This is a genomic window from Colwellia sp. BRX8-9, from assembly GCF_014077245.1.
In the GTDB taxonomy this organism is placed as follows: Bacteria; Pseudomonadota; Gammaproteobacteria; order Enterobacterales; family Alteromonadaceae; genus Colwellia_A.
Map to the genome: position 1 here is coordinate 1 of NZ_JACGVN010000032.1, position 45,027 is coordinate 45,027.

42 protein-coding genes are annotated in these 45,027 nt (G+C 38.3%); 34 read left to right on the forward strand and 8 right to left on the reverse strand.

Features of this window, described 5'->3' with window-relative positions; all coding sequences use genetic code 11:
* A partial coding sequence (gene rne / locus H4J70_RS18670) for a ribonuclease E (RefSeq protein ID WP_182251676.1) occupies nucleotides 1-2,411 on the reverse strand: 2,411 nt, incomplete at its 3' end.
* Between the two features lie 614 nt (nucleotides 2,412-3,025).
* Here rne and rluC point away from each other — a divergent pair.
* The gene (gene rluC, locus H4J70_RS18675; RefSeq protein WP_070376494.1) at nucleotides 3,026-3,973 is read left to right on the forward strand and encodes a 23S rRNA pseudouridine(955/2504/2580) synthase RluC; all 948 of its coding nucleotides are present in this window, start codon (nucleotides 3,026-3,028) and stop codon (nucleotides 3,971-3,973) included.
* A 112-nt stretch (nucleotides 3,974-4,085) separates the two neighbouring features.
* Entirely contained in the window at nucleotides 4,086-4,751 is a 666-nt protein-coding gene (locus tag H4J70_RS18680) for an HAD-IA family hydrolase (protein WP_070376495.1), read from the forward strand.
* A gap of 121 nt (nucleotides 4,752-4,872) precedes the next feature.
* Here the strand turns inward: H4J70_RS18680 and H4J70_RS18685 are convergent, their stop codons facing one another.
* Nucleotides 4,873-5,472: a nucleoside triphosphate pyrophosphatase gene (locus tag H4J70_RS18685; protein WP_182251677.1), complete on the reverse strand. Its 600-nt coding sequence runs from the start codon at nucleotides 5,470-5,472 to the stop codon at nucleotides 4,873-4,875.
* Between the two features lie 119 nt (nucleotides 5,473-5,591).
* On the opposite strand from H4J70_RS18685, the gene yceD reads away from it, so the two are divergent.
* From yceD to prpF, 19 genes are all read left to right on the forward strand, one after another.
* Complete coding sequence (gene yceD / locus H4J70_RS18690) at nucleotides 5,592-6,104, forward strand: 23S rRNA accumulation protein YceD (protein WP_070376497.1); 513 nt, start codon at nucleotides 5,592-5,594, stop codon at nucleotides 6,102-6,104.
* A gap of 47 nt (nucleotides 6,105-6,151) precedes the next feature.
* Nucleotides 6,152-6,322 carry a 50S ribosomal protein L32 gene (rpmF, locus tag H4J70_RS18695; RefSeq protein ID WP_070376498.1) on the forward strand — a complete coding sequence of 57 codons (171 nt, stop codon included), beginning with the start codon at nucleotides 6,152-6,154 and terminating at the stop codon, nucleotides 6,320-6,322.
* A 40-nt stretch (nucleotides 6,323-6,362) separates the two neighbouring features.
* Nucleotides 6,363-7,364, forward strand: coding sequence for a phosphate acyltransferase PlsX (gene plsX / locus H4J70_RS18700; protein ID WP_070377233.1), 1,002 nt, complete (start codon nucleotides 6,363-6,365; stop codon nucleotides 7,362-7,364).
* 121 nt (nucleotides 7,365-7,485) lie between these two features.
* Complete coding sequence (fabD, locus tag H4J70_RS18705; protein ID WP_182251678.1) at nucleotides 7,486-8,421, forward strand: ACP S-malonyltransferase; 936 nt, start codon at nucleotides 7,486-7,488, stop codon at nucleotides 8,419-8,421.
* A gap of 8 nt (nucleotides 8,422-8,429) precedes the next feature.
* Nucleotides 8,430-9,164 (forward strand): 3-oxoacyl-ACP reductase FabG, encoded by a 735-nt coding sequence (gene fabG / locus H4J70_RS18710; RefSeq protein ID WP_070376500.1) that lies wholly within the window; start codon nucleotides 8,430-8,432, stop codon nucleotides 9,162-9,164.
* Nucleotides 9,165-9,324: 160 nt separating this feature from the next.
* Nucleotides 9,325-9,558, forward strand: a complete 234-nt coding sequence (gene acpP / locus H4J70_RS18715; RefSeq protein WP_070376501.1) for an acyl carrier protein — start codon at nucleotides 9,325-9,327, stop codon at nucleotides 9,556-9,558.
* Between the two features lie 460 nt (nucleotides 9,559-10,018).
* Nucleotides 10,019-11,257: a beta-ketoacyl-ACP synthase II gene (gene fabF, locus H4J70_RS18720; RefSeq protein WP_182251694.1), complete on the forward strand. Its 1,239-nt coding sequence runs from the start codon at nucleotides 10,019-10,021 to the stop codon at nucleotides 11,255-11,257.
* A gap of 93 nt (nucleotides 11,258-11,350) precedes the next feature.
* A complete protein-coding gene (gene pabC, locus H4J70_RS18725) occupies nucleotides 11,351-12,172 on the forward strand; it encodes an aminodeoxychorismate lyase (RefSeq protein ID WP_182251679.1) in 822 nt (273 codons plus the stop codon).
* A 2-nt stretch (nucleotides 12,173-12,174) separates the two neighbouring features.
* Nucleotides 12,175-13,173 carry an endolytic transglycosylase MltG gene (mltG, locus tag H4J70_RS18730; RefSeq protein ID WP_182251680.1) on the forward strand — a complete coding sequence of 333 codons (999 nt, stop codon included), beginning with the start codon at nucleotides 12,175-12,177 and terminating at the stop codon, nucleotides 13,171-13,173.
* Between the two features lie 21 nt (nucleotides 13,174-13,194).
* Nucleotides 13,195-13,824 carry a dTMP kinase gene (gene tmk, locus H4J70_RS18735; RefSeq protein WP_070376504.1) on the forward strand — a complete coding sequence of 210 codons (630 nt, stop codon included), beginning with the start codon at nucleotides 13,195-13,197 and terminating at the stop codon, nucleotides 13,822-13,824.
* 28 nt (nucleotides 13,825-13,852) lie between these two features.
* Entirely contained in the window at nucleotides 13,853-14,764 is a 912-nt protein-coding gene (locus H4J70_RS18740) for a DNA polymerase III subunit delta' (RefSeq protein ID WP_182221652.1), read from the forward strand.
* 137 nt (nucleotides 14,765-14,901) lie between these two features.
* Nucleotides 14,902-15,228, forward strand: a complete 327-nt coding sequence (locus tag H4J70_RS18745; protein WP_182251681.1) for a PilZ domain-containing protein — start codon at nucleotides 14,902-14,904, stop codon at nucleotides 15,226-15,228.
* Between the two features lie 38 nt (nucleotides 15,229-15,266).
* A complete protein-coding gene (locus tag H4J70_RS18750) occupies nucleotides 15,267-16,037 on the forward strand; it encodes a TatD family hydrolase (RefSeq protein ID WP_070376507.1) in 771 nt (256 codons plus the stop codon).
* A gap of 376 nt (nucleotides 16,038-16,413) precedes the next feature.
* Nucleotides 16,414-17,643: a nucleoside recognition domain-containing protein gene (locus H4J70_RS18755; RefSeq protein WP_182251682.1), complete on the forward strand. Its 1,230-nt coding sequence runs from the start codon at nucleotides 16,414-16,416 to the stop codon at nucleotides 17,641-17,643.
* 153 nt (nucleotides 17,644-17,796) lie between these two features.
* Complete coding sequence (locus H4J70_RS18760; protein ID WP_182169907.1) at nucleotides 17,797-18,489, forward strand: GntR family transcriptional regulator; 693 nt, start codon at nucleotides 17,797-17,799, stop codon at nucleotides 18,487-18,489.
* A 73-nt stretch (nucleotides 18,490-18,562) separates the two neighbouring features.
* A complete protein-coding gene (gene prpB / locus H4J70_RS18765; protein ID WP_070376509.1) occupies nucleotides 18,563-19,453 on the forward strand; it encodes a methylisocitrate lyase in 891 nt (296 codons plus the stop codon).
* 78 nt (nucleotides 19,454-19,531) lie between these two features.
* Nucleotides 19,532-20,671 (forward strand): 2-methylcitrate synthase, encoded by a 1,140-nt coding sequence (gene prpC, locus H4J70_RS18770; protein WP_070376510.1) that lies wholly within the window; start codon nucleotides 19,532-19,534, stop codon nucleotides 20,669-20,671.
* A 5-nt stretch (nucleotides 20,672-20,676) separates the two neighbouring features.
* Nucleotides 20,677-23,301 (forward strand): Fe/S-dependent 2-methylisocitrate dehydratase AcnD, encoded by a 2,625-nt coding sequence (acnD, locus tag H4J70_RS18775; protein ID WP_070376511.1) that lies wholly within the window; start codon nucleotides 20,677-20,679, stop codon nucleotides 23,299-23,301.
* Nucleotides 23,302-23,576: 275 nt separating this feature from the next.
* Nucleotides 23,577-24,779: a 2-methylaconitate cis-trans isomerase PrpF gene (prpF, locus tag H4J70_RS18780; RefSeq protein WP_182251683.1), complete on the forward strand. Its 1,203-nt coding sequence runs from the start codon at nucleotides 23,577-23,579 to the stop codon at nucleotides 24,777-24,779.
* Between the two features lie 93 nt (nucleotides 24,780-24,872).
* Here the strand turns inward: prpF and dgcA are convergent, their stop codons facing one another.
* From dgcA to gltS, 4 genes are all read right to left on the reverse strand, one after another.
* Nucleotides 24,873-25,940, reverse strand: a complete 1,068-nt coding sequence (gene dgcA, locus H4J70_RS18785) for an N-acetyl-D-Glu racemase DgcA (protein ID WP_182216857.1) — start codon at nucleotides 25,938-25,940, stop codon at nucleotides 24,873-24,875.
* Entirely contained in the window at nucleotides 25,940-26,935 is a 996-nt protein-coding gene (dgcN, locus tag H4J70_RS18790) for an N-acetyltransferase DgcN (protein ID WP_182221656.1), read from the reverse strand. Before dgcN ends, dgcA begins: the two co-directional genes overlap by 1 nt.
* Nucleotides 26,936-27,063: 128 nt before the next feature.
* Nucleotides 27,064-27,939, reverse strand: a complete 876-nt coding sequence (locus tag H4J70_RS18795; protein WP_182221657.1) for a LysR family transcriptional regulator — start codon at nucleotides 27,937-27,939, stop codon at nucleotides 27,064-27,066.
* A 50-nt stretch (nucleotides 27,940-27,989) separates the two neighbouring features.
* Nucleotides 27,990-29,204 (reverse strand): sodium/glutamate symporter, encoded by a 1,215-nt coding sequence (gene gltS / locus H4J70_RS18800; RefSeq protein ID WP_182216851.1) that lies wholly within the window; start codon nucleotides 29,202-29,204, stop codon nucleotides 27,990-27,992.
* Between the two features lie 335 nt (nucleotides 29,205-29,539).
* On the opposite strand from gltS, the gene H4J70_RS18805 reads away from it, so the two are divergent.
* The 3 genes from H4J70_RS18805 to H4J70_RS18815 all read left to right on the forward strand — a co-directional run bounded on the left by H4J70_RS18805 (nucleotide 29,540) and on the right by H4J70_RS18815 (nucleotide 35,251).
* The gene (locus H4J70_RS18805) at nucleotides 29,540-32,410 is read left to right on the forward strand and encodes a TonB-dependent receptor domain-containing protein (protein ID WP_182221658.1); all 2,871 of its coding nucleotides are present in this window, start codon (nucleotides 29,540-29,542) and stop codon (nucleotides 32,408-32,410) included.
* Nucleotides 32,411-32,508: 98 nt separating this feature from the next.
* Complete coding sequence (locus H4J70_RS18810; protein WP_182251684.1) at nucleotides 32,509-33,681, forward strand: M14 family metallopeptidase; 1,173 nt, start codon at nucleotides 32,509-32,511, stop codon at nucleotides 33,679-33,681.
* Nucleotides 33,682-33,691: 10 nt separating this feature from the next.
* Entirely contained in the window at nucleotides 33,692-35,251 is a 1,560-nt protein-coding gene (locus H4J70_RS18815; RefSeq protein ID WP_182251685.1) for an amidohydrolase family protein, read from the forward strand.
* Between the two features lie 232 nt (nucleotides 35,252-35,483).
* Here the strand turns inward: H4J70_RS18815 and H4J70_RS18820 are convergent, their stop codons facing one another.
* Entirely contained in the window at nucleotides 35,484-35,648 is a 165-nt protein-coding gene (locus tag H4J70_RS18820) for a hypothetical protein (protein ID WP_182251686.1), read from the reverse strand.
* A 234-nt stretch (nucleotides 35,649-35,882) separates the two neighbouring features.
* Here H4J70_RS18820 and H4J70_RS18825 point away from each other — a divergent pair, with 234 nt between their 5' ends.
* Both H4J70_RS18825 and H4J70_RS18830 read left to right on the forward strand, forming a co-directional pair.
* Entirely contained in the window at nucleotides 35,883-37,946 is a 2,064-nt protein-coding gene (locus tag H4J70_RS18825) for a CapA family protein (protein WP_182251687.1), read from the forward strand.
* Between the two features lie 49 nt (nucleotides 37,947-37,995).
* Entirely contained in the window at nucleotides 37,996-38,469 is a 474-nt protein-coding gene (locus tag H4J70_RS18830) for an ArgR family transcriptional regulator (RefSeq protein WP_182216839.1), read from the forward strand.
* A 56-nt stretch (nucleotides 38,470-38,525) separates the two neighbouring features.
* Here H4J70_RS18830 and sbcB read toward each other — a convergent pair whose 3' ends face one another.
* Nucleotides 38,526-40,004: an exodeoxyribonuclease I gene (sbcB, locus tag H4J70_RS18835; RefSeq protein ID WP_182251688.1), complete on the reverse strand. Its 1,479-nt coding sequence runs from the start codon at nucleotides 40,002-40,004 to the stop codon at nucleotides 38,526-38,528.
* 146 nt (nucleotides 40,005-40,150) lie between these two features.
* Between sbcB and H4J70_RS21065 the strand changes: the two genes are divergently transcribed.
* The 8 genes from H4J70_RS21065 to H4J70_RS18875 all read left to right on the forward strand — a co-directional run bounded on the left by H4J70_RS21065 (nucleotide 40,151) and on the right by H4J70_RS18875 (nucleotide 44,776).
* Nucleotides 40,151-40,447 (forward strand): Arm DNA-binding domain-containing protein, encoded by a 297-nt coding sequence (locus H4J70_RS21065; RefSeq protein ID WP_182251695.1) that lies wholly within the window; start codon nucleotides 40,151-40,153, stop codon nucleotides 40,445-40,447.
* Between the two features lie 260 nt (nucleotides 40,448-40,707).
* Entirely contained in the window at nucleotides 40,708-41,163 is a 456-nt protein-coding gene (locus H4J70_RS18845; protein WP_182216355.1) for a hypothetical protein, read from the forward strand.
* A 54-nt stretch (nucleotides 41,164-41,217) separates the two neighbouring features.
* The gene (locus H4J70_RS18850) at nucleotides 41,218-41,700 is read left to right on the forward strand and encodes a hypothetical protein (protein WP_182251689.1); all 483 of its coding nucleotides are present in this window, start codon (nucleotides 41,218-41,220) and stop codon (nucleotides 41,698-41,700) included.
* A gap of 154 nt (nucleotides 41,701-41,854) precedes the next feature.
* A complete protein-coding gene (locus tag H4J70_RS18855) occupies nucleotides 41,855-42,607 on the forward strand; it encodes a nucleotide pyrophosphohydrolase (RefSeq protein WP_220465926.1) in 753 nt (250 codons plus the stop codon).
* 12 nt (nucleotides 42,608-42,619) lie between these two features.
* Nucleotides 42,620-42,940: a hypothetical protein gene (locus tag H4J70_RS18860; RefSeq protein WP_182251690.1), complete on the forward strand. Its 321-nt coding sequence runs from the start codon at nucleotides 42,620-42,622 to the stop codon at nucleotides 42,938-42,940.
* An 85-nt stretch (nucleotides 42,941-43,025) separates the two neighbouring features.
* A complete protein-coding gene (locus H4J70_RS18865) occupies nucleotides 43,026-43,304 on the forward strand; it encodes a hypothetical protein (protein ID WP_182251691.1) in 279 nt (92 codons plus the stop codon).
* A 33-nt stretch (nucleotides 43,305-43,337) separates the two neighbouring features.
* Entirely contained in the window at nucleotides 43,338-44,420 is a 1,083-nt protein-coding gene (locus H4J70_RS18870) for a WYL domain-containing protein (protein WP_182251692.1), read from the forward strand.
* Nucleotides 44,421-44,440: 20 nt separating this feature from the next.
* On the forward strand, nucleotides 44,441-44,776 hold the full coding sequence (locus H4J70_RS18875; RefSeq protein WP_182251693.1) for a hypothetical protein: 336 nt from the start codon (nucleotides 44,441-44,443) through the stop codon (nucleotides 44,774-44,776).
* Nucleotides 44,777-45,027: the final 251 nt, after the last annotated feature.

The window sequence follows — 45,027 nt, forward strand, 5'->3', positions numbered from 1 at the left end:
ACTGGCGTTTCAACTACAGGTGTTTCAGGATATCTTGCTTCAACAGGGTCTTCACTAACTTCAGTTGTTACTACTGCTGCGTTAACATCAACTGCCTGATTTTCAGCAGGTTGACGACGACGTTGTCCATTAGAGCGTAAGTGCCTAGGTGAACGACGGTTTCTAGGACGCTGTTCATCACTAGTTTTAGTCTCACTAAGCTCTGGCTGGGTAGCATCGGCTTGTGTAGCTACTGTTTCAACGGTTACCGCTTCGTCGATAGTCGCGACTACTTGAGCCTTTTCTTCTGCGGCTATTTTGCTTAACGCAGCGTTATTAACAACCGTTGAGTTTTCATCAACAATACGTACTTTTTTACTGTTGTTACGACGTTGACGACGTACTGTAGTTTTTTCTTCTTTAGGCTTAGTATTACGCTCTACTGGCGCTTTACGAGGCTGTTTATTCGGCTTGTTATCTTTATTTTCATTAATGTTGTCTTTATTGTCATTAATGACTGGCTTGATATCAGCACGATCTTCATTTTGAGTATCATTACGTTTGTCGTTACGATTAACATTTCTGTTATCGTTGCGGTTTTCGTTACGATTATTATTGTTACGACGTTGACCTTGACGACCACGTTGCGGACGACGTTCACTGTTGTTGCTTTCAGGTTTCTTTGCAGGTTCAACAACTTTAGGTGCAACTTCCTCTTCAGCAGCGAAGAGTGATTTACCCCACTTAATTAAACCATCAAATAAGCCCGCAGATGCTTTTACTGGAGCTACAGGCGCTACAGGTTTTACGGCGGTTAACGGTGCTGATTGCTTAGGTGAAGACATGCCTTGTAAGGCTGGTTCGTCACGTTTAGCGGCTTGCTTATCGAATTTAGGCATTACAGCTTCTTCAACTGAAGCTTCAGTAATGGTTCTTTCGTAGCTTGCTTCTTCAACACTCTCGTCGGTTCTTACTCTAATGACTTCATATTGTGGTGTGTCCATATGAGGATTAGGAATAATAAGAATATTAACGCCGTGATGTTTTTCGATATGAAATACTGAACGACGCTTTTCATTCAAAAGATAAGTCGCTACAGGTACAGGTACTTGAGCTTGTACATGTTGCGTATTTTCTTTAATGGCTTCTTCTTCCATTAAACGCAAAATAGACAAGGCTAATGATTCAACACTACGTACGTGTCCAGTACCATTACAACGAGGACAAACGCCTTGGCTAGTTTCACCGATAGAAGGGCGTAAACGTTGACGCGACATTTCTAATAAACCAAAACGAGAAATTCGACCTAATTGAATACGAGCTCTATCTTGTTTTACAGCATCACGCATGCGATTTTCAACTTCACGTTGATGACGCACAGGTGTCATGTCAATAAAATCAATAACCACTAAACCACCCAAATCACGTAAACGTAATTGACGAGCAACTTCTTCAGCAGCTTCTAAGTTAGTGTTAAATGCGGTCTCTTCTATATCACTACCTTTAGTTGCGCGGGCAGAGTTAACATCGATTGATGTCATTGCTTCAGTTGGGTCAATAACAATTGAGCCACCAGAAGGAAGTCTTACTTCACGCTGAAACGCAGATTCGATTTGTGTTTCAATTTGGTAATGGGTAAATAGGGGAACATCGTTCGTGTAGAGTTTTATTTTACTTAAGAAATCAGGACGAACCACTTCTATATGTTTTTTAACACTTTCGAATGTTTTCGGGCGATCAATTAATACTTCACCGATATCGCGGCGTAAATAGTCACGAATAGCACGAAGGATAACGTTAGTTTCTTGGTGAATTAGGAAGGGAGCAGGTTTAGTTTCTGCTGCTTCTGAAATGGCTTTCCAATGGTGTAAAAGAACGTTTAAATCCCAGTCTAATTCTTCATAGTCTTTACCAACACCAGCAGTGCGAACAATTAAGCCCATGCCTTTAGGTAATTCTAATTTGTTTAAAGAGGTTTTTAAATCTGTGCGTTCATCGCCTTCAATGCGACGAGAAATACCACCAGCACGAGGATTATTTGGCATTAATACCAAGTAACTACCGGCTAAACTGATGAAAGTCGTTAACGCTGCGCCTTTCTGGCCGCGTTCTTCTTTATCAATTTGAACTATAACTTCTTGGCCTTCGCGCAAGACTTCTTTGATATTTGGACGACCCTGAAAGGTATAACCTTTAGGGAAATATTCGCGTGCGATTTCTTTCATCGGTAGGAAACCATGACGTTCGGCGCCATAGTCAACAAATGCAGCTTCTAGAGACGGCTCTATACGCGTGATTTTTGCTTTATAAATATTTGATTTCTTTTGTTGATGACCAGGACTTTCGATATCTAAATCATAAAGTTGTTGACCATCGACAAGTGCTACACGTAACTCTTCCGATTGTGTAGCGTTAATTAACATACGTTTCATAGTTTTAGTGACTCATGTTAGTCACAACACTATAAGCTTCGAACACAAAGCAATTTATCGCTATGGTAACAGCAATTTGTCAGCCTCTCGGGTGTCATATTACAGCGCCATAGTGCGCTGTAAGCTGTTATTTAATCTGATTGTACTCTCAGGTGATATTCACCCAAGAAAAATTGTTTCTTCATGCGCGCAGCAAATTGTGCTGTGCTCGATATTATCAAATTGATATTTGTTGAGCAGTTTGAAATTCGGCGTTTTGGCTTACTATTCGGTTTGTTGCTCGATGGAAATTTATCTAATTTGGTTTATATCATTACAAAATAGCTTTCGTTGCGCGGGACTAAAATGTTTATGCCGTTTTTTGACTTGTTATTCAGGTCAATTCTTGCAATAGGCCGTTCGGTTAATGTGTCGTCGATAATAATTTATCGTGATAACGCACATTAATGTGGCCGCATTTTGCCTCTTACGTTTCGCTAAAAGCTTCTATTTTTTACCTTATTGTCTTAAATAAACAATAACACCAAGATTATCCCACTTAATTGAGGCAAAAGGCAATTAAATCGCTGAGTTAATTACGCTAAAATGAAAATATATATGTTAAACTCGCTTTTATGAATGAAAATACAAAACCCCAAGTTCGATTTTATACAATCGATAGCGAAGACGCTGGTCAAAGAATAGATAACTTTTTATTAAAAACCTTAAAAGGTGTGCCGAAAAGCATGATTTATCGCCTATTAAGAAAAGGCGAGATAAGGGCTAATAAAAAACGGACTAAACCAGAATACAAAATACAAGATGAGGATCTGATTCGTGTTGCGCCCATTCGTATTTCTGAAAATACTAATGAAGTGTCTACTAAGTTAAATATTGTCGCTAATTTAGAAAAACAAATATTGTTCGAAGATGACCGTTTAATTGTTATTAACAAACCTTCCGGCATGGCAGTTCATGGTGGTAGTGGTTTAAGTTTTGGTTTAATTGAAGCCATGCGAGCTTTACGCCCCGACGCAAGAATGCTTGAACTTGTTCATCGACTCGATAGAGATACTTCAGGCTGTTTAGTTATTGCTAAAAAACGTTCAGCTTTACGTCACTTACATGAACAGTTGCGTAATAAAACGGTGCAGAAATTTTATCATGCCTTAGTTAAGGGACAATGGTCGACTAAATTAACCCGTGTAACGGAAGGCTTGAAAAAGAATGATTTAAAATCGGGTGAACGTGTCGTTGTTGTCGATAACATTAATGGTAAAGAATCAGAAACGCGTTTTAAAGTGTTAAAAAACTTTGAAAATGCCACACTCATTCGCGCCTTTCCGGTTACGGGTCGTACTCATCAAATTCGTGTGCATTGTCAAATTAAAGGTCACCCTATCGCTTGTGATTCAAAATATGGCTATGAAAACTTTGACGAAGATATGAGAAAACTAGGACTTAAGCGCTTATTTTTACATGCGGCTAGTATCGAATTTACTCATCCAAGTACCGATGAAAGAATTAAAATAGAAGCACCGTTAGAGCATTCCTTACAAAATTTACTAACAAAACTAAAGTAATTCCTCTGGCGTGATACTAAAGTAAATTTAGCTTCACGCCATTATCTTCCTTATAAACCTAAACACTTCTTAGCAAATAGACCTTAATTATTAAATGACTAAAAGAGAAAATATGCACAACTATAAATTAGTGATTTTTGACTGGGACGGCACATTAATGGACTCTGTCGATCGTATTGTTTTCTCAATGCAAGCCACAGCTGTTGCATTATCACTTGTACCACCTGGTTATCATCAAGCGAAACAAATTATCGGCTTAAGTTTACCTAAAGCAATTGCAACGTTATTTCCTGAGGCTAATGAAGAGCAGGTACAATTATTAACGGCACAATATAAGCACCAATATGTTGAAGTAAATACTACGCCAACCCCATTATTTGATCATGCGCTTGAATTATTAGTTAATTTAAAAAATGAAGATAAGTTTTTAGCGGTTGCGACAGGAAAAGCGCGAGCAGGTTTACAACGTGTTTGGTTAACGAGTGATACCGAACACTTTTTCCATGCCTCTCGATGTGCCGATGAAAGTATTTCTAAACCTGATCCAGATATGATCAATAGTTTGTTAAAAGAATTAAAGATTGAAAAGCATCAAGCGGTGATGATAGGTGATACTTCTTTTGACCTTGAAATGGCGCAAAGAGCAGGGGTTGATAGTATTGGGGTAACTTATGGTGTCCACGATGAAGACGTGCTGTCAAAGTATCAACCAAAAGCGATTGTTGGCTCATTGGCTGAACTACATCAATTATTGTTAAATAGGGCGGTTAAGGGGTAACACCTGTCGCTATTGTCATTAACTGTTTGCTATTTGATTGCTTAGTCAAATAGCAAACGTTGCTGCCAGCAACTAAGCTCAGTTAACTCGGCTATTATACACACCGATTAAACGACGGGTACTATTGCTGTTTTCGTTGCTCTTGTAACACATCTAACCCCTGCGCTTTAAGTAAACTAATCAGTCTAATTAACGGTAAACCTATTAGGGTATTAGGATCATCCCCCTCAAGCTTTTCAAATAAGCAAATACCTAGTCCTTCACTTTTAAAACTCCCTGCGCAGTTATAAGGCTCTTCGGCATGCAAATAGGCAGTAATTTCTTGTGCAGAAAGTTCTTTAAAGTGTACGGTGAATAAATCAACCAACGAGAGACTTTTTCCTGTTGAACTGTCGAACACACATAAACCCGTATGAAACTCTACCGCTTTGCCGCTAAAGCTGCTCAGTTGTTTAAAGCCATTTTCAAAATTATGCGGTTTACCTAATATCTTTTCTGCAGACAAAGCCACTTGATCTGAACCAATAATCAGCGCATTCGGAAATTGACTGGCAACAGCCTTTGCTTTTTCTACGGCTAAACGTTCGACAAGTTCAATGGCTGTTTCGTTAATTAATGGTGTTTCATCGACATTAGGTTTTGCACAATCAAAAGCTAAATTTAACTTTTCTAAAATAATTTTTCGAAAAGGCGATGTAGAAGCTAAAACTAAAGTTTTCACAGGAATTACTCAAAATATAAACAGTTATACAATAATATGTGGGCTTTCTTTAATTTTTAAACAAAAATTGTTATTTTTCTTTTGACAGCAGGGGGCAAGCACATTAATATGCGCGCCTTATGCAAAATCTTAAACTCCCGATAATGATAAACCCCCGAAAGAGCGCCCAACGCAGGTTGGTGTGTGACGGCTTCTTTGAAGTGTCGGGGATGAATAGATTGCTTGAAGTGTGTACTCCATGCAATGAGCAGATGCAGGTTAATGTTAATTTTGATGTGGACGATCTCGGCTTGAATGTCATATCAGGAACAGGATCCGTATCAGTAGCATTAACTTGTCAGCGTTGTACTGAACCATTGATAATAGATTTGGATGTAGAGTTTACTCTAAGTCCTGCTAAAGATGATGAAGCCGCTGAAGCATTGCCGTCATATTATGACGCAATAGAATTAGATGAAAATGGTGAAGTTAACCTGCTAGAATTAGTGGAAGAAGAGTTATTACTCGCAATTCCGTTAATTGCAATGCATGAGCCCAGTCAATGTCAGGCATCAGTTGACAGTGTATGGGGCGAATTGCCTGAAGAGCTTGAAAAACCAAACCCATTTGATATATTACAGAAATTTAAATAAACAACTTATTTAATTAATAACGATTAACCGATTTTTAGGAGTAGCTAATGGCAGTTCAAAAGAGCAAAAAGTCTCGTTCAAGACGTGGCATGCGCCGTTCACATGACGCAGTAACAACAGAAAACTTATCAGTAGATCCAGTATCTGGTGAAACACACCGTCGTCATCATGTAACAGCTGATGGCTTTTACAAAGGTGTTCAAGTAATCAACAAGTAAGCTGATTGCTTTGAAAAGTCTAACCATAGCGTTAGATGTTATGGGGGGCGATAAAGGCCCCCTTATAACAATTCCTGCTGCCATCTTAGCAGTGAAAAACATTCCAGAACTTCATCTCATTCTTTGCGGTGATGTCGATATTATTAACGCTGAATTATCCAAACGTCAGTGTGCTAACCACCCCCAACTAACCATCTTTCCAACCACTCAAATAGTGGCTATGGACGATAAACCTATTGTTGCCTTGCGTAACAAAAAAAATTCTTCAATGCGAAAGTCACTTGACCTTGTTCATGAAAACAAAGCACAAGCCTGTGTAAGTGCTGGCAATACCGGTGCACTTTTTTCAATGGCCCATTTCGTTTTGAAAACACTTGTTGGTGTTGAACGTCCAGCATTAATTTCTTCTCTTCCTACTCATGATGAAAACAAACATGTTTTTATGCTCGATTTAGGTGCAAATGTTTTTTGTGACTCTAATGTTTTGTATCAGTTTGCTGTTATGGGCTCTGTTATGGCTGAGCAGGTCGATGGCATTAAATCGCCACGTATAGCTTTGTTGAATATGGGTGAAGAAGAAATGAAGGGCAGTGACCATATAAAACAAACCGCAGCAAAATTAGCGCAAAACAGTGACATTAATTATATCGGCTTTGTCGAAGGTAATGATATTTTCACCAACAAAGCAGATGTGATTGTTTGTGATGGCTTTGTCGGTAATGTTGCACTGAAAACCTGTGAAGGTGTTGCTCGTTTAGTCTACCAAAAAATGAATACTGTGCTGTCTCGCAACCTTTTTACCCGAATTGTTGGACGTTTATTGTCCTCAACGTTAAAAAAACTCTTTAAACCCCTGAACCCCGACCAGTATAACGGCGCAAGTCTGATAGGATTACGCGGTATTGTGGTCAAGAGTCACGGTGATGCCAGTTCAAAAGCTTTTTATATGGCGATATTAGAGGCGATAAAAGAAATTGAACGTCAAGTGCCAGAAAAAATAAAAGACAAACTTGAAAATGGTTTTGCTTGTGGTCGCAAATAAATTATTAGTATTGAGTTAACGTAAAGCGTATTTAAAGCATTATCTTTTTATCAAGAAAATAATCCATTAAGTATCATCAATACACCTTTAATTAAAACACAAATAAACATTAGGTAATAAAATGCAAAATAATTTAGCGTTTGTTTTTCCCGGCCAAGGTTCACAAACTGTTGGTATGTTAGCTGATTTTGCTGACAATGAAGTCGTACAAAATACTTTTTCAGAAGCGTCTGCTGCTTTAGGTTATAACCTTTGGCAATTAGTTGCGCAGGGTCCTGTTGAAAAGCTCAATCAAACAAACTTTACTCAACCGGCACTATTAACGGCCAGTGTTGCATTATGGCGTTTATGGTCATCACAGTCTGATTGTAAACCGGCAATGTTAGCGGGTCACAGTTTAGGGGAATATTCGGCATTAGTTTGTGCGGGTGTTATCTCTTTAACAGAAGGTGTTAAGTTAGTAGAGAAACGTGGCGAATTTATGCAAGCCTCTGTACCTGAGGGTGTCGGCGCTATGGCTGCTATTATTGGTCTTGATGACCAAGCGATTATTGATGCCTGTGAAAAAGCACAAGGTAACGAAGTAGTTGCGGCTGTTAATTTTAACTCGCCAGGACAAGTCGTTATTGCCGGTCATAAAGCTGCGGTAGAACGTGCCGGTGTCTTATGTAAAGAAGCGGGCGCAAAACGCGTGCTACCTTTACCGGTAAGCGTGCCATCGCATTGCGCATTGATGAAAGATGCCGCAGACAAGCTCGCTGAAGCATTTAATAATATCACTTTTAATACACCAGAAATTCCCGTGGTAAATAATGTTGATGTTGTTGCAGAAACAGATGTTGAAGCAATAAAATTAGCCTTGATAAAGCAATTGTACAGTCCAGTACGTTGGACAGAAACGATAGAGCTACTCGCAAAAAACGGTGTTTCACTCGTCGTAGAAGCTGGCCCAGGTAAAGTGTTACTAGGGTTAATTAAACGTATCGACAAAACAATCACCAGTGTTTCAGTTAATGATCAAGCATCATTAACTAAAGCATTAGAAACAATTAAATAGGGTAAATTATGTTTTCTTTTGAAGGAAAAGTCGTCTTAGTTACTGGCGCAAGTCGCGGTATCGGCAAAGCCATTGCAAGCCAATTTAAAGCTTTAGGTGCAACGGTATTAGGTACAGCAACATCTGCACATGGCGCTGATAACATTAGTGAATATCTAGGCGAAGGTCATGGTTTAGTGCTTAACGTTACTGACAATGATTCTATTGCGGCTATGTTTGTAGCGATCAAAGAGAATCATGGTGGCATTGATATCTTAGTCAATAATGCGGGTATTACGCGTGACAATTTATTTATGCGAATGAAAGATGATGAATGGCAAGATATTATTGATACTAATCTTTCATCTGTGTTTAAAATCAGTAAAGCGGTTATTCGCGCTATGATGAAAAAACGCAATGGTCGCATTATTAATATTGGCTCAGTAGTTGGCACTATGGGCAATGCAGGGCAAGTAAACTATGCAACCGCAAAAGCTGGATTGATTGGTTTTACAAAATCATTAGCGCGTGAGGTTGCATCTCGTGGCATAACTGTTAATACTGTGTCGCCGGGATTTATCGATACCGATATGACACAAACCTTAACAGATGAGCAAAAAGAAGGTATTTTTTCTCAAGTACCGGCAAATCGCTTAGGTAAGCCAGAAGAAATTGCTAACGCAGTTGTTTTTCTAGCTTCCGATGGTGCAGCATATATTACTGGCGAAACATTGCATGTAAACGGCGGTATGTATATGGTTTAATTAGTTGGCTTAATATTATTGAACCAACAAATTGAACAAATTTAGAGCAGTCAACAGGTTAGACCAGACGAAAATTAAAATTAGAAGCTTGCAAGCTAGGCTGTTGACGAATAAACTACACACAATTACGAAAAATTATATTTTCTAGAAAGGAAAAAAAATGAGTACTATTGAAGAACGCGTAAGAAAAATTACAGTTGAACAATTAGGTGTAAGTGAAGAAGAAGTTAAAATTAGCTCTTCTTTTGTTGACGACCTAGGTGCTGACTCTTTAGACACTGTTGAATTAGTCATGGCGTTAGAAGAAGAATTTGATACTGAAATTCCAGATGAAGAAGCTGAAAAAATCACAACTGTACAAGCAGCTGTTGATTACGTTACTGCTAACCAATAATTACAACGTTAATTATTAGTTTTTAGTTACTGGTTTTCAAGCCAGGCTTTTAAATGAGAATTTAAAGTACACATTCAGGCGGTTTTTACCGCCTGTTTTTTTATCTACGATTCATACTCGTACCACTTCAAGATGCAGGTTTCAGCAGTCGATAAAGAGTAAGCGACACAGGTTATCGTTCCACACATAACTTAAGTACTTATATCCGTATGGCCAAAACATTGATTGAAGAGAATAGTTATTCTATTGTTGAAATCAATAACGTTGCAGATAAGCTATAAAGCGAGCTCAGCGTTACAATACTTGGTAAGGGAATAACTACTGTCCTCGTATCGCGCCTTGTCTGACTTCCTAGCTTAATTCTGAAACTGCATCTTGAAGTGGATCGGGTATATATTGTTACTTTCTCAACATGAGAATATAACGATTTCTTTTCCTTATAAACTCTTAGCGGAGGCACATAGTCATGAGACGCGTTGTTGTTACCGGTCTTGGTATGTTAAGCCCTTTGGGCAACTGTCCTGAATCTACTTGGCAAAATTTACTGCTGGGTAAAAGTGGCATTAGTAATATTGAACATTTTGATACCTCTGTATACACCACTAAGTTTGCAGGTTTAATTAAAAACTTTAATGCAGAAGATTATATTGCACGAAAAGAAGCCAAGAAAATGGATCTTTTTATTCAATATGGTGTTGCCGCAGGTATACAGGCTTTTAAAGACTCAGGTCTTGAAATTGATGATGTAAACACCCACAGAGTTGGTGTTGCTGTTGGTGCTGGTATTGGCGGCCTAGGATTAATTGAAGAAAACGTTGAGAAAATGCTTAATGCAGGTCCTCGCAAGTTATCACCATTTTTTGTGCCATCCACCATTATAAATATGATTTCTGGTCACTTGTCGATGATGCACGGCTTAAGAGGTCCTAATATTTCTATTGCAACGGCTTGTACAAGTGGTGTGCATAATATTGGTCATGCGGCTCGTATGATATCTTATGGCGATGCTGACGCTATGCTAGCCGGTGGAGCTGAGAAAGCTTCAACACGGACGGGTATTGGCGGTTTTGGTGCTGCACGAGCGTTATCAACGCGTAATGATGCACCAGAGCAAGCTTCACGTCCTTGGGACAAAGACCGTGACGGTTTTGTACTGGGCGATGGCGCAGGTGTTCTAGTGCTTGAAGAATTTGAACATGCAAAAGCGCGTGGTGCAAAAATTTATGCTGAGCTGGTTGGCTTTGGTATGAGTGCAGATGCTTACCATATGACCTCGCCACCTGCCAATGGTGAAGGTGGCGCGCGCGCGATGATTAATGCAATTAATGATGCAAAAGTTGACCAAAGTAAGATTGGTTATATTAATGCTCATGGTACATCAACACCCACAGGTGATATTGCCGAAACCAACGCAGTAAAATCGGTATTTGGCGACAATGCTTATAAACTTATGATGGGTTCTACAAAGTCAATGACGGGTCATTTGTTGGGCGCAGCAGGTGCGGTTGAAACTATTTTTACGGTGCAAGCCTTAATGAATAATGTGGTACCACCGACAATAAATTTAGATAATCCCAGCGAAGGTTGTGATTTAGATTATATTGCTCATACGGCACGTGACGCCAATTTAGAATATGCTTTATGTAATTCTTTTGGCTTTGGTGGCACGAACGGTTCATTAATCTTTAAAAAAGTTTAAGCGCAATAACCGAGATATATCATCAACTAAACCTTGCAGTTAATTGTTTAAGCCTGAATACTAGTCATCAGTATTCAGGCTTTTCTATTTCTAATGAAACCCAATATGTATTATCAAAGTGTTAATGGTCAAGTAGAGCAACACCCTTCAATCAATAACCGTGGCTTAGCTTATGGTGACGGCGTTTTTACTACTGCGAAAGTGCTTGATGGTAAAGTTGAACGATTAGCGGCTCACATTGAACGATTAACCATGAGCTGTAAAACGCTCAATATTCCCTTGCCAGATATGAACAAAGTCATTATTGAATTAATGGCTGTAGCAGAGCGTTATACTTTATCTGTAGCAAAAGTGATTATAACGGCAGGTGATGGCGGGCGAGGATATTCTCGACAAGGTTGCCAAACAAGTAACGTTATTATTACTTTTCACCCTTTTCCTGAACATTATGCAAACATGCAACAACAAGGTCTTCATTTGGGCGTATCTTCATTGAAGTTAGGTATTAGCTCTTTACTCTCAGGGATAAAACACCTTAATCGTCTTGAGCAGGTGCTTGTTCGCCAGGAAGTCGATAACCGAGCAGAAGATGATTTATTAGTACTAAATTATTTTGATAATATTGTTGAAGCAAGTGCGGCGAATGTCTTTTGGCTGAAAAATAATGTTTGGTACACACCAGAACTAAAAGAGTCAGGTGTCGAAGGGTTAATGCGTAATCATATCTTACAGACTACGGGTAATTATTGTAAAATTGAGATCGTTAACGTAAAACTTGCTGCGCTTGTTAATATCCAAGCGATGTTTATTTGCAACAGTGTTATGGGTATTATGCCGGTTAGACAATTTCAACATCAAAAATTAGCATTAATGCCTTGTCGTGATATGGCTAAGTTTATTGAGGATATTTGCTAAAAATGAAAAAAATTAAGATAATATTTGCTGTGTCGTTTTTCACCGTGGTGATGTTAAGCGCCTCTTTAGTTGCCTATACCTTTTATCAAATGAAACAGCCGCTCAATATTTCATCCACCCAACTATTAACCATTAAAGACGGTACCTCGTTTAGTCGATTTTCAGAACAACTGATCAAAAATGGCTGGCTCAATACGCGCTTTTGGATGCGTAATTATGTTCGACTTAAGCCCGAGTATGCGAATATAAAAGCGGGCACTTATCAAATTAATAAAGACGTTTCTGTTGAGGTTTTGTTGGCGCAATTAGTTGCCGGTAAAGAGCATCAATTTACCGTGACTTTTATTGAAGGAACAACCTTTAAGGAATGGTTAGTGCAGTTGAGTGAAACGGATAACCTAGTGCATACGCTTCAGCAAACTTCGGTGGCTGATATCGCGAGTAAACTCAATATTGAACACGTTAATCCCGAAGGGCTGTTCTACCCAGAAACTTACGCGTTTACTGCCGGTACTACCGATATAGAACTGTTAAAACGTGCTCAACAACAAATGTCCGCTGAATTAAATCTAGCGTGGCAAAATCGCGCCGAACCTTTACCTTATAAAAATAAGTATCAAGCGTTGATCATGGCATCGATAATTGAGAAAGAAAGTGGCAAAAATGCCGAGCATGGCATTATTTCATCGGTATTTTTTAACCGTTTAAACAAAAAGATGCGCCTGCAAACTGACCCAACCGTTATTTACGGTTTAGGTGAACGTTACCAAGGAGACATCAAATATCGTCACTTGCGCGAGAAAACACCGTATAATACTTACCGAATTAATGGTTTGCCACCTACACCTATCGCTATGCCTGGTAAAAGTGCCATACATGCCGCGTTAAACCCATTAACAACAGATTATTTATATTTTGTCAGTAATGGCAAAGGTCAGCATATCTTTTCAACTAATTTAAAAGATCATAATGCGGCAGTAAAAAAATATCAGTTGAACTAAAAATTGCATAAGAAGTAAAAAATGAATAAAGGTCAATTTATCGTCATTGAAGGTATTGAAGGGGCAGGAAAATCTTCAGCTATTTCAGTGGTTAAAAAAATACTCACCGAGCATGGTATTGATTTTATTAATACTCGAGAGCCGGGAGGCACTCCTTTAGCGGAGTCATTGCGCGATATCGTGAAATCTGCCGATCACCAAGAAATATTGACACAAGAAACTGAATTATTATTGATGTACGCTAGCCGCAGTCAGCTAATGGCGAATCGAATTCTTCCGGCATTAGAAAAAGGTCAATGGGTCATCGGTGACCGCCATGATTTAAGCTCAAGGGCTTATCAAGGGGGTGGCAGACAATTTAACGATGAACTTATGGACACGATTGCTCAAGTGACCTTAAAAGGCTTTAAGCCGCAGTTAACACTCTATTTAGATATATCTCCTGAGCTAGGTTTAGCAAGAGCGCAAGCTCGAGGGGCATTGGATCGTATCGAATTAGAAAAAATAGAATTCTTTCATCGTGTCCGTAATAAGTATCTTGAAATTGCGTTAGCCGATGAAACGATTAAAATTATTGATGCCAGTGCGCCTATGCCTGTTGTACATAATAATATTCGCTTAGCGGTAAACGAATTTTTAAAAAGTCATTAATGACTATCACCGTTAGCAGGAAACACTAATGCACAGTTGGTTAGAGCAACAGCAACTTTTGTTATCAAAGCAAATAACGCAAATAAAATTACCGCATGCCATCTTGATCAATGGTGTCGAAGGCGCGGGTAAAAGTGATCTTTCGCTGTGGCTTATTCAGGTTTTGTCTTGTACTAAACCCCAAAACTCGCAGGGTATTATCTTACCGTGTAACGTCTGTAAGGCGTGCTTACTGCATAAAAGTCATACTTACCCAGACCATTTGCTTATTGAAAGTGGCGGAAAAAGTATTGGTGTTGATCAAGTGAGACAAGCGAGTCGTTTTTTCGAAAAAACAGCGCAAATAGGTCATTGTAAAACGACATTAATAACCGCAGCACATCATATGACTATCTCTGCGGCCAATGCCTTATTAAAAACCCTCGAAGAACCTAATGCTAATAACTATATTGTTTTATTAACCTCTGAAGTTGAAACGTTATTGCCGACCATTATTAGTCGTTGTTATGTGATTGATATTCGGCCGCCGGTTGGTGAAAAATTATTAGCTGAGCTTAAGCAATCTGGTAGCGACCCTTTTGTTAATTTGAGTCACTTAAAAGAACTCTCTGACAGTTTTGTTAATGACCAATACCAACATTTTGAGAGCTGTTTCTTTACTTTTTTGCAAAATAAAACCATTAAACGTAGTGAAATATTAAGCTTACTGGTTGATAACACTAATAGCGTTCGCTGGTTAGAAAAAGTCATGGTTAAGTTGATGCGCCAACAATATAATTGGCTAAAAGGCGACATTATCTTGAATGAGCAGGTAATATGGTCAATATATCAATTAGTTTTGTCTGCTATTAAACAACTTAAATTGTTAATGCAAGCAAACAAACAATTCATCTTTGAAAAGCTACTGGTTGACATAACAGCAGTTATAGAAGAAAAATAGAAAAATAAGTACGCGCGAATAGCAAGCAATATTAGCTCAATTCATCTTTGAAAAGCTACTGGTTGACATAACAGCAGTTATCGAAGAAAAATAAGATTATAATAACTAGCTCATAAGATAAATTTTGAGGAATAATGATGAAACAATTTAGCTTAGAATTTTTATCTGACAGAGAATTATATCAATATTATATGCCCTTTGTTAAAAATGGTGGGCTATTTGTTCGCACTACAGAGCAATTTAATTTGGGCGATGAGGTAACACTTGAAGTCACCTTGCCTGACGCCCTAGAGCCATCAAGTGTTGTAGGCAAAGTATGCTGGTTAACGCCAACAGGTGCTCAAAATGGTACACCAGCGGGTATTGGTGTTAGTTTTGAAGAAGATAATGACAATGTACGTAATCAAATTGAAAAGTTGATAGGACGCTTACTGAGCTCTTCAGAGCCAACATTATCAATGTAGGGTTTTGTTTTAATTAAAAAATTATTGGAGAAAGTTGTTTGTTTATAGATTCACATTGCCACTTAGATAGACTGGATTTAACCGAGTTTGATGGCGAGTTAGACAATGTTTTAAAAGCCGCCGCCGCCGCTCAAGTAGACGAGATTTTGTGTGTTAGCGTAACCTTAGCGGAATTTCCTAGCATGGTAGAAAAAACGGCTAAATATGATAATGTCTGGCTGTCGTGTGGCGCTCACCCACTAAATCAAGATGATTTAATTGACCAAGAAGAGCTTGCCCGTTTATCACAAACCGACAAAGTGATTGCGATTGGTGAAACTGGCTTAGACTATTTTTATGCCCCTGAAACTAAAGCGGTGCAACTCGATTCTTTTCGCAAGCATGTCCGTGTTGCGAATCAATTAAATAAACCGCTAATTATTCATACTCGTGATGCTCAGCAAGATACCTTAGATATTCTTCGTGAAGAAAATGCCGCAAATGTTGGTGGTATTTTACATTGCTTTACCGAAACTTGGGATATGGCAGAGCAAGCGATTGACCTTGGTTTTTATATTTCATTTTCTGGTATCGTTACCTTTAAAAATGCCAGTGAATTACGTGAAGTTGCTAAACTTGTCCCCGATGATCGATTTTTAATTGAAACAGATGCACCTTACTTAGCGCCAGTTCCTCATCGAGGAAAGCAAAATCAACCCGCTTATGTAGTCGATGTCGCTAAATTTTTAGCAAGCGTTCGTGGACAGTCAGTTGAAACGATAGCCGAGCTTTCAACGGCAAATTTCAAACGACTTTTCAAGCTAAAATAAAGGCAAAAAAGTGCCCGAAACTATTGCTAGCTCGGGCCCAAGGGAATGGCTCGTAAAGCATGAGCCGTGCGCTAATAAACACTATTTACATCGATAAAAATCAGTAAAATAAAAATGAAAAATCGCGAGCAATTGATTAATATTTACACTGTGTGATTAATTGTAGTGTAAACTTTTTTAAAAGCTAATTTAAATTTCATTTATTATAAGTTACTGATAAATAGTATTTTTTTGTTATCTTGTATTTTACGGCTAACACCCACACCGCTAGTGTGCCGTTATTTCTCTCCACTTGTCTACAAGCGTATTTGACTGTAATTACTGCGGCTAATATGTCATGATAACTTCATTATCTATGACTAATAAGATTATCTTTGTGTTAAATCGTTTGTGGATCAGTTTCTTTTTTATTGCTTTTGGCTCGGCGCTTTATCAATGGTTTTTTCTTGATAATCTTTTAATCTTTGAAGAACTCGTGCAAGCGCTTTTTTCAATGTCAAAAGTGACCGTTGACATTGCTATTGGCTTAATTGGTATTTTAAGCTTTTGGTTAGGTATAATGAAAATTGCTGAAAACGCCGGTTTAATGGATAAGCTTGCGCGCGCTATTTCGCCGTTATTCACCCGTTTAATGCCAGGCGTCCCTAAAGGTCATCCGGCTATTGCTTCTATGACGATGAATTTATCGGCTAACTTTTTAGGTTTAGATAATGCAGCAACGCCGCTTGGCTTAAAAGCCATGCAAGATCTTCAGCAATTAAATCCCCAAAAAGATACCGCAACCAATGCGCAAATATTATTCCTGGTTTTAAATACCTCAAGCGTTACACTTTTTCCTGTTGCTGTGTTTGTTTATCGCGCTCAGCAGGGAGCTGCTAGCCCTACCGATGTTTTTGTCCCTATTATATTGGCAACGTTTGCTTCAACTTTCGCTGGCTTATTAGCGGTAGCCACAGTGCAAAAAATTAAGCTGTATAACTCAATTATTTTACTCTATTTATCTGCAGCGATCGCTTTAGTAGGAGGTTTAGTGGTCTATTTCTCGATGCTGACCTCACAAGCACTTGCCGAACAGTCGTCATTTTTAGGCAATTTTTTAATTTTTTCGACCTTAATTATTTTTATCTTGGCAGCGGTTCGAAAAAAGGTTGATGTTTACGACAGCTTTATAGAAGGGGCTAAAGAAGGTTTCGACACCAGTATTAAACTTATTCCTTATTTACTGGCGATGTTGGTCGCTATTGGCGTCTTTCGTGCCAGTGGCGCATTAACACTAATTGTCGACAGTTTTAGAGAGTTAGTGATGTTTTTAGGATTTGACACCCGCTTTGTTGATGCGATGCCTACGGCGTTAATGCAACCGTTAAGTGGCTCTGGTGCCAGAGCTATGATGATTGAAACGATGAAAACCCATGGTGCCGATTCTTTTGCCGGTCGATTAGCATCAATTTTTCAAGGATCAACAGAAACAACTTTTTATGTACTAGCCGTTTATTTTGGCTCTGTGGGTATTCGATATAGTCGACATGCCATTGCCTGTGGCTTACTTGCTGATTTAGCTGGGATTACTGCAGCAATAGCGGTTTGCTATTGGTTTTTTGGTTAATCCCCTCAGCGCCTACACCTAATTTAACGAGTGAATTGTCGACAATTATACTTTGGTCTACTTGACTTTTAAGCTGTGTGCTTTAGTATGATTTTTAAAATCGGTAAATGTCGACAATTACCTCATTAAGACAATTATGGCGCTAGCATACTTATGGCATTAGACAATCCAACCTTACAAGAACCAGTGACCACTGCAGACAAAGTTTTCTATGCCATACTTCATGCGATTGTTGATGGAAAAATAGCGGCAGGCAGTAAAATTAGTGAGCCCGGGTTAGCTAAGCAATATGAAATCAGTCGCTCTACTTTGCGAGAAGCCCTCAATCGTTTAGAAAAATGTCATTTAATTGAACGTAAAGCCAATGTTGGCTCAAGAGTTGTTGATTGCACCATCGAAGGCTTATTAGAAATATACGTGGTTCGTGAAGCGCTTGAAGGCATGGCTTGTCGAGAAGCGGCAATTAACATGAGCGATGATGAAATAGCCGAAATGCAAGATATGCTCGCTCAACACGCCAACTCACAAGACCTTATTGATGGTGTTGCTTATTATCAAGAAGAGGGCGACTTAGACTTTCACTATAAAGTGATATTAGGTAGCCATAATCAACAATTAATCAATATTCTTTGCGGGCAGCTCTACCACTTAGTGCGTATGTACCGTATTCAATTTGGCATGCATAGCCCACGCGCAACCCGTGCCTTTGAAGAACATTCACATATTATTCAAGCGATTTGTGACCGAGATGGCGAACTTGCTGAAATTTTGATGAGACGTCATATTGCCGCATCAAGAAAAAATATCGAAAAGAAAATAGCGCTACAAAATAGCGCGACACAATAAATAAAAGTAAAGCTGACCAGTGGCTTTAACAAATAGCACAACAATTATTTAACAAAAACTAAGAGGAAACCCTATGTCTACGCAACTTTCACCTGGCGCTAAATTCCGTCAAGCATTAGTAAACAATAAACCTTTACAAGTAGTGGGTACTATCAACGCTTATTGCGCGATGATGGCTGAGCAATTAGGTCACCAAGCGATTTACCTTTCAGGTGGTGGTGTTGCCAATGCTTCATATGGTTTACCAGATTTAGGTATGACGTCATTAAATGACGTTATTGCTGACGTACAGCGTATTACTGCTGCTTCAAGTTTGCCTTTGCTGGTTGATATAGATACCGGTTGGGGTGGCGCGTTTAATATCGCTAAAACTATTCGCGATATGGAAAAAGCAGGGGCAGCCGCGGTTCACCTTGAAGACCAGGTGGCACAGAAACGTTGTGGACATCGTCCAAATAAAGAAATTGTTTCAACCCAAGAAATGGTTGACCGTATTAAAGCCGCTGTAGATGCACGAATTGATAAAGACTTCTTTATCATGGCTCGTACCGATGCTTTTGCTCAAGAAGGCTTAGAAGCGGCACTTGAAAGAGCTAAAGCTTATGTGGCAGCAGGGGCCGATGGTATTTTTGCCGAAGCAGTTAAAACAGAAGAACATTATCGCGCTTTTACCGAAGCGTTAGATGTGCCAGTGCTCGCTAATATTACCGAATTTGGTCAAACCGAATTGTGGAACAAAGCGCAACTAGGTGAGTGGGGTTGTGCGATGGTACTTTACCCATTATCAGCATTTCGTGCGATGAATAAAGCGGCTGAGTCGGTTTATAAAACCTTACTTGATGATGGTGACCAAAAAGCTGAAATCGACAATATGCAAACGCGTATGGATTTATACGATTACTTGGGTTACCACGACTACGAGCAAAAGCTTGATGCTTTGTTCACCGAAGGCAAAAATAAGTAACAGATATTATAATAAAATAAAACTAAGTTAGCAGCGATACAAGCGACTAACCCAACAAAAGAATATGAGGAAAATAGTATGTCAGATGTAAAAGTAGCAGATAAAAAAATTGGTGGCGCAGGCTTACGTGGTCAAAGTGCGGGTGAAACTTCGCTTTGTACCGTTGGTGAGTCAGGCTCAGGTTTAACCTATTGTGGTTATGATATTGCTGACTTAGCTGAAAACAGTACCTTTGAAGAAGTCGCTTATTTACTCTTTCATGGTGAACTCCCTAATGAAAAAGAACTCGCCACTTATAAAACTGAGTTGTTTGCCATGCGCGACTTACCGCAAGCATTAAAAGCGGTATTAAAACTGATCCCAAAAGAAACTCATCCAATGGATGTTATGCGCACCGGTTGTTCATTTTTAGGTAATTTAGAGCCAGAAAATGATTTTAGCGAGCAAAATCAAGCAGCCAATCGCTTATTAGCCGCATTTCCTGCCATCATGTGTTACTGGTATAAATTCTCCCATGACGGTGTAGAAATTGACTGTACTTCAACCGAAGACTCTTTAGGCGGACATTTCTTGCGCTTACTAAATGGTGAAAGCCCATCAGCACAGCATCAACGTGTTATGGACGTATCATTAATTTTATATGCAGAACATGAGTTTAATGCTTCAACCTTCACGGCGCGTGTATGTGCTTCAACCTTGTCTGATATGTTTTCATGTGTCACCGGCGCTATTGGCACATTACGTGGTCCACTTCATGGTGGTGCTAACGAAGCCGCAATGGATATGATTGAATCATTCTCATCGCCAAGCGACGCTAAAGAAAAAATGGCGGGTATGCTTGAACGTAAAGAAAAAATTATGGGCTTTGGTCACGCAATTTACCGTACTTCAGACCCACGTAATGTCATTATTAAAGCATGGTCTGAAAAGTTAGCGGCTGAAAATGGGGATACGTCACTTTACGATATTTCAGTGGCTTGTGAAGAATTCATGTGGGATACCAAAAAGTTATTCTGTAACGCTGATTTTTTCCATGCTTCAACGTACAGCTACATGGGTATTCCCACTAAATTGTTTACCCCTATTTTTGTCTGTTCACGCGTAACAGGTTGGTCTGCTCACATTATGGAGCAACGTTCAAATAACCGTATTATTCGTCCAAGTGCTGACTACAAAGGCGCTAAGCCGAGAGCGGTTCCACCTATCAGCGAAAGGTAATGACTATGAATTATGAACATCGCAAACCGTTGCCCGGTTATAAAATTGGCGGCATCAATATAGATTATTTTGATACTCGAGGGGCGGTTGAAGCAATAAGCGCCGGTAGTTACGCAAAACTACCTTATACCTCACGCGTATTAGCTGAACAATTGGTACGCCGTTGTTCACCTGAAACCTTAACAGATTCACTTAAGCAATTAATTGAGCGTAAGCAAGATCTTGATTTTCCATGGTATCCGGCACGTGTTGTTTGTCATGATATTTTAGGTCAAACGGCTTTGGTTGATTTAGCAGGACTGCGTGATGCGATTGCCGAGCAAGGTGGTGATCCTTCAAAAGTAAACCCGGTTGTACCGACGCAATTAATTGTTGATCATTCTGTTGCTGTTGAACATGCTGGTTTTGAAAGTGATGCGTTTGAAAAAAATCGTGCCATTGAAGATCGCCGTAACGAAGACCGTTTCCATTTTATTGAATGGACCAAAACAGCGTTTAAAAATGTTGATGTTATTCCTGCGGGTAATGGCATTATGCATCAAATCAATTTGGAAAAAATGTCACCGGTTATTCAACTGCGTGACGGTGTTGCTTTTCCTGATACTTGTGTTGGCACCGACAGCCATACCCCACATATCGATTGCTTGGGTGTTATAGCTATTGGTGTCGGTGGTTTAGAAGCTGAAACTGTCATGTTAGGTCGCCCGTCGATGATGCGCTTACCTGATATTATTGGCGTAAAACTGGTAGGTAAACGCCAACCGGGTATTACAGCTACTGATTTGGTTTTAGCCATTACTGAATTTTTGCGTAATCAAAAAGTGGTATCAAGTTACTTAGAATTCTTTGGTGAAGGTACCAAAGGTTTAACTATAGGTGACCGCGCTACTATTTCGAACATGACACCTGAATATGGCGCTTCAGCAGGAATGTTTTATATTGATCAACAAACCATTGATTATTTAAAACTGACCGGCCGTGAGCCAGAGCAAGTTGAACTGGTAGAAACCTATGCTAAACATACCGGTTTATGGGCTGATGACTTAGCTGACGTTGAATATGACCGCGTTATCGAGTTTGATTTATCATCAGTTGGTCGTAATATGGCTGGCCCGTCTAATCCGCACAGTCGTTTACCGACCAGCGAATTGTCGTCAAAAGGCATAGCGAAAGACCTTGATGCTTGTAAAGCACAAGAAAAAGCCGGAGAGATGCCAGATGGCGCGGTTATTATTGCCGCTATAACCAGTTGTACTAATACCTCGAACCCTCGCAACGTTGTGGCGGCAGGCTTAGTGGCTAAACGCGCTAACGAGCTTGGTTTATTGCGGAAACCTTGGGTTAAATCATCTTTTGCACCAGGTTCAAAAGTCGCGAAACTTTATTTAGAAGAAGCCGGCTTATTATCTGAAATGGAAAAAATGGGTTTTGGTATTGTCGGTTACGCTTGTACAACTTGTAACGGCATGTCGGGCGCGTTAGATCCAAAAATTCAACAAGAAATTATCGACCGTGATCTTTATTCAACGGCGGTTTTATCGGGTAATCGTAACTTTGACGGACGTATTCATCCGTATGCTAAACAAGCCTTTTTAGCTTCACCACCGTTAGTCGTTGCTTATGCTATTGCCGGTACGATGCGTTTCGATATTGAAAAAGATGTACTCGGACAAGATCAACAAGGTAATGATATTACCTTAAAAGATATTTGGCCAACTGACGAAGCCATAGATGCGATAGTTGCAAGCTGTGTTAAGCCAGAGCAGTTCAAGAAAATTTATACGCCGATGTTTGATTTAGGCGCTTTTGAACCGGCTGAATCTCCGCTTTACGATTGGCGAGAAATGAGCACTTACATTCGTCGTCCACCTTATTGGGAAGGCGCCTTAGCGGGGGAACGTACCATGAAAGGTATGCGTCCGTTAGCGGTTTTAGGTGACAACATCACCACAGATCATTTATCACCCTCAAATGCTATTCAACTCGATAGTGCTGCAGGGGCTTATTTAGATAAAATGGGCTTACCCGAAGTAGACTTTAACTCTTATGCAACGCATCGCGGCGATCATTTAACCGCGCAACGAGCAACTTTTGCTAACCCTAAATTGTTAAATGAAATGTGTCGTGATGACAAGGGTGACATTAAGCAAGGTTCACTGGCGCGTATAGAGCCAGAGGGCACTGAGTCACGTATGTGGGAAGCGATTGAAACCTACATGGAGCGTAAGCAACCGTTAATTATCGTTGCTGGCGCTGACTATGGTCAAGGTTCATCACGTGATTGGGCGGCTAAAGGTGTTCGTTTAGCCGGCGTTGAAGTGATCGTTGCCGAAGGTTTTGAGCGTATTCATCGTACTAACTTAGTGGGCATGGGTGTTTTACCTTTGCAGTTTGTTAATAACGAAACACGCCATACCTACAATATTGATGGTACCGAAACATTTGATGTTGCAGGTAACGGTGAAATGTCACCGGGCGCTGAAATGAACGTGTTAATGACCCGTACCAACGGCGAATTATTAACGATACCAGTTAAGTGTCGTTTAGATACCGCCGAAGAAGTGTCAGTTTACAATGCGGGTGGCGTATTGCAAAAGTTTGCGAATGACTTCTTGGAGTCTAATAGATAATTGATTTTTAATGTTTTATCTAGGTTTAAAGTGCTCATTGACCTTAGTCAACTGCGCATTGGCATTGATAAAACACTTCTTATAAAAATCAACTCGGTGTAATTTTAATTAAAGCAGCAATTTAGGTAACTAATTTGCTGCTTTTTATTAGTGACAAAATCGCAAAGCAAAAAGCTTTTTAGTAAAGATAATGGCAGCAGCATAGACCGCTATGTGACATCATTCAACCTAGCTAAAGCGTCTTGCGAGAAGCGAAAAATATTGAAGGAAAACTGATGATTCATACTCCCCAAGTACATATACCTCAAGTAAAAATTCCTGCTACTTATATGCGTGGCGGCACTTCAAAAGGCGTGTTTTTTAATTTAACTGATTTACCTGAACGTTGTCAGGTTGTCGGCGAAGCACGCGATAATATGCTGCTACGCGTTATTGGTAGTCCAGATCCTTACGGAAAACAAACCGATGGTATGGGCGGCGCAACATCAAGCACCAGCAAAACCGTTATCTTAGCAAAATCAAACCAAGCCGATCACGATGTAGATTATTTATTTGGCCAAGTGGCTATCGATAAAGCGTTTGTTGATTGGAGTGGTAACTGCGGTAACTTAACCGCTGCGGTTGGTTCATTTGCGATTAATTCTGGCCTTGTTGATGCAACGCGTATTCCTGAAAACGGAATTTGTACCGTACGTATTTGGCAAAAAAATATCTCGAAAACGATTATTGCTCAAGTACCTATCACCAACGGTGAAGTACAAGAAACTGGTGATTTCGAGCTCGACGGGGTTACTTTCCCTGCGGCAGAAGTACCGGTTGAATTTATCGCGCCCGTTGATCCATCAGAGGCGATGTTTCCAACGGGGAATATTGTTGATGACCTAGAGGTACCCGGTGTTGGCGTTTTTAAAGCAACGATGATCACCGCAGGTATCCCAACCATTTTTTTAAATGCAGATGAAATTGGTTATACCGGCACCGAGTTACAAGAAGCCATTAATGGCGACCCTGCAGCACTAGAACGCTTTGAAACGATTCGTGCTTATGGCGCGATTAAAATGGGCTTAATTACTGAACTTTCAGAAGCAGAGGCTCGCCAACATACCCCCAAAGTTGCTTTTGTTGCACCAGCAAAAGATTATGTTACCTCAAGTGGTAAAGCTGTTTTAGCAAGCGATATTGACTTACACGTTCGCGCATTGTCTATGGGTAAATTACACCATGCGATGATGGGCACAGCGGCAGTCGCTATTGGCGCAGCAGCCGCTATTCCGGGCACTTTAGTTGCTCTTGCTACGGGTAATGCTGCAGGTGAAGGCTCAGAATCTGTGACTTTTGGTCATCCATCAGGCACGCTTAAAGTAGGTGCACAAGCCAGTGAAGTTAATGGCGCTTGGATTGTTGATAAAGCCGTAATGAGCCGAAGTGCTCGGGTATTAATGGAAGGTTGGGTACGTATTCCTGGCGATTCATTTTAATTTCTAATTAAAACTTAAAAAAAAGCCCTGCAAGCAGGGCTTAGACATTTCAAAAAATTGAAGTCTTTAAGGGAATAAAGAGAAACATAAAAATTAATCAATAAGTAAATTACTCGCTGCTTGCAATGTATGCGGACCGCCCCATAAAATCGGTGGAAGAGGTTGCATCACCCCTTTGTCAAAACTGAAACCAAACTCTCGGTCATCGCGTATAAGTAATGGACCGTCTAAGTCAACATAACGTGCTTTGTTAACAAGTAATGCAGCTGGGGCCATGGCTAAAGAACTTCCAACCATACACCCGAGCATAATTTCGAAGCCTTGACGTTTTGCTTGCTGAGCCAGCAAAACTGCTTCGGTTAAGCCGCCTGTTTTATCGAGTTTTATATTAATAACTTGATAACGACCTTTTAAATAATCAAGCTCTGCACGAGTATGACAGGATTCGTCAGCGCAAAGAGGAATGGGTGAGTCAAAATTAATTAAGGCTTGATCATGTCCAGCTTGAAGGGGTTGTTCAATTAAAATAACGTTTAACGCTTTAAGCTGTGCACAGTTGTTCGCCAAATCATCAATTGACCAGCCTTCGTTAGCATCAACAATGAATTCGCTGTTAGGCGCTGCCTGCGCGATAGCTGTCATTTTTTTGATAATATCTTGATTATCAAGCTTAACTTTAACTAATGGCGGGTTATTAAGTTTAGTAACGGCTTCAGCCATAGCTTCAGGCGTATCTATACTGAGTGTTTGAGCTGTAATACAAGCTTTAGCAGGATCAAGGTGTAATAATTCTTCGACCGTTGTGTTTAGTTTTTTAGCTTGTAGATCCCACCAAGCACAATCTAAAGCATTTCGTGTTGCTCCTGCAGGTAAGGAAGCAAGCGTTTCACCAATGTTTTTATTGGTTATCTCGGTTAAAGCTAGCGCGCTAATTTGTTCCATAACAATATCCACAGATTCATTATAACGAGCGTATGGTACTGCTTCCGCCCAACCACAATGTGTTCCATCATCTATTGTTACTACAACCACATTTGCTTGAGTTTTTGCGCCTCGAGCAATACGAAAAACACTTTTTAATCGCAGTTGTTCATTGAAAACGTTGATTGTCAGTTTGTTAACTGAATGCTGTTTTTCACTTGCTTTATTTTCTGTCACCATTACAAAGTAGCCACAATGCTATCTGTACCATCTCTTAATGGGTCAACACAAGGAAGCGAAAATTCCTCACTTAGTTTAGCACAAATACGTTGCCCTTCTTCGACGCTAACACTTGAAGTATTCACCGTAATACCCACAACTTTAGTGTTTGGATTGGTTAATTTTGCGGCTTGTAAATTTAAGTTGATGGTTGCCTCAATGCTCGGAAATTTACTATGAGGTAAGCCGCGCATATAACTACGATTTAAGTCATGACAAATAACCAAAGCATCAGGTTGAGAACCATGCAGTAAACCTAAACTAACCCCTGCAAAAGCTGGGTGAGAGAGCGACCCTTGACCTTCAATAATATCCCAATGTTCGCTATCATTATTCGGAGATAAAGACTCAGCGGCCCCTGATAAAAAGTCTGAAATAACACAGTCAATAGCTACACCAGTACCTGCTATTAAAATTCCGCATTGTCCTGTTGCACGAAAATCAACATTCATTTTATGTTTTTTCATTGATTTCTCTAAGCTTAGAGAGGTATACATTTTTCCAACCGAGCAGTCAGTTCCTACCGTAAGGAGCCTTTTACCGGTGCGCTTAACGCCAGTTCCCGTAATAAATTCGGCTTTAGGATGACGAATATCAAGTAATTTTCGGTTTTTTTCTTTAGCTTTAGCGACAATTGCTGGGAAATCGGTAAGTTTATTGTGCAAGCCACTAACTATGTCCATGCCGTTGTCTAAAGCTTCAATAATATAGGGTAGCCATTTTTTATCTAGTACACCGCCACTGTTGGCAAAGCCAAGAATGAAAGATTTTGCGCCTTTCTCCGCGGCTTGCTTGATATTTAATTTTTTAATTCCCGTTGAAACTTTACAACCAGTAACCGCATATTCACCAATGCATAGTTCTGGGCGCCAATCTGAAACACCACGCGCCATTTTTATTGACAGTTGGTCGGTGGCGTCGCCGATAAATAATAAGTATGGAGAAGCAATATGCATAGCTGTATTCCTAAAGTTAAACGTGGATAATTTTTATTTGTATCCAGAGCTTAACTTAGTGAGCATGCATTAAAAGTGACAAGGTTTTAATTGATCATAACCTAGGGTTATGTTTGTGTTTTATTCCTTTAAAATCCTTGGGTTAGGTATGGCATAAACTCATCAATAACCTTTGAATACTTACGGTTTTCAAGATGAACAGCATTTATATTAAAAGCTAAAGTGGGTTCGAAAGATGCTATAGCGACATTATCGCTTAAGTTACCTTCTGCAGTAAAACGGTCGACAACACATACACCTACGCCTCTAGCGACTAATCTAGCGGCAATAAAGTAGGTTTGAACTTTGATTGTTGATTTGAAATTAATGTCTTCCTCCATAATTCTTGCCCATAGCATTTCAGCTAAGGGGCCGCTGTCGCTTATGTCAATAAATTCAAGATCACAGACTTCATTAAGGGTTAACTTTGTCGGACAATGCGGGAATTTGTCTTTAGGATAGACAATAACCAGTTCAGATTGTGCTAATGAAACAGAGGTCAACCCCGGCAGTGTTTTAGGAGAAAACAAAACCGCTAAGTCACATTTATGCTCTAATAGCGTTTGCATCATTTCGTCGTTATGAATAGTTTGAATATCGAAAGTGACATTAGGAAAGTCTTTATGGAAGTTGGCAATGACATTTGGGATAACATCAAAACCAAGTGCAGGAGAAACCCCTAAACTTATGCTTCCAAATTCTGACTTTTTAATATTTTGCGCGGTATTTTTGATTGAACGCATTTGTTGATAAATTTTGTCAACCTCATCAAAGAGCATTTCAGCTTCATCCGTTGGGATAAGTCGGCCCTTAACCCTGTCAAATAAGTTAAAACCTAATTGAAGCTCAGCATGAGATAACACTTTACTGACAGACGGTTGCGACACATGCAATATTTTAGCGGCATTGGTGATTGAACCAGTGGTATAAATAGCATGAAAAATTTCAATATGTCTTAAGCGCATTGTGTTTCCTAAAAATCAAAATATTAATGAGTGTTTTATACTGTCCGACTTTAACCATTCATAAATGGAAAACTTAAATATAACTGTATAACCAACGCATTGGTAATATCAATAAAAAATGCACCAACTAGTGGCACAACCAAAAATGCTTGAGGGGAAGGGCCATGACGAGAAACCAAAGATTCCATATTAGCAACCGCCGTTGGTGTAGCGCCTAAGCCGAACCCACAGTGCCCACCAGCCATAATTGCAGCGTGATAATTTTTTCCCATTATTCTAAAAGTGATAAAATAAGCAAATAACATGAGCATGACAGCTTGTACGAGAATCATAAATATCATTGGGCCAGCTAGGCTAACTAACTCCCAAATTTTAAGTGACATTAATGCCATTGCTAAAAACATTGAAAGTGCCATCGTACCCCATAAATCAATACACGCTCGGCTAATTTTATAGGTTTTAGTGAACTCGGTAAAATTGGTAATAACAACGCCTACTAATAATGGAATTAAAAAAGCAGGTAACACAACATCCACAGATTTTAGGGCTAAATAACCGATATTACCTAAATACATACAGCTTAAAATAACAAATAAAGTTTCCATCATCTTTCTTGGCGTAACAAGATCATGATCATCAGGATCAAAGGTGATGGTATCGTCAAGTTCTTCGTGGTACGAGTTGTCGGGTTTCAAATTGTATTTTGTGATCAATCTTTTGCTGACGGGGCCACCAACAAGCCCACCTAAAATTAGACCTAAAGTTGCGGCCGCCATCGCTAATTCAAAGACACTACTAGGTAAACCATATTCATTAATGAATAAATCAGAGTATGTTGCACCATTACCATGGCCGCCAGAAAGGGTAACTGAACCACCAATGAGTCCCATTAAAGGATCTAGTCCTGTAGCCATTGCTATCGAAACACCCACCGCATTTTGCACAATTAAATATAAGGTGGCGACACCCAGGAACAACAAAACTTTAGGACCACCTTTAATAAGTAACGCAAAACTTGCACCTAATCCGACCGTTGTAAAAAAAATGGTCATTAATGGTGTTTTAAAAGACATGTCGAATAGAAAGTTTACCTCAAAATATATATATAAAATGGCTGAAAGTATTGAGAACACAATGCCTCCTACCACAGGTTCAGGAATATTATTATTTCTTAAAAACATCACTTTACTATTTAAAAAGTATCCCGTGAAAAGAATTAATAAAGCGATTATAAATGTTTCTATTATTGATATTTCTAGTTGCATGTTATTTGTTGCCTTTATTTTTATGACACTTTTATTTTTATAGTGAATGAACTGTATGTTCAAAAACAGAAATCTGATTGTAAAGGGTAATCAACCAATAAGCAGTTCAAAAAGTTAACAAAAGCATAACCAAAGGTTCTAATCAATCAACTATCGCATATATAAACGCTTACTTTATGATAATCTTGATTGTACATAACTTTAGGTTATAGGGTTCGGATATTCTAGTAATGGTATTGTTGAATGACTTTGGGCAAGGTGAGTTTAATAAAAAAATGATCGGATATAAATATTCGACAAAAATGACCACAATTAAATTATACAAGGTGGAAGAAATGAAACAACAAGCGAAAAAATCATATAAATTAAAGCACTTAACCTTATGCGTTATCACGGCATTAACAGCCCAAGTTACTTTTCAAGTTCATGCCGAAGAAACATCAACTGAAGCAGAAGAAAAGAAAGTAGAGCGAATTAGTGTTATTGGCTCTAACGTTAAACGTGCTACTGATATTAGTCCATTGCCCGTAACAACAATGACGGCTGCGGATATTGAAAACTCAGCTGCAATGTCTGGAGATGAACTACTACGCTCCATTCCACAAATGGGCTCTGTTAATTTTGGTGAAACTACCGGTTCTTCAAACGTCAATGATGCCCGTGGTGATGTTGGCTCATTCAACCTGCGTGGTTTAGGTGCTGGTAATACCTTAGTATTACTTAATGGTCGCCGAATGGTAAATCATCCTGGTACACAATCTAAATCAGGCGCTAACAAAGTACCTGTAAATACCGTTAACTCAAACACTTTACCTGTTTCAGGCTTACGTTCATTAGAAGTGTTGCGTGATGGTGCTGCTGCTGTTTACGGCTCGGATGCTATTGCTGGCGTAGTTAACTATGCGCTTGATAGTGAATATGTTGGTAACAAAGTGAGCCTTAGACATGGTGGTTCTCAAGGTACACCATTAAATGAAACAACTTTTACTTATTTAGGTGGTGTCGAGCTTAATAACGGTCTTTCTAACCTTGTTGGATCTTTAAGTATTTATAACCGTAACGGCATGATGGCAACAGAGCGTCCATATTCGGCAAGTCACGATAGACGCGAATACGCAGGGTTACCTGAAGAATTTATTGGTGATACACAATTAGATAATCGAAGTTCAGATACGCCTTGGGGCGAGTTTGACAGTGATAGCTTAGGAAGATTTCATTTACAACCTGACACTTTATCAGGTTGTGTAGATTCAGCACTGACAGTTGAAAATGTTTGTGTTGACCAGGGCAGTTCCGGTAGAGATATCCGTTTTGATCGAGGAACCACTCGTCCTTTATCTTCAGATGCAAAAAGAGTTAACTTTTATACTCACTTTACGCATGAAGTTAATGATGATGTTGAGTTTTTTGCGGAAGGTATTTATTACCAAGCGGAATTGACGAATCAATCAGAGCAAAATCATAACGGCAGTAAGCATCGCTTTAATATATCTGCAGATGCCTTTTACAATCCATTTGGCGAAGAAGTAACTTTACGCAGATATCGTCCTACTGATATAGGGCCAAGAACAGTTACGGTTGATGACAGTAGTTTTCGTGTACTTGCCGGCTTTAAAGGTTATATGGGTGCATGGGATTGGGAAAGTGCTGCATTTTATAGTGAAGCCGAAACGAATGACCGAAGCACACGTATTGATGTAAATGCCTTTGAAAAAGCAGTGAACAGTACAGATTCAGCCACCGCATATAACGTTTTTGGTGGTGGTGATGTTAACAATCCAAATACTATTGGTAATAGAACTTTAGTGTCTCCATCAATCAGCGACCAGTTTTTAATTGAAGCGCATACTTTATCGCAAACTAGCCTTGCGTCGATTGATTTCAAAGCAAGTAACCCAGAAATTTTCTCTATGCCAGCCGGTGACGCTGGGCTTGCTGTAGGTATTGAGTTTCGCCGTGAAACTTACGACAGTGACCGTTCAAAATATGTAGACGGAAGCTTGCCTTTTATTGATGCTTCAGGTGTTGTGAATGAAAGCTCATTGTATGGAAGTAGCGCAACAACTGATTCTAGTGCTAGCCGTAATGTAGGTTCAGCTTATGCAGAGCTTATCGTGCCATTAATTGACAGCGGTGATCAGTATGCTGAAGTTCAATTAGCAGCACGCTATGAAAATTTTTCTGATGGCGGTGATGCACTTAAACCTAAAGTTGCTTTATTTTACAAACCGACAGATTGGTTAAGTGTGAGAGCATCGTATGCTGGTGGCTTTAAAGTACCTGGCTTACAACAAAGCTCTGAAGAAGCAAGCATGCCACGTCGTTCTTCTAAGTATGACCCTGTAACTGATGAAACCTATGCGGTTATTGATAACCGTCAAGGTAATTCAGACCTTGAGCCAGAAGACAGTGTGAATACCTCTTTTGGATTCGTTCTTGAACCGACTGATAACTTAACGTTCACTATCGATTATTGGAATATTGACCAAGAGAATCTCGTTTTTCTTGCTCCTTATGAAACGGTGCTAGCGCACGATTATGTGATACGTCAAGACGGAGGCACTGGTAATTCTAATGTTATTCGTGATGGTGAACTAGTTGCTAGCCAAGTAAATAACCGATATATAAATGCAGCAAGCCAAGAATTGACAGGTATTGATTTTGGCATAGTATATGATTTTGAAACATCATTTGGTGATTTTGAATTTAACATTAATGCAGCACATTTAACTAAATATGAAACATCTGTTGATAGTCTTTCTGCAATCGTACTTGAAGCACAGAAAAATTTAGATAAATATCCTAACCTTGCAGAGGTAGAAGTTGCAGGTGTCGGCGATTTAATCTTAAAAGATGGTAATCCTGAATGGCGTGCTAAATCGTCGTTAAACTGGAAACTTAATCAATGGGGAGCTGGTATAAGTGTTAATTACGTCAGTGAATTTATTGATACCAGTGCAGATTATACCAATGATGATGAAGTAAAAGTGTTTTTACCGATTGCTAGTATGACAACTGTAAATGTATATGCGTCATATAAATTTGGTAAAGGTAGCCCTCTTGAAGGTACATACGCACGTTTAGGTGTTCGAAATATTGCTGACGAAGAGCCGCCATTAGCAGATAACTTCTGGCACGGTTACTCAGGAGATTACCACTCAAACCGTGGTCGTTACGTTTATTTAAATCTAAGTAAATCATTTTAAATATTAATATTTTCTTACTGTAAAATAACAAAGATGGCTTGGCAAATCACTTTAGCCGAGCCATCTTTATATTAACCATTCAACTTTAAAGATTAATTATGAAAAAATTATTATTTATTTGCGCATTGTCATTTTCAGTCTTATTACTTGCCGCTTGTGCTTCAAATGATGAAAGTATTAATACGCAAACATGTAATTCGGGCAATGTTATTTTAACCGCTGATTTTTCTGCAGGACGTATGGATGAGTGTAAGTCGCTTGGAAATAACGAGTATTTAATCCAACTAAAACCTGAAAATACTCCTATTAACTCAAGCCCATGGTATGCATTTAAAATACAAGCCAAGCAATCAGCAATGATTAAAATAACGATGATAGTGAAGGGGGACAAACACAGATACCTTCCTAAAGTTAGCCAAGACGGACAAAATTGGAAGCTACAACCCCATAAAATTAATGGTAAACGACTGATCATGAATATTGAAGCATCACCAAATGCGATTTATATTGCGGGTCAAGAAATTATCGATAACCAATACTATATAGATTGGGCGAATAAACTGATTAGCAACGATAACATCGGTCTTGATGTATTGGGACAATCGGTACAAAAACGTCCTATTTACAAAATTGAATCAATAGGCTCTGGTAATGAATGGCTAGTGATCTTGGGGCGTCAGCATCCCCCAGAAGTTACCGGCGCTTTAGCGTTATTTCCTTTTGTTGAAACATTACTTGCAGATAACGATTTAGCTAAGCAGTTTCGTGATAAATATAACGTATTAGTTATTCCCAATATTAATCCAGACGGTGTGTTTATGGGGAATTGGCGACATAATGCCAATGGTTTAGATCTGAATAGAGATTGGATTAACTTCAGCCAACCCGAAACCCAGCATATAAATAACTATCTAAGGTCACTCGTAGCAAAAGGTGAAAAAATCAAATTTGCCGTAGATTTTCATTCAACACAGAAAGATGTTTTTTACACCATGCCAGTAAATTACGGCGTAGAAGAACCTTATTTTGTTAAGCATTGGTTAGGTCAATTAGACAAAGCCATGCCTAACTTTAGAGTATTACTGCAGCCAGGAAATACACCGAATAATGGCGTGTCGAAACAATATTTTGCGGATCATTATAATGTTCATGCTATTACTTATGAGATGGGTGATGAATCAAATCGTGAAAACATTAAAATTATTGCGAAAAATGCATCAACACTATTAATGAGAACAATGCTGTCGAACACTAATCATAATAAAGAATAGGTCAGGGTTAATGAGTCAGAAAATGATTAAACAAGTATTAATAACGGGCTGTTTGCTTAGTTTATTTTCTTGTTCTTTTGAACCGAAAGAGCAGGTTGATACCTTAATTAAAAATGGCCAAGTTTACACAGGTATCCATGGTGAAGCACAAGCATTAGATATCGTACTATGCGGTGATATTATTTGTGGTGTTTATCCACAAGGTGATCATAACGTAATTGCTAAAATAGTCATTGATGCTAAAGGCAAAGTAGTTAGCCCAGGTTTTATTGATCCACATACACATAGCTTAGCAGAGCTTTATAGTCAGGATAAAAATCATAATTTAAATTACCTGACCCAAGGCGTAACGACGGTTATTAATGGAAATGATGGTGAAGGTCCCGTCGATATTGCAAAAGCAGCTGAAGACCTCGAAGCTAATGGTATTGGTACTAATGTTGGTTTACTCGTTGGTCACGGCAGTCTGCGTGAAGAAGTAATGGGCCGAGCTCAACGTTTTGCAACAAAAGAAGATCTTGACGAAATGTCGCTATTATTGACGAAAGCAATGGAGGCTGGCGGGCTAGGTTTATCAAGCGGGCTTTATTATGTACCGGGAAGTTTTGCCAATACCGAAGAAGTCGTAACGCTGGCTAAAATTGCGAGTAAATATGGCGGGGTTTATGATACGCATTTACGCGACGAAAGTACTTTTAATATCGGTTTAAGTGCAGCAATCGACGAAGCTATTCATATTGCAAGTGCAGCGAATATACATCTTCACCTTGCTCATATTAAGGCGTTGGGTGTTGATGTTTGGGGGCAAAGTAAAAATGTCATTGAAAAAGTAGAGCAAGCTCAAGCGAGCGGTTTAAGTATTTCAGCTGATCAATACCCTTGGTTAGCTTCAGGCACTAAATTACACAGTGCAGTAATGCCCAAATGGGTCATGGCTGATTCAAAAGAAGCCTTTTATAAACGATTAAATGATCCTAAGTTAGCCGAAAAACTACGTAGCGAAATTACTGAAAACATTCGCCGGCGCGGTGGACCAAAATCATTATTGATCACTGCTTTTAAAAACCAAGAGCTTGTTGGATTAACTCTAGCTGAAGTGGCAAACAAAAGATCATCAGACGCCATTACTACAGCGATTCAATTAGTACAAGAAGGTGATGTTCGTGTTGCCTCTTTTAATATGTCGCCACAAGATGTTGAAAAATTCATGATACAACCTTGGGTGGTTACATCGTCAGATGGAACTAATGGTCATCCAAGGAAGTATGCGAGCTTCCCTAAAAAATATCAAAAGTATGTTGTTGAAAAGAAACTACTTACTTTAGCTGACTTTATTAAAAAAAGTTCAAGTCAAACGGCTGAAATTCTTGGTTTAGACAATAGAGGGAAATTAGTTAAAGGCTATAAAGCTGATATTATTGTATTCAATCCAAAAACCTTTAGTGCGAAGGCTGACTTTTCTACTTGGAACCAATATTCAACAGGGATAGAGCATGTGATGCTAAATGGTGAATTAGTCATTCATCAAGGAAAGTATTTGAAAAAGCTTGCCGGTAAATTTGTTAATTAACTTGCTCATTAGTTAATAACGGTAATACGTAAGTGGAAACCATAACGTTATTAAACCTTAGTTCAATAACGTTTTTTCTCATGATGAATTAATTACATCTCCTGTTATCACAGGACGGGATCTAGACAATAATAAAGCTGTTAAATCGTATTAACACTAAAGTTTAAAAATCTTTAAAAAAGTTGTTTTGACATTTACAACCAAGTCCACCCAAAAGCAATCATTCAATTTCTTAATTATACCCTAATATATAAAAGGGCGTTATATCGTCGCTTTCATAAGTAGACTGTGAGGGTTTAACATGTGCATCACTTAATGTACTACGCGTAAAAAATGAATTGGCTGTTTTCTTATCTTCAGTTGTTTCTCCATCATTATTAGTTGTTGAATTTTTCATTATTGCCTCTGTTTCATCATTAATAGGGTATGACTTATCCTCACTCAATTATCTCAACATTAATATTTATAAAATTTTGGTGATTCATAAATGAAGGCTATAGGTAATGCTAATGAGTTTAATCAGATTTAAGTCCATACCCTTAGGTTATAGGGATGTTTGTTTTATGAATAAAAGTTTCAATGAAAAATCTATATAGTAGTACATGTTGATTGTTTTAAATTAGGAGTTTTAATGAACAAGTTCTGGTCAGTTTTATTATTCATGGTAACGGTAAACAGTTTCGCTAACGATACTTTTGTTATTAATGGCAAGGTAAATACCGAACAAGGAAAATCACTTGCTGGTGTTGATGTGCAGGTGGGAGATAAAAAAGTTACCACAAACCAGAAAGGCACATTTGTTATTCATGCTAATATTTCTGATAGTTACCAAATTGTTTTATCCCATCCTAATTATTTCTCTAATGTTCAAACATTCAGCCATTTTGAATTATCGCAATCTCTAGATAAAGAGAAAAACATTAGTGATATAACTTTAGTTAAAAAAGCGAAAAATCGGGTTATGTTGGCCTTTGGTGGCGACGTTATGATGGGACGACGGTTTTATAAACCTTATTTTGGTGATGAAATATTGATACATCCAGATAATAAAGCAGCAGATAGTCGCGCTATTGTCTCGCATATTAAACCTTACATGAGTATCGCAGATTACGCTGCCGTTAATTTAGAAACACAAATTGCCGATGAAAAACCGACTGAACGAGCACCAAAGTCAGTCACTTTTTATTCTCAACCTGAAATATTAGATGCGTTAAGTTGGGCAGGTATTGATTATGTATCACTCGGTAATAACCATACTTATGATTATATGGATTCAGGATTACATTCTACGTTAAAGTTTTTATCTAAAAGTCAGTTGGCTTATTCTGGTGCCGGTATTAATGAAAAGTCTGCCTTGAAAGCCCATGAACAAAAAATAAAGAACAATAACTTTTCTATGCTTGGTTACGTAGGTTGGGAAGGCAGCGCAAATCCTTCACAAACGGCAAATAACGATCATGGTGGTGCAGCATATGGCTCGATGGAAAATATGTTGAGTTCTGTGACCAAGCAAGTCGAAAAAGGTAATATCACCATTGTTCAATACCATGGTAGCCAAGAATACGCCAATAGCCCTACAGGGGTTACTGAACAACGATTGAAATCTTCTTTAGATTCAGGCGCAGCGTTAGCTATAGCTCATCATCCTCATGTTACTCAAGGTTTAGAGCTTTATGACAATAAGTTAATTGCCTATTCAATGGGGAATTTCATATTTGATCAAAACTTTAGTGCGACTCAACATAGCTTTATTTTGTATGTATGGCTTGATGGTGAAAAATTTCATCGCGCAGAAATAGTGCCTATTTATGTTAAAGGTTATAAACCAACACCTGCAACAGGTACTAATCGCTATACGGTAATGAAACGCCTTAAAACATTGTCTAAAATTCGTAATACGGAAATAACCCAATCAGGAGGTCACGGTGTTATTACCGCTAATAAAGTTTTAGATACAGTTCAACCTCAAGACACATCAAAAACACAACTAACGTTTAGCGCTAATGAACGTGTTACCAGTTTATATCAATTGCCATGGCAAGCACCTATCACACAAATCGTTTTACCTAATAACAAGGTGAGTTATCGTTTAGGGACAAACCTTATTAATGGCAGTGACTTTGAAACCTTTATGCTTTTTGATAGCCCTGAACGCGGTTGGTTATTTGACCGGGAAAGTACGTCGATTAATGATTTTGGTGCAAGTGGACAACATAGCTTATCGATACAATTAAAACCATTACAGAGCAATACTTTTGGTATGCAGAGTTTTAAAAGAGTATATAAACCAAGTAGTGCGATGACATTAAAAGCAAAATTCAATGTACAAACTTCGGTGAAAATCAATTTCTATTGGCAAGGGCGAAAAACCCGTCAAAAACTGTTTGATGCCTTTGAAAATGGTGAAAAACATTTAATTGGCTCAATAGATTTAAGTGAAAATACAGAATGGCAAAATGTTGAAATAGAGTTTGATTCACCACGAATTGGCTATAAAAGTTATCGAGTCATTGCTCAAGCTATTCTTGAAAATGGAGAGGAGTTAACGCTTAATATTGATGATTTTGCATTGATAGAATGGCAAACAGCTTATAGCAAACAGGTTGAACCGAGTAATTATAACAGTCAAAGCGCTCAAGCATCGTATTTAGGGATTGACCGTTTTATTGAACAACCTATAACGCTAAAGCATTAGATTAGGAAGAAACCTTTGTTTTATATAACGGAAATAGTAGACAATATTTATGATTAATATTTCAGAACCTGAGCTACTTGATGCGGTAAAATCGTTGTTAAATGACCAGCGTTTCGGCTCTCAGTTACAATTAACGCGTGCGTTGTCATTACGTGGTTTTGATAATATTACACAAACACGAATTTCACGTTTATTGAAAAAGGTGGGCGCAATAAAGTTTCGTAATAACAATAATGACGCTGTTTATCGGTTGCCATTAAAACAACACATTCCTCGAGCTAAACAGTCTATTGACTCTGTGATTCTAGAAATCAAACACAATCATATACAAATAATTATCAAAACGGTTATTGGTGCAGCGACATTGATTTCAAAGATTGTTGAGGATATGGGCGAGCGCTTAGGAGTTCTAGCCTGTATGGCGAGTGATAATACAATATTAGTCATTCCATGTGACGTGAGTAATATTGAAGAAACAACAAATAACCTTATAAATTATCTAGATATGAATTGCGATAGTTAAGTTTCATGTCTTAGATAGTTAACGTTTAACTATCTAAGGCATTCATATTATTAGCCTTAAGACTGTAAGTATTGATAAAGCGCTTTAAGCACCTTCATTTTTCCTGCATCGCTCTCATGTTCATGCGCTAAATTCTCTAACGTGATCATAAACTCATCAGCACTTAATAAGCCTTTGCCACCAAACTGAATTTTGTCTTGGCAACGCTGCTGCCACTTTTGTTGTTCAGCACTGCTTAAGGTTAATGGATAATTTCTGGCTCGATATAAAAACAATAAAGGCATTAATCGTTCATCTTGAAAAATAAACGGGTGAGTCGCTAATTGTTCAGGTGAAAGCTCACGTAGAATATCCATTTGTGCTTTGTCACCGTGCGAAAAGAAATTACCTCCATACAGAGAGTGCTCAGCGTCTGGCTTTGCTTGGTCGCTATAGTCTTCGGCAGCAAATACTTCCGCTAATTTATCTCTAACATCTAAATGTTGTTTTAACTTAGCCAAATTTGCTAAACAAAGCTCGCGAGGGATCTTCAAACGTTCGGCATTTTCAGGCAATAATGTTTTTGCTGGCGCAACAATAGGGCACTTGTTGAGATGAATAAGTTTTATGGGAATGGGTAATTCGTCATCGGCTAATTCATCGTGTCGAGTATACAATCGCGCTTTGATTTCATCGCTACTTAAATCAAATAATGGCTGTGGATCTAACGCTAAGTCTACAGCGATAATGGCATTTTTATTAACCGGATGATAAGCAAAAGGGGCGAACCAGCTGGTACAACCGTGCTCCGATGAAATTTTACTTGAGGTATGCACAATGGGCGTCATATTATAAACGTCAATTAATTCAGCAACCTGCTTTTTATTTCTCAAATTAAAAATAAAATCATAAAGCTTAGGCTGTTTTTCTTTAATCAACTTTGCCATCGCAATAGTGGCATAAACATCACTCATCGCATCATGCGCGGCTTCATGAGCAATGTCATTGGCTTTAGTTAATAACTCAAGACGAAAACTAACCACTTGTTCGCCATCTCGCTCAACGGTTGGCCAGTTTATACCTTCAGGGCGAAGGGCATAACAAGCTCGTACCATATCAATAATATCCCAACGAGAATTACCATTTTGCCATTCCCGTGCATAAGGGTCGTAAAAATTACGATAAAGAAGGTAACGGGTAAATTCATCATCAAAACGAATACTGTTATAGCCAGCAACGCAGGTATCAGGTTGGGTAAATAACGTATGAATACGTTCAGCGAACTCAACCTCAGATAAACCCTCTTGCTGAGCTTTCTGCGGAGTAATACCCGTAACTAAACAAGCTTCCGGCTGCGGAAGATAATCTTGTGGCGGCCGACAATAAAACATTTCTGGTTTGCCAATAATGTTTAAATCATGATCGGTTCGTATACCGGCGAACTGAGACGGTTTATCAAACTTCGGCGATATACCGAAAGTTTCATAATCGTGCCAGAGGATCGTTGGCTGGTTCATAGTGTCACTCTGTGTAACGTTACGTTCTTTGTTGTTCATATAAATCAACTATTTAACTCTGTTGTATGTGTTGTTGTGTAACATTGGATATCATCGTGTTTTCTACCGTTATAAATAAAAGTGTCCCATTTGTGTACCCATGATAAAAATTACAAGGTAATAAAAATGGCACTAAGTGATTCAAAATTAAATCTTTATTAAATAAAAAACAATCCAAACGTTTCGATATAGCTGACCGTGATAGTTTAAGTGTACGTGTTTCGGAGTTCTGTACCATTACTTTTCAATATAGTTACCATTACCATGATAAACCATCTCGTATTGCATCGGGACGTTATCCTGATATTTCATTGAAACAAGCGGGTGAGAAGATACCAGAGTTACGACAATTGTTAAATGATGGTCTTAACCCAGCTGTTCAAAAAAAACGCTCTAAAGAAAATCGAAACGCAACGTTAGAGGAATGTATTGATTGGTTTTGACAGTACAATTTTAGATCATTAATTAATTCATGGACACACAGTAATCTTATCCTTGCCGCAGATATCTGTTTGAGTTATGTGTTTTTGAATATTATTCATACCTTCCTATCACTACTTTTGTGTCCAAGCATGAACTTGTGTACCTAAGACAATATATGTCCCACTACTTCTTATAATGACCTCATCAATTCGACATGTTTATGTATTTGTCACATATCACATCGAATTATTTGTTATTAATGGTTAAGCAGGAGAGTCGCATGAATAAAGTTATTCAAACAATTTACACAGTTAAAGCGTTGGAACGTCTAGGGGCAATGGAGAGACGTAGCAATAAAATACCACAGGCAAACTTACAGCTTGCGCCAATGTTACATTGGGTTGCTAATTTTTTCTATTGCTATGGCTGCTTGGTAATAGGGCTAATTATATTTGCATTAACTCCATTAGAAAGTGAAATATCAGGAGTGATTATTAGTTTTGTGACTTTTTTATATTTCAGCATGAAAGAGTGGTATGAAATGTGGGAAGACAGAGCCGAAGAGATACGCGAACTTGATATCGCAGAGGTATACAGTTGGAAAGAGTTATCAGAAGCTGAAATGCATAAACTTGCTTTGAGTATTCAAAACAGACCGTCACATGTTTTGCTAAGTTATATCCTTTACTTTGTTCCGCATACCTTATTTTCAGCACATTTTTATTCAATGTTCTGAATGTTTACAAATAGCAGTATTTAAAAACTCATTTACTAAAAAAAGGTGAGCACTATGCAAATTTCAAATGATGTAGCGAGAGCAGAAATGCTGAGTTTTTTTAAGGCTAGAGCCGAAGATAAGCAAATTAACAGTACCGAAGATTATGAGAAGCACTTATACAAAGTCATTGTTCAGCACCTGAATGTCTTTAGTGGGGAATACTTGTTAGAACAAGAGCTAACTGAAGGCAAACAGGAGGGATTTGAATACCTTACATGGATGGCAGCAGTTGAGTGCTACGAAATCAAACATGACTTACCTAGAAGGTTGAGCCAATTGAGATTTGACTTAGATCTTAAAGTTAATAATAAACATAAAGATGTAAATTTGATTGATTTGAATAAAGATATCATTGTCTTGAAGTCTCGTTTACCTGCTGAATATAAGACACTTGGCTCTTACAGTGAATATAAGTTCCATTTATATAAATTTATTAATGAAACTTTTTCAGGTAAAAAAAAACTGATTACGATATATGTTATTGGGGCGACTTAGTAAGGCTATATGAGTTAGAAAATAGATTGCCGTTAATTTGTCGTGAGTTAATTAGTTTGGAGAGATATAGAGGAATTAGAAGGCTAAGACAAAAAATGACTTAGTGGTGAGTATAATGATTTCAAATTAGTTTATAACTACGAATAAGGCACTTATGAATACAGTCAATAATCAAGTATCTGAAGATTACTTTATACACCGCATTAAACCTGAGTACCAAAAAGAAGCTAATATTTTGCTGGCTACTACTGGTGTTCTTAACAGTTTTTCTGGCAAGTACACTTTAGCCATTTCCAACTGCACTATGAAGCCAGTAGCACTATCTTCAATGAATCATCAGCATTGCCTTTATAAAGCATCAGTGATTAATCAAGATGATGTTGTCGTTGATACATTTAATTGTGAGGGTTCTCCAAATCAGTGCTTTGAATACCTTGCACATCGTTTTGAACAATTGCTAACAGGGCACGAAGATCAAATTTATTTAAAGCAGCATGCTGAATTAACTCTAGATGACATTCTAGTCACTGAGAACTGTAAGCCATCACAAGTCTCAATTGATAAGCAATCATCATTATCAGTGGTACAGGAAGAAGTTGATGAATGGATTAATACCTTGGGTGTCCGTTACTTTAGCGAGTTAACTAACTTATCAAACCTAATTGAAGAAGTGGGAGAAGTAGCTCGTTTAATAGGTCGTGAGTATGGGGAACAAAGCTTTAAGAAAGGTGAAAAACCAGAGTGCATTAAAACCGCCATTGCTGACGAGTTATCCGATGTGCTGTTTATTGTCGTGTGTTTAGCAAATCAGCTTGGTATTAACTTAGATGAAGCCTTTGCTAAAAATATGGATAAAAAGACCAATCGTGATACTACTCGTCATAAAAACAACAGCAAGTTGAAATAAGGGGGTATTTATATGAAAAATGAAATGACTAATTCTACAGAGAATGCAAATGTAATTAACATGCTAAGTCTTTGGGTTACTCCTGATATGTGGCAAGACAAAACTCTCTTTGTTGAAATCAAAGAAGTTATTCAAAAACTGACTGAACAGACTTCATATCAATTATCTGAACGTGAATTATTTCTCACTCAAGAGCTTACTAATGGGCTTTTAGATGCCACTTTAGTGTCATTTAATAAAGCTAATGGGTTGTTAAAAGAAAAGCTAGCCTTGTCACTAAAAGAAATATTGGAATTTCAATCTTTTCTTCTAACTGGTGCTGATATCCACTAAATCAGTAGTTGGAATCAGGTTGGGATTTTTAATGTCCCAGTCATTGTTTACAATGAACATATAAATCATTATTGTTGAGGTTGCGATGGAATATATTACGGTGTTTTTTGGTTCGTTATTAACGGTTTATATGCTGGGCATAAACTCTCAATTAGTTAGAGATAAAAATTGCATCGGAGCATTTTCTTTAGCCTGGTTTATCTCTTTATCTAATATGCTCTATATCAAAGTATTTGTAATGAGTGATGAGTTTATGCTCACTTATCTTTGTTCAGCACTAGGAAGTGGAATAGGAATTGTTTTATCTATTCTTACTTATTCGAAAGTACATGAATTATTAACGAATAAAAAATATTCGCTTTAAATTCAAACGTTTTACTAAAGGATAGAAAATCAAATGGAATTAACCCAAGAAAAGCTAATCGAGTATATTCCTGTTGGTCAAGATAACGCTATTGATATGGCGTTATTATTAAAAAAATTTGGTGTTGAGCTGACTGTAGGAGATAAAGATGCATTTAGTTTTAAAAGACGAATGGCAAGATATCTAGAGTCAATTCAAGACTACACTGATGAATTAAAAAAATTGAAACAAGGGAGAGGCAATGCTTTTTATTGGACGACCCTTGCTCAAAAGTCAGAGTTTTTGTCTGAAAAATTTAAGCCGAGCATGAAATCTATCGGTGAAAATAGGTCCTTAGCACTTAATATGATAGAGAATCATCTCTATGACTTTTTGCCTCCATCAGTTAAAAGTGAATTGAGCGACGATTTTGACCGAGCAGCAAACTATTTAAGTAAAAATACCACAAGAAATAATTGGCAAGCCAAACTTAACTTCCACCCAAGTGGTTACCCTTTAATTAATAATGCAAATGATGAGTTTTATAATGAAATTTATTCTGCACTAGAATCAGAACGCGTTATATCTATTAAATATGATTCAATTCATAAATCTATTTCAAATACCCTGACTATTTCACCTCAACAATTACAATATCAAAATCATCAACTTTTGTTACTTGCATATATTCATGAAACTTCACAGCTTAAATATTTTGAAGTTCCAAGGATTTTAAATTTCAGCATAGTCACAGACAAAAACATGTTTTACAAAAAACAAAATTTAGACGATTGGAAGGTAACTCTACCTTTTAAAGCTCATGTTCATACATGGGTAAAAAACTATTTTGATAACGTATCACTAGGAAATAATCAACTATACACCCAGCATTCTAAAGAAACATGGATTATTGAAGCTGACATAACAATTCCTAAACATTTCAAACATAATGATCCGGACCCATTTTTCTTTGCGAATATGTTAGGCATGTTTGCAGATGCAATGGAAGTTTTAGAGCCAGAATGCTTAAGAAAAGAAATGATAAGAAGGGCGCGGCAGCATCAGAGCTTATATTTATGTGAAGGCGATAGTACAGACGTTCTAACGCGTAGCCCCCATGAAACATCCGTAAAATAGAAAATAAAAAGAGAAATTAAATGGCAAATACATATATAAAGCTACCTTTCAGTCAAGGGGATGCGAACAAAGGAAAGCACGATGATGGTTTTTGGAGTGATGCATTAAAAAGACATTTAAACCTTAAATCGGAAAAGGGTTTTCTAATCGGAGCTCGTCAATGTCTCTTAGACCAATTGCCTGATAAAGAGTCATTAGATTATTGGTTACGTGATCGTTATGCTCGTTATCCAGACGTGAAACAAGTAGTTGCAGAGGTAAAAAACGCTTTACTAGTAACAGGTGATTTTGAAATAAGAAAAGTTAGTAATGAAAATAAAGGAAGAGATCCAGAGTGGGTGTTTGTTATTCGTTAGTATTATAAGCAAGACATGTAATGTCTCAATGATAGTTATAATAGCTACATTAATTTGTAATTAGCAAAGGATGCATTAATGACTAAACCTCGTTACTTAACTAAATCTCGTTTCAAAATGGCAACGGAATGCCCAACCAAGCTTTTCTATACCGGTAAAAAAGAATACCCAAATACCATGCTTGATGACCCATTCTTAGCAGCCCTTGCTGATGGTGGTCATCAAGTTGGCGAATTAGCTAAGCAGTATTA

Excerpts from the sequence above, each read along its gene's own strand:
- prpF (WP_182251683.1), top strand. The coding sequence starts at position 23,577 with ATGATTCATACTCCCCAAGTACATATACCTCAAGTAAAAATTCCTGCT.
- prpC (WP_070376510.1), top strand. The coding sequence starts at position 19,532 with ATGTCAGATGTAAAAGTAGCAGATAAAAAAATTGGTGGCGCAGGCTTA.
- prpB (WP_070376509.1), top strand. The coding sequence starts at position 18,563 with ATGTCTACGCAACTTTCACCTGGCGCTAAATTCCGTCAAGCATTAGTA.
- gltS (WP_182216851.1), bottom strand. The coding sequence starts at position 29,204 with ATGCAACTAGAAATATCAATAATAGAAACATTTATAATCGCTTTATTA.
- pabC (WP_182251679.1), top strand. The coding sequence starts at position 11,351 with ATGAAACCCAATATGTATTATCAAAGTGTTAATGGTCAAGTAGAGCAA.
- plsX (WP_070377233.1), top strand. The coding sequence starts at position 6,363 with ATGGGGGGCGATAAAGGCCCCCTTATAACAATTCCTGCTGCCATCTTA.
- H4J70_RS18845 (WP_182216355.1), top strand. The coding sequence starts at position 40,708 with ATGAATAAAGTTATTCAAACAATTTACACAGTTAAAGCGTTGGAACGT.
- dgcA (WP_182216857.1), bottom strand. The coding sequence starts at position 25,940 with ATGGTGACAGAAAATAAAGCAAGTGAAAAACAGCATTCAGTTAACAAA.
- acpP (WP_070376501.1), top strand. The coding sequence starts at position 9,325 with ATGAGTACTATTGAAGAACGCGTAAGAAAAATTACAGTTGAACAATTA.
- H4J70_RS18815 (WP_182251685.1), top strand. The coding sequence starts at position 33,692 with ATGAGTCAGAAAATGATTAAACAAGTATTAATAACGGGCTGTTTGCTT.
- mltG (WP_182251680.1), top strand. The coding sequence starts at position 12,175 with ATGAAAAAAATTAAGATAATATTTGCTGTGTCGTTTTTCACCGTGGTG.
- H4J70_RS18810 (WP_182251684.1), top strand. The coding sequence starts at position 32,509 with ATGAAAAAATTATTATTTATTTGCGCATTGTCATTTTCAGTCTTATTA.
- dgcN (WP_182221656.1), bottom strand. The coding sequence starts at position 26,935 with ATGCATATTGCTTCTCCATACTTATTATTTATCGGCGACGCCACCGAC.
- H4J70_RS18875 (WP_182251693.1), top strand. The coding sequence starts at position 44,441 with ATGGCAAATACATATATAAAGCTACCTTTCAGTCAAGGGGATGCGAAC.
- H4J70_RS18850 (WP_182251689.1), top strand. The coding sequence starts at position 41,218 with ATGCAAATTTCAAATGATGTAGCGAGAGCAGAAATGCTGAGTTTTTTT.
- H4J70_RS18820 (WP_182251686.1), bottom strand. The coding sequence starts at position 35,648 with ATGAAAAATTCAACAACTAATAATGATGGAGAAACAACTGAAGATAAG.
- sbcB (WP_182251688.1), bottom strand. The coding sequence starts at position 40,004 with ATGAACAACAAAGAACGTAACGTTACACAGAGTGACACTATGAACCAG.
- yceD (WP_070376497.1), top strand. The coding sequence starts at position 5,592 with ATGCAAAATCTTAAACTCCCGATAATGATAAACCCCCGAAAGAGCGCC.
- H4J70_RS18745 (WP_182251681.1), top strand. The coding sequence starts at position 14,902 with ATGAAACAATTTAGCTTAGAATTTTTATCTGACAGAGAATTATATCAA.
- acnD (WP_070376511.1), top strand. The coding sequence starts at position 20,677 with ATGAATTATGAACATCGCAAACCGTTGCCCGGTTATAAAATTGGCGGC.
- H4J70_RS18760 (WP_182169907.1), top strand. The coding sequence starts at position 17,797 with ATGGCATTAGACAATCCAACCTTACAAGAACCAGTGACCACTGCAGAC.
- fabG (WP_070376500.1), top strand. The coding sequence starts at position 8,430 with ATGTTTTCTTTTGAAGGAAAAGTCGTCTTAGTTACTGGCGCAAGTCGC.
- H4J70_RS18805 (WP_182221658.1), top strand. The coding sequence starts at position 29,540 with ATGAAACAACAAGCGAAAAAATCATATAAATTAAAGCACTTAACCTTA.
- rluC (WP_070376494.1), top strand. The coding sequence starts at position 3,026 with ATGAATGAAAATACAAAACCCCAAGTTCGATTTTATACAATCGATAGC.
- H4J70_RS18855 (WP_220465926.1), top strand. The coding sequence starts at position 41,855 with ATGAATACAGTCAATAATCAAGTATCTGAAGATTACTTTATACACCGC.
- H4J70_RS18870 (WP_182251692.1), top strand. The coding sequence starts at position 43,338 with ATGGAATTAACCCAAGAAAAGCTAATCGAGTATATTCCTGTTGGTCAA.
- rpmF (WP_070376498.1), top strand. The coding sequence starts at position 6,152 with ATGGCAGTTCAAAAGAGCAAAAAGTCTCGTTCAAGACGTGGCATGCGC.
- H4J70_RS18680 (WP_070376495.1), top strand. The coding sequence starts at position 4,086 with ATGCACAACTATAAATTAGTGATTTTTGACTGGGACGGCACATTAATG.
- H4J70_RS18865 (WP_182251691.1), top strand. The coding sequence starts at position 43,026 with ATGGAATATATTACGGTGTTTTTTGGTTCGTTATTAACGGTTTATATG.
- H4J70_RS18795 (WP_182221657.1), bottom strand. The coding sequence starts at position 27,939 with ATGCGCTTAAGACATATTGAAATTTTTCATGCTATTTATACCACTGGT.
- tmk (WP_070376504.1), top strand. The coding sequence starts at position 13,195 with ATGAATAAAGGTCAATTTATCGTCATTGAAGGTATTGAAGGGGCAGGA.
- H4J70_RS18740 (WP_182221652.1), top strand. The coding sequence starts at position 13,853 with ATGCACAGTTGGTTAGAGCAACAGCAACTTTTGTTATCAAAGCAAATA.
- H4J70_RS18825 (WP_182251687.1), top strand. The coding sequence starts at position 35,883 with ATGAACAAGTTCTGGTCAGTTTTATTATTCATGGTAACGGTAAACAGT.
- H4J70_RS18830 (WP_182216839.1), top strand. The coding sequence starts at position 37,996 with ATGATTAATATTTCAGAACCTGAGCTACTTGATGCGGTAAAATCGTTG.
- fabD (WP_182251678.1), top strand. The coding sequence starts at position 7,486 with ATGCAAAATAATTTAGCGTTTGTTTTTCCCGGCCAAGGTTCACAAACT.
- H4J70_RS18860 (WP_182251690.1), top strand. The coding sequence starts at position 42,620 with ATGAAAAATGAAATGACTAATTCTACAGAGAATGCAAATGTAATTAAC.